The organism is Ruegeria sp. YTSA064 (assembly GCF_059610325.1).
The window spans coordinates 1-54947 of the sequence record NZ_JBXWNK010000016.1 but is presented as its reverse complement, the minus strand read 5'-3'; the positions used below and the strand labels follow the sequence as shown (position 1 = coordinate 54947).

The following is a 54947-nucleotide window of genomic DNA, read 5'->3' as shown; positions in this document are numbered from 1 at the left end:
ATCTGCGTGCATAACCTGGCGTCAGCGCGTTTGCGATATTGCCAGAGACAACCGCCGCCCCTCGGCTTGCCGCGCTTAACCCTCCCAGAGCGTTGTTCAATGCTGTCGACATGTTCATCGGGCGCGTCCCCTTTGTTGCTTAATCACCGGATCAGCGTTTGATATTGGTTGTTTCCTGCAGCATCTCATCCACGGTCTGGATGACCTTGGCGCTAGACGAATAGGCACGTTGGGTCTGGATCATCGACGTCAGTTCGGTGGCAACATCGGTTGTCGATTCCTCGCGCGCGAAGGACACAAGATCGCCCGTCGGACCTTCACCTGCGTTCCATAAGAAGAAGGTGCCACTGTCACGTGAGGGGGCGTAAGTCTGACTGTCCAAAGCGGTCAGCCCGTTTGGATTGGGCACATCTGCCAACGGAATCTGGAACATCCGGCGACTGACCCCGGTGTCATAGAATGCATAGACATAGCCATTCTCGTCGACCTGTACGCTTGTCATTGTGCCCACAGCCGAGCCGTCGCGTGTGATCGAAACCGGTGCAAATGTGTCCGAGAGCTGCGTGATTCCGTCCGCATCTCCGATCTGGCCGATATTAATCTCCATTGGACCGCCAGCCACATTGACGACGACACTTCCGGTTGCCGGGTCATAAGCCCCACCAGACACTGCGGTGACGCTGGCCAACGTCCCTCCGGCTGTGCGGCTATCGGTAAAGGTCAGTGTATATTCTCCGATGACAGCGCCGCCCGAGGCTGAATCGCGCAATGTCATGGTCCATTCGTTGCTGCTACCGGTTGCGGGAACGGTTGGCACCAACTCGATATCGACGCTTTCGGATTTGCCCAGATTGTCAAAATATTCGACTGACAGAGGTTGCGTATCCCCCGGAGCCCCGGCGTCGGTTGCGGTTGCAGGCAGGTTCATCCGTAGGTTCATTGATGTTGTGGGGGCGCCGGACAGTTGATTAACGCTCAGCTGAATGGGTTCCAGCGCTGCGGGCGTGTCCCTCGGGACGCTAGGGATCGAACCATCCGGATTGGCGCGCCAGCCCAGAAGGACAAGACCGGATTGTGTGACCAGATACCCTTCTTCATTGGTGCGGAACGAGCCCGTCGTGGTCAGCAGCATCTCATTCGAGCCCGCCGCGATTTGCGAGCTGGGTCGAACCGGTAGCATACCTCTGCCGCGCACGGCCAAATCGGTTGAGTTGTTGGTAGTAACCAACGATCCGCGCTGATCGATCAGACGCTGGCTTGTGGTTCGGACACCGCCTGCCGAATAGCTGCCACCTTGGCCCGAGGTGACCATGGAGTGAAAGTCGATCTCAACCCTTTTGTAGCCAAATGTCGACGAGTTGGCGATGTTGTCAGAGATCGTGGCCAGCCTGTTGGCGTTGGCCTTCAGCGCTGCCACACCGGCATTCAGCGAAGAGGAAATGGTCATCGGCACGCCTTTTTGTTGCGTCTTTCGTTAATGCAACACGTACCGCACTGCCCCTTAACAGCGGACTAACACCTAAAATGCGTTCTATCCTTTGCCTCGCAGGGATTGCGCAGAAATATGATCTCGACCCGATCATTGCGGACCGCCATTGGGTTATTGACCGACAGTTCCCGGTCGGCATGCCCGGTCACACGGTCGAGCCGCGTTGGTTGGACCCCCTTGTTTTGCAGCAATTGACGGGTGCTTTGTGCACGTTCGGTTGAAAGATCCCAGACCGGATTATGCGCCACTACGACCGGTGCAGACCGCACATGACCTTCGACCGCTATTGCGTTTGTCACCAGATCAGAAGACCGTGCCACCAGCAGTGCCAGCGCGCGCATCATTTGCGTCGGCTTACCCGTACCCGATTCGAATAACGGTTGTTCATCTGTGGCGAACAGCTCAACCACCAGCCCTTCGTCGGTAACACGGGTTACGATATGCTTGAGCATCTTGTCAGACACGAGACTTTCGCCAGCGCGCCCGAGCAGTTGAGCCTCAAGCGACGAAAAATCTTCGAACGCGCCCGCATCACCGCTTTGGACGTCTACACCGGTTGAGCCGCGCGCCTGTTTCGCTTCAGTGGGGTGCCGATTGCTCGCACCAGAGCCATCCATCACCATGGTTTTTTCTGAGAACATGTTATCGCCGCCAAATGCACCATCGCCTCCGCCAGAAACCGGATTGACCGGGATCGTGGGCGAGAAATAGTCTGCCAGCCCTTTGCGTTGTGTCTCGGTCGTTGCATTTAGCAGCCACATCAACATGAAGAACGCCATCATGGCCGTCACAAAGTCGGCATACGCGACTTTCCACGCCCCACCGTGGTGGCCATCGCCACCCGACACACGTTTCTTCTTGATGATGATTGGCACCGCATTGGATTGCGCACCCATCTCCACCACCTTCTATTCACCCGTCTACCGGGGTAGCAGGGCAGGTCTTAAGGTGGGCTTAACACTTAAAACTGTTCGGAATTCTATGCCCGTTGAACTGGGTTCGCCACCGCGCGCCGCAAGATCAGAGACAGCCGGTTAAAGCTGTTGTCGATCCCGTCTGACTCAGCTTTGGCAAAGAAATCGTCCAACTCTTCGTGCACCCGAATCGCGCGGTCCAGCAATGGATCAGCCCCTTCGGCATAGAGGCCTGCTTTGATCATGACCTCGGACTGCTCATAGCTTCCGACTAGTTTCCGGGTTTCCGCGATCATTTCGTTTTCTTCAGCAGTGGCAGCGCGGGGCAGGCTGCGCGAAACCGACCGGCTGAGGTCGATTGCAGGAAATCGCCCCCGCTCTGCGATCTCGCGGCTCAGAACGATATGCCCGTCCAGTGCGCCGCGCAGAATATCAGCGATGGGCTCGTCCATGTCCGATCCGGCCACCAGAACGCTGAAGATAGCTGTGATATCTCCTTGTTCGGCAGTTCCAGGGCCTGCCCGTTCGCAAAGATTTGCGATCAGCGAAGTAACCGACGGCGGGAAGCCCCGTAACGACGGTGCCTCACCCATGGCGACTGCAATTTCTCGGTGTGCTTCGGCAAAGCGCGTGACCGAATCGGCCAGAAGCAGGACATTCATCCCCTGATCTCGCAGATGTTCCGCCACAGACATGGCCGACCACGCGCAGCGCCTGCGGGCAAGAGCGGATTGGTCCGAAGTGGCTGCCACAACAACCGATCGCTTCATGGCATCCGCGCCTAAGGCGGTCTCGACAAATTCGTTCACCTCGCGCCCGCGTTCCCCCACCAGAGCTACGACAACGGCATCGGCCTGCATCGCGCGGGCAAGGGTGGCCAGCAACGTAGATTTGCCAACGCCTGATCCGGCGAACAGACCGATCCTCTGGCCTTGAACAATGGGCAGCATTGTATTCAGAACCGCCAACCCGGTTTCCATGCGCGTACCAAGAGGTTTGCGCGCAACCGCAGTGGGTGGGGCCTGCATCAGATCGCGCTCGTGCACGCCCGCCAGCAACGGTTTGCCGTCTAGGGGCTTGCCGAACGGATCAACTACACGCCCCAGCCAATGCTGTCCGGGGGCGAATGCAGGCATCTGCTCCAATAGCACCAGATCACCCAAGCTCACCCCGTCAGGCGCGGCGCCGGGCAGCATCTGAATCTGATCTGCTTCGACATGCAAAACCTCACCTTGCAGCTCCGTTCCACTGCGCCTGCGCAGGGTCAGGTGATCGCCGATTCGAGCCCGATTGGCCAAACCGCTGATTTCAATCACGCCGCGGGCAACACCAGAGACGCGCCCAACGTGCCGCGCCGCAGACATCCTGTCGAATTCACATTTCAGGCGCATCGGATCGAGTTCGGACATCGTGGGGCCTCCAATTTGTTTCTGAAAACGGTTTCTAAAGGAATCGGGGTTAAGCCTTGATTGAAATTGATCGAGGGAGAAGCCCCGATGTTCTCTGACCTGAACGTCTTTAAAACAGCGTACGCAATGGCAACCCATGCCGGGCAACGGCAAGCTGTCATCTCGCGCAACATGGCCAACGCCGATACGCCGGGATACAAACCCCGCGATATTGAGGCCTTTCAGACAACATTTGAAAACACGGGCCAGGAGGTGGCGATGACTGCAACCCGTGCCGGCCATTTGCACAGAGATACGCACCAACAAGCCTGGGCCGAATATACGGCCACCGAAACAGGCGACCCAAACGGCAACGGTGTTTCACTGGAAGAAGAAATGCTGAAAGCCGTCGAGGTCAAACGACAGCATGATCGTGCCTTGGCGATCTACAAATCTTCAATCGGCGTACTGCGCACCAGCTTGGGTCGGGCGTAAGGGGGATCAGGATGAGCGACTTTTCCCATTCCCTGAGTGCGTCGGCGAGTGCTCTGCGGGCGCAAGCTGCGCGGCTACGTCACGTCTCTGAAAACATTTCGAACGCGGATACGCCGGGTTATCGGCGCAAAACAGTTCCGTTCGAGACGGTCGAGAGTAGTGGCAAAGAAATGGTGCGAACCGGGCAGGTCAAACTCGATCGCCGCGATCTAACCCAAATCTACGATCCCGGCCATCCGATGGCGGATGCAACCGGCTACTACCGCGGCTCCAACGTCGATTTGATGATCGAGATCGCCGACGCCCGTGAGGCGCAACGCAGCTACGAAGCCAATCTCAAGATGTTCGATCAGACCCGTCAGATGTCGTCGAGTTTGATGGACCTACTCCGTAAATAAAGGAAACCCAGAATGGATATCCGCTCAGTTATAGCCGCGCAGAACTATGCTGGCGCGCGTCCCGCAACGCAGGCCGATCCCGATCATCAAGGAGCCGCACAAGGCTTGCGCGCCACGTTTCAGGATTTTGCCGCAACGCTGAAACACAGCGAGCAGGTGGCGCAATCTTCGATGGTAGGGCAGGCCGATCCGCACGCTTTGGTTCAGGCATTGGCACAAACCGAACTTGCGGTGGAAACGGCTGTGATCGTCCGAAACAAAGTCGTTGAAGCCTATCAGGAAATCCTGCGGATGCCGGTCTGAACTATGCTGAGTGAAGGTCTGTTCTACGATATTGTCCGTCAGGCGCTCTGGGTTGCGGTCATCACGTCGGTTCCGATTTTGGCCGTGGCGCTGATTTCGGGCCTTACCGTGGGTCTGTTCCAAGCGCTGACCTCGGTGCAGGAGATGACGCTGACCTTCGTGCCCAAACTGATCGCCATCGTCGTCGTTTTTTGGATGTCGATGGGGTTCATGACCCAGACCCTTGTCACCTTCTTCATCGGGACGCTGATCCCGCTTATCGCCGGAGGCCGCTGATGGACACCGCCTATGTCACACTATCCCGCCAATCTGGCCTAATGAACGAGATGAGGCTGGTCGCCAACAACATCGCCAATGCCAACACGACCGGTTATCGCCAGCAGGGATTGGTGTTTTCAGAGTTTGTTCGGGATTTGCCAGGCCATCCCTCGCTGTCGCTCAGCCGCGCCCAAGTGCGAAACACCTCGTTGCAACAAGGCGTTCTGACCGAAACGGGTGGCTCGTTTGATTTCGCCATCGAAGGTGACGGGTTCTTCATGATCGAAACACCAGCGGGAAATCGTCTGACCCGGGCAGGCAGTTTCTCTCCGAGCGCCGAGGGCGACTTGCTAACAATGGATGGATATCGCGTTTTGGATAGTAATGGCGCGCCGGTCTTTGTTCCGCCGGATGCTGCAACGATCGATGTTGGCAGCGATGGTACTCTAAGTGCCAACGGACAACTGTTGGGTCAGATCGGGGTCTATAATGTTGCGAACCCAGAAAATCTGGTGCGCGAGGGTAAAACACATTTTCGACCCACTGGGCAGATTGATCTGGTCGATGAACCGATTGTGCTGCACCGTTTTATCGAAGGCTCAAACGTCAATGCCATCGGTCAAGTCACACGAATGATCGAGGTTCAACGGGCGTATGAACTTGGGCAGAGCTTTCTCGAGGCCGAGGACGAACGTGTTCGCGGGGCGCTCAAAGCGCTGATGCGCTGATCACCTGAAGGAGAAATTCAAATGCGTGCTTTGAAAATAGCGGCAACAGGCATGACCGCGCAGCAAATGCGGGTCGAGACGATCTCGAACAACCTCGCGAACATGAATACAACGGGCTACAACACGCGCCGGGCCGAGTTTGCCGACTTACATTATCAACAGATGGCGCGTGCCGGTGCCGTGAATGCCTCTGACGGGACGGTTCTTCCGACGGGAATCCAACTGGGGTTGGGCGTACGGCCTGCCGCGGTCACGGTGCAGTTGGAACAAGGCGGGCTTTCGGCAACCGGCAGTGATCTGGATGTCGCAATCGAGGGGCGCGGTTATCTTGAGGTGACATTGCCCAATGGCCAGTCTGCCTTTACCCGTGACGGCAGTCTGAAACGATCAGCCGAGGGGCTGATTGTAACATCCGACGGGTTCGCAGTCGCCCCAGAAGTCACCATTCCAGACGATGCCAGATCGATCTCGATCAACGCCGCAGGCGAGGTCTATGCCTATTTTGACGATACCGCTGAGGGCCAGTTGTTGGGAGAATTTACACTGGCCAGCTTTTCGAACGCCAAAGGTCTTGAGGCCGTAGGCAGTAATCTTTTCAAGGAGACTGAAGCTTCGGGCGCTTCGGTTGTCGGGACGCCGGGCGAGGACGGGCTGGGAACCCTGCGGCAGGGCTATCTTGAGGACAGTTCGGTCGACGCGGTGCGTGAAGTCACGGAGCTGATCGAAGCCCAGCGCGGTTACGAGATGAACGCCAAGGTTATTTCCGCCGTCGATCAGATGATGGGCGCAACCGCGCAGGTGCGGTGATGCGGTTTCTGATCCTGATCCTGTGTCTGACGCCATTCGCAAGCATGGCCGAGATTGTCGTACCGATACGGACGATCCGCGCCAAAGAGGTGATAGTTGCATCTGATCTGGAGATCAAAGCTATCGAGGTCAAAGGAGCGGTTCGCAACACCGAGATGTTGGTCGGTCAGGAGGCACGTGTTGCGCTTTATCCTGGCCGGCCAATTCGCCCCGGTGATATCGGCCCGCCAGCCGTCGTGGACCGAAACGATCTGGTCACGCTGGTTTTCGATCACGTCGCGCTGTCAATCACCGCTGAAGGTCGTGCCTTGGGTCGGGGTGCAGTCGGAGAGCGCATTCGCGTTATGAACCTGGCGTCCCGCACCACTGTAGAGGGCGTTATCCGCCCGGATGGTCAAATCGAGGTCAATTAATGCCAAGCCTTTCTAAATCCCTGTTGTTTGTCGTTCTAAGTGTCTCGGCCTGCGGCCGTCTGGACCATCTGGGTAAACCGCCGAGCCTAACGCCAAACACTGAATCGCCCGAGCATGTCGCGATGCTGTGGCCGGGGCTTCCCTTGCATAGCCAGCCGCGGCGCACGGTCGACCAATCCTCGTTGTGGAGCGGTGGACAGCATTCGCTGCTGGGGGATCAGCGGGCAATGAAAAAGGGTGACATTCTGACCGTCGTGATCGAATTGGATGAAAAGGCGGAGATATCCAACGATACCAACCGCTCACGCGCCGGATCGGAAAGCCTTGCCGTCCCCGATCTGTTTGGATTGCCCCAGCGCGCGGGCGAACGGCTGCCAGAAGGGGCGTCACTTGATGAGGCTGTGTCGATTGACTCGGCTTCCGTCAGCAAAGGCAAGGGGTCGGTCAAACGCAAAGAAAAGCTGACCTTGCGGGTGGCGGCAACAGTTACCGACGTACTCCCCAACGGGGTGCTCTCGATCTCGGGCTCGCAGGAGCTGCGGGTGAATTTTGAACTTCGTGAACTGCTGGTATCGGGCTATGTCCGCCCCGAAGATATCTCGCGCCAGAATGAAATCACTTATGACAAAATCGCTTCTGCGCGTGTCTCTTATGGTGGCCGGGGTCAGATTACGGATGTGCAGCAGCCACGCTATGGCCAGCAAATCCTGGACACTTTGTTGCCGTTCTGAGGGTTAGGTTTATGGGGAAACTGTTACCAATTGTTTTTCTGGTGGTGGGCTTGGCCATGGGCATCGGGGCCAGGATGGCATTCGCGCCCGCAGAGAAAATTACTGATAAAGCTGATGTTGAAAATAAACCGGCAAAGGGAAGGGATATGAAATCCGACCCCGGAAAAGATGATGCGCCAGCAACTCATGAATATCTGAAACTCACCAAACAATTCGTGGTTCCTGTAGTTGCCGAGGACGAGATTTCAGCATTGGTCACCATGTCTCTTAGCCTTGAAGTGCGTCCCGGGATGGCCGAGGCGTTTTACGAGATCGAGCCCAAATTGAGAGACCGTTTCCTGCAGGTCCTTTTTGATCACGCCAATACTGGCGGCTTCGACGGGGCCTTTACACACTCTGACAACCTTGCTGCATTGCGTACGGCATTGTTGGAAGTGGCTAAAAAGGATCTGGGGCAGGATGTATCGCAGGTTCTGATTATGAGCGTCAGCCGTCAGGATACCTAAACAGCATTGCTTGGAGGCTGTCCAAGCTCCCCCTTGCCGATACCCTGTTTTAAGTTAGCGCCACCTGTGCTTATGCAGCCGATGTGTCAGTTCTGCGACGGCCTGTTTTCGCCCAAACGCGTCGCGCAAGTTGTCTATCGCAGCAAGTTTTTGCGAACGTAGTTTTGCTAACTCGATATTCAGATCTCGTCGTGTGGATTCTTCCCAACTGTGCCAAACGAGGTCCGCTCCGGTAATCTGATAGCCCTTGGTCAGTGAGTTCTCAGACTTCACTTCGACCGATTGAGCCTGAAGGAGGGACAATTGCCGAAGTATTTTGGCCTCATGTTGCAGCAAAGGGCCGAGCTTTTGGTGTTCTCGCTGAAATACCGCTTCGGCCACACTCGATAGACTTTCTATGTGATCTCGTTTCATCAGACCTGGCCCTTTGCCTTTTTGCGCATGGATTCGGCAAACCGAATAGCTGCAGCGACCGGGCGATAATATTCTTCGGTAATCTCCTGTCCGATCTCGACCGTGGCGTGTATCGCCCTCGCAGTCGGCGGGTCAGAGTGAATAGGCACGCCTGCCGCCCCGGCGGTTGAGCGAATGGTCGCAGCGATTTCGTCAACACCTTTTGCAACGCAGACCGGCGCGCTGCCGGTCGCGCGAGACCACTTCAAAGCAACGGCAAAATGGGTCGGGTTGACGATCACAACATCGGCTTTGGGAACCTCTGCCATCATCTGATTGGTTGCAATGTCCTGTGCGCGCTGGCGCCGTTGTTGTTTGATATGCGGATCACCTTCGGAATCTTTGGTCTCGTCCTGGATTTCCTTGCGCGACATTCTGTTTTTGCGCAGGTGTTCTGCATGCTGCCACAGATAATCGACAACGCCGATCGCCAATGCAATCGTGATGACGATGAACAGAAAACGTGTGAGCAAACTCATCATCAATAAGATTGAGGATCGTGCGGGCGTCGCGCTCGCAGTTAGAATCTCAGGCAAATTGGCGCGTAAAAACAGGGCTAGGCAAGTGCCGTAAATCAATAATTTCACAAAGCTTTTGGCAAATTCGAAAAGGCCGCCCCGGCCAAATTTGTTCTTTGCATTCGAAATGATCGAGATCCGCGAGATGCGTGGTTTCAATTTGTCCGGGGCAAAAATCAGTGCGCGTTGTGCAATGAGGCTGAGCAATACTGCGGCAGCCGGTAAAACGAACAACACTGCGATCGGGGTCAGTGTCGATTTCAGAATACTAGCGACTGTGGAGGTGGCTGGACCGACGGTCACCAAACCTGCGAATTGGTCTGACTGGTCGATCAGCACTAATAACAGATTACCAAGTTGTTCAGCCATATACGGGCCTGCGGCCAATAGTACGGCGAGCAAACCAGCATATGCGGCGACCACCGACAGGTCATTGGATTTTGCGATTTCACCCTTTTTGCGGGCTTTTTCAAGCTTTTGTGGTGTGGCCTCAAATGACTTGTCGCTGTCGTCGTCCGATGCGCTCATCGCAGACCTCGCAGCGGGTTTTGAAGAAAGTCGAACAACGTGTCAGACCAGGTTGACAGGATAAATGGGACCCCTGCGAACAGCAGGAACAAGCCCGCGAATGTAATTGCCGGAGCACCAACAAACGCGACCATGAGTTGCGGCATTGCCCGGTTGATCACACCGAGGGCGAGGTTGTAGATCAGCGATGCAATGACGAATGGCATTGCCAACGCGAACGCCAACCCAAAGCTACGCGCAATTTGTGTGACGCCCCAAGGTGAAAGGTCGGGTGCCGCTGGCAGAACCCCCATGGGGAATAGCATGTAACTGTTAATCATGAATTGTGCGGCGCGGATATGCAGGCCCAACAACATTGCCAGCGCCAACCCGGCCAATGTCAGCAGATAACCCATGGCCGGGACGGGCTCGGTAGCCGCGCCGCCCAGAATCTGCGACAGTGACGTAGCTTGCGCCGCAATCGACCCAGCTGTTTGCAGGGCAAGCACAAACAAGCGCAACCCGATGCCGAGCATAAGGCCAATCAGGATTTCAATGCCGATCAAACCTGTCATGTTGGGCGCATCCGGGACTATTTCCGCGGAAGGGATCGCGGGCACGATAATCAGCGTGAATGCGACCGCGACCCCAAGTTTTACCCGCGTCGGAATGCTGCGCTCACCGAATGCGGGTAACAGAGAAACCAAGGCAGATACGCGAAGAAACACGGCGAACAGATGCCACAGGTTTTGCCCAAGAAGCGGCAAAAGCTCTGCCGGGGCTGAACTCACGCGGATACCGTTCCGACCAAGGCCGGCCTCGCCTCCAGCCCGATTTCTTCAAAAGACAGAACAGGGTTTGCAACGCCGCGTGCTTGCATGATGGTTCTAAGTAATCGGCGACGCCGGGTCGAGGTGACAACAGCTGGGAACAAGCCGCGATCGGCAGATTGCGCAATGCTGTTTACGACCGCATCAGCGAGCTTGTTGAACAGATTTGGTGGCAGTGCCACATCCAACCCGGCATTCGGGGCGTCGATCTGGTAGGTGGCGAAAGTGTCCTCCCACTCGGGGGCTAGCTGGATCAATGGGATCGATCCGTCCTCGCGCTTCATGTCAGAGACCAACTGAAAACCCAACCGCTGTCTAACCAATTCGCAAATCCCTGCGGGCTGAGTTGTGGTCAGGCGCGCTTCGGCCACGCTTTCAAGGATCAGTGCCATGTTGCGGATCGAGACCCGCTCATCAAGCAACAGCCGCAGGACTGCATGCAGTGTGTCGATTGGCACTTTGTCGGGGATCAGTTCGTCCAGCAACTTGCGGTTGGCCTCTGCCCGAGTCGGATCGCTGAGCCGCGTCATCTCGGACAACAGGCGGCGTAGGGATTTCAGATTCAGCAAGCGTGAGAAATTCTGTTTGATGATCTCAAGCAGATGGGTCGCAAGGATTTCCGGGGGGGTGACGATTGTAGCCCCATTGAGTGCTGCGACCTCCTGATCTTTGGGTAATATCCAGCGTGCAGGAGCGCCATAAACGGGTTCAGTCACGTCCGTGCCGTCGGGTAGAAAATCGTGCCCTTCTTGCACCAGAGCAAGCACAAGTTCAGAGTTTAGAACACCACGTGCCTGTTCAACCCCCTGCACTTTGATCACGTAGGTGCCCGTCGGCAGGTCCGCGCGGTCGGTCAGGCGTATCTCGGGCAGGATCAGGCCAAAGCTAGAAGCGACATAGGTCCGCATATTGGCGATCCGTGCATCTAGGCCGGTACCAGGATTCAACACCATGCTGACAAGGTCAGGTGCGAATTCAAGATGTACATCATCAAGGTCCAGGATGTCTCCGATGGCTTGCGAGACCGGTGTGTCAGCATCGACCACTTGCGGTTCGGTCTCGGCTTCTTCGCTTCGTTTACGGATACCGGAGTAGGCGGCATAGCCCAAAACCCCCGCCCCCAGAATAAAGGGCAGAAATGGCAAGCCGGGAACCAACGCAAACAGAGCCATCAGAACTGCAACCGTCCCCAACGCTGCCGGGTGGCGTCCAAGCTGCGAGAATATCGCGTTGTCAGTCGCGCCTTGCGTACCGCCGCGTGCCAGCAGCAAAGCCGAGGCGATCGATATGATCACCGCTGGAATCTGCGAGACCAACCCATCGCCAACAGTCAGGATGGCATAGGTCTCAAAGGCCGATGTGACTGGCATCCCATGCACGATAACACCCATGACCAGCCCCATCACGAGGTTAAGCAGCGTGATCAGCAGCCCGGCGATGGCGTCACCTTTGACGAATTTTGACGCCCCGTCGAGCGAGCCAAAAAAGGTGGTTTCCTGTTGTTCGCGTTCACGCCGTTCTTTGGCTTGCTGGTGGTCGATAGCTCCGGCGGACATGTCACTGTCGATGGCAAGCTGTTTGCCGGGCATTCCGTCCAGTGCGAACCGAGCGCCGACTTCGGCCATGCGTGCCGCACCCTTGGTAATGACCATGAAGTTCACGATCAAAAGCACGCCAAACACCACCAGCCCCAGAAATATGCTGCCGCTCATGACGAATTGGGCAAAGCCCTCGATCACGTCGCCAGCCGCATTGGTGCCAGTATGCCCCTGCCCAATAATCAGCTTGGTCGAGGACACGTTCAGCGACAAACGCAGCATCAGTGAGGCCAGCAGAATTGTCGGGAAGGATGAAAAATCCAAAGGCCGCTCAATGAACAATGTCAGGGTGAAGATCAGGATCGCCAGTGCAAATGAGGCGGCCAACCCCACATCTAGCACCCAGGCGGGCATTGGCAGGATCATCATGACGATGACCGCCATCAACGCTAATGCCAGTAGAATGGTCGGAGAGAACAAGGTGCGGGGATCGATACGGGGCACGGTCTGCTCCTAGTTGAATGTAATGAAGGCGGTGGCGGTGGTGGTTTCGGGTACCAGAGACCCCAGCGCTTTCTGTTCGGCCGGATGTACGCTCAAGGGTATGAGCGGAGCTGCCGCAGCTGTGAATGGATCGCGCCGACTGACTAGGGGTGATCCGTTCAATTGCGCCAATACAGTTTGAAAGCGGTCTGAATACGCCGCTGCGTGCCGACGGGTCCGCGAATGGTAGGCTCCGGCGGCAGCTGGCCATGATCCAAGCTCCGCATAGAGCTGGGACAGAAACCGGGCTGCGTAGGCGGCGTTTTCATCCGGATCGAACATTGCATCGATCGAGCGGAAGGCCTTGCCGTGCCAGCGGTAATTGATCTGGAAGCATCCCACATCAAAACTGCGAGTGCCAGATTTGAAGATGTCGAACACGTAGGACTTTGCTTCGACTTCAGAGGCGAACCAATAGCCTTGCCCATCGCGATTGACGGTCCAGGGCCAGGGTTCCAGTCTGCCGTCCAGTGTACGGCCTGTTTCGACCCGAGCAATTGCCCTGAGGACGTCAAGAGGAACGCCCTCGGACTGAGCTGCGCGGCGCGCGGCGTGATCGCACAGCGCGGCTGTCGATGTTGCATGTCCGGCGTGGGCCAGAAAGTTATGCGCCAGAAGTGCAGCAACGAGAAGTTTATGAATTGGCATTCTGTTGGTCCGGGATTCTGGTCAGTCCCGCTCAAGCTAGCCAATTATCTGTTTACAGAGGGTTAGCGCATCTCAGTTTCGATCAATTTTGCGGCCGAAAACAACGCTGGTGTTGGTGCGCAAAACACCGGGGACGCGCGCGAGCTCGTCAACCAAAATATCAAGGTCTTCGATTCGCGGGGCTTCGGCTGACAGCAACAGGTCAAACTCACCATTGATCGACAAGCAGAGCTTCACCTCGGGATAGGCTTCAAGCCGTTTGATGATGCGTGTGGTTTCCTTTTGCTGCACTTCTAGCAGTACAACGATCTGTACCTTCGGTGTGTCTTCGTTTTCTCGCAGCACGACGGAGTAACCAGCAATGACACCTCGCTCTTCCATGCGGTTAATGCGTTCATGCACAGTTGTCCGGGCAACACCCAGCATTGCCGCGATGCGCGTAGTCGAGTCGCGCGCGTTATGCTGGAGAGCGGCGATGATGCGTCGGTCAAGCTGGTCCATGCGGTCTCCGGGATGAGGCAGATGTGTCCGGGTTTAGGGTAGATGCCGGGCAAAGCTCAAGGTTCAAGAGGAATACGAGGGTGCAACTCGTCAATGATGATCGGATGGGCATGCGGTTTGGGTCCTGCGAGATGTGGATGATCCGGCGGCAGTTCCGGATGGTTGTGGACCACAGATTTTGCGTCGGTGCGAGGCCAAACCCTTATCACGAAGATAAGGCCCAAAACGGCAGCGGTGGCCATTCCGGCCATGGCGACCGTCGAACCAAACCAGGTCATCAGCGACCCGGCCAACGGATACAGCACCAGCCAGCAGGCATGAGACAGTGTGAATTGAGCGGCGAAGACTGCCGGGCGATCTTCGGGATGTGCAGATCGGGTCAGCAGGCGACCCGATGGTGTCAGAGTGCTAGAATATCCAAAGCCAACCAGTATCCAGATCGCAGTCAGCACGCCCAGCGTCATCGGTATGGTTGCGGCCAGAATAGCGGCCACCGCCATTGTTCCGGTTGCCATTGTGGCACCACTCAGCATGACACGACGATCAGGGATCCGATCCAGCAGGCGTGGCAGCGCGAACGCAGCCAACATCGAACCACCACCAAAACCGGCCAGTGCAATGGCAACAGCGCTTTCAGACAGGTCGAGATCACCACGCACGATCACGACGGTATTAACGATCACCATCGAACTAAGGGCCGCTGCGCTCCAGCTCAGAGCCAACAGGCCACGTAGGCGCGGGGTCTTGAGGTATATTCTGATACCACGGGTGGTTCGGTCATAGATGCCGCGTGGTTCTTTCGGTTTTGGGGAAGGCAGTGTTGCAGACACCACAAGCAGGGCGGAAGCGACAAAGCCAATACTGGTGCCCAGGAACAGACTGTCGAAACTGACGATCAATAAGAGTGCGGCGGCCAGTATCGGGCTTAGAAGACTTTCCAGATCGTATGCCAGACGCGACAGAGACAGGGCTTTGGTATAGTCCTGTTCGTCTGTCAGAACTTCAGGAATCGTCGCCTGAAAGGCCGGAGTGAACCCGGCAGAAGCCGATTGCAGGACAAAGATCAGCACATAGACCTGCCAAATTTCAGTGACGAATGGCAAACACAGAGCGACGATTGCACGCACAATGTCCAATGCCACAAGCATTCTACGCCGGTCCAAACGTTCGGCAAAGGCTGCGGCAAGAGGAGCCACAGTGACATAGGCTACCATCTTTATGGTTAGCGCGGTGCCTAGAACCAACCCTGCTGAATCTCCGGCCAGATCAAATGCTAAAAGCCCCAGCGCCACTGTCGCCAGACCGGTGCCTGTCAGGGCCACAATCTGGGCAGCCAGCAGATGCCGATAGGTGCGATTTGTCAGGACGCTGAGCATTGGTCAGAGGTACTTGGTTATAGTTTTGAAGTCTTCGATGGCAGTCTGATCTGCTTCACCAGACAGGCAGTGATCAACATGATCATGGATCAGCACGCGCTTGGCGTTGGTGATAGCTTTCTCCACCGCAAAAAGCTGCTGAGCGATGTCAGCGCAGGGGGCTTCAGCTTCTAGCATGGTGATCACCTTGGCCAAATGCCCGTGCGCGCGTTTCAGGCGCGCGGTGATCTGCGGGTGAGAATTATGGGTATGGGATGTCATGGTGTATCCTTATCCCCCCCATGGGGTTATTGTCAAGTTGGTCGCGATGCTGTAACTACGCGCGCGCCGAGGACGTTGAGTTTGGCTGCGAAACCTCCTATCTCGGGGTCGAGACCGCACAAAGGAAGTCGGCGTGGCGAATTATCTGTATAAAAACGATCTGCCCGAAGGGTTGAATATGGGCCCAGTCGTGGCCATCGATTGCGAAACCATGGGGCTGAACCCGCATCGGGACCGGCTGTGTGTCATCCAGATGTCGGGTGGGGATGGAAACTGTCACATCGTTCAGGTCGAAAAGGGTCAATCATCAGCCCCGAACCTCTGTGCGATGCTTGAAGACCCCAATGTGTTGAAGCTGTTCCATTTTGGCCGCTTCGATATTGCAGCCATGTATCACGCGTTCGGTGCGCTTGCAGCGCCGGTCTATTGCACCAAGATCGCCAGCCGGTTGGTGCGTACCTACACCGACCGCCATGGCCTGAAGAACCTGTGTCAGGAACTGCTGGGTGTCGATATTTCGAAACAGCAGCAAATGAGCGATTGGGGTGCGGAAACCCTGACGGATGCTCAGCTGGACTATGCTGCATCGGATGTATTGTATCTGCACCGTCTGCGCGACGCGCTGGGCGGTCGGCTTGCCCGTGAAGACCGTACCGAGGTGGCACAGGCCTGTTTTGATTTCCTACCCACGCGTGCGAAGCTTGACCTCGCAGGCTGGCCCGAAACTGATATTTTTGCGCACTCATGACAGATACTGAGTCCTTTTTGAAAACTGCACGCCAGGTCATCACCGATGAGGCCCGTGCCTTGGACGTCCTTGCCGAAGGCTTGGACGAGCATTTTGCCGAAGCTGTGCAGCTGATCCTGCAGGCCACAGGCCGCATCATCATCAGCGGTATCGGCAAATCCGGGCATATCGGCCACAAGATCGCGGCGACCTTGGCTAGTACCGGTACGCCAGCCTATTTCGTCCACCCGGCCGAGGCCAGCCACGGTGATTTGGGCATGGTCTCGAAAGGGGATGTGGTTCTGGCTATCTCGAACTCAGGTGAAGCGCCGGAACTTGCCAATCTGCTGGCCTTTACGCGGCGCTTTGGAATTCCGCTGATTGGTCTGTCCAGCAAACCCGAAAGCACGCTGATGAAGCAGGCTGACGTGCACCTGCTTATTCCATCGATGGGAGAGGCCTGCGGCTTTGGTATGGTTCCCTCGATCTCGACCACTCTGACGTTGGCGATGGGTGACGCTTTGGCAATCGCGTTGATGAAATACCGAGATTTCAGGCCCGAGGATTTTCGTGCCTACCACCCAGGAGGCAAACTGGGGGCGCAATTATCTACCGTGCGCGATTTGATGCACAAAGATATGCCTCTGGTAACTGCCGGTACTCCGATGAGCGAGGCACTGCTGGTTATGAGCCAGAAGAGCTTTGGGGTCGTTGGCGTTACTGATGAGGCCGGCTGTTTGCTGGGCATTATCACGGATGGTGACCTGCGTCGGAACATGGACGGGCTACTGAACAAAAACACCACAGAGGTAATGACCGAAAATCCTCTGACCATCGCGCCAAACGCAATGGCAGAAGAGGCGGTTTCGATCATGAATGATCGCAAGATCACTTCTCTTTTTGTGGTGGATCCCGAGACCAATGGTCCGACATCGGGGCTGTTGCATATCCACGACTGTCTGCGTGTAGGGCTGGGTTAAGGAAGTGGCCGAGGTGGATCGCCATTCCCGTTGGGTGCAGTTTCTGAAAGTTCTGCTACCACTGGCGGCGATTCTTATATTGTCCTCTGTGTTTTTGCTGTCCCGCAGCATCGAAACCAATGTGTCGGCGCCCTTCAGTGATCAGGATATTGGAGAGCGACTGACAGATCAGGTCGTTACCCGCCCCGACTACAAAGGCGTAACCCGCAAGGGCGAAGGGATTCGGGTCGAAGCTCGTCGTGCCAGCCAAAGTGGTGAACTAGAAACCCCAACGGCTTCTGAGGTTCAGGGGCGATTTGAGTTGAGCAGCGGTGGCGTGATTACACTTGAATCGAATACGGGCATGATCCGGCCAGATAAGGGCACCGCGACATTTGTGGGCGATGTAGTCATCACGACGGCGGATGGTATTAAGGTAACGACTGACCTTTTGAATACATCTTTGGATGAAATCCGCGGCGACAGCCCAGGTCAGATTGACGGAACGGGTCCGATTGGCGACTTTACTGCAGGACGAATGATTTTTGGGACTGTAAAAAAGGACGGTCCGGTCCATATTCTTTTTACAGGCGGCGTGAAGCTGATATACGAGCCGCAAAAAGCAGAAAGATAACTTGTGTTCGATTTACGTGTCGCCGTTTTGTGTTGTGCCATCGCAGTTGGGGCCACGCCTGCATTTGCGCAGGAGGCTCAGGTGGCATTTGGATCGGTCAACGCTGACCCGACCCTGCCGGTTGAAGTCACGTCCGAGACTCTGAACGTAAATCAGGAAGACGGCTCTGCCGAGTTTATCGGCAACGTGATCGTCATACAGGGTGAAATGCGCCTGACCGCAGATCGCGTTCTTGTCATCTATAACGAAGAACGTTCGGCCATTGATCGGATGGAAGCGACCGAAAATGTCGTTCTGGTCAGTCCACCTGACGCTGCCGAAGGTGATTGGGCGGAATACACCATCGATTCCGGTGTGATCGAAATGAAGGGCAATGTGCTGCTGACTCAGGGGCCCAGCATTATCAGTGGTGATCAGATGATCGCAAATCTGACGTCCGGAACCGCAACGATGTCGGGGCGCGTCAAGACGATCCTGCAGCAAGGTGGCAACTGATGAACCGTCCCGAATTGTCCATCGCTGAAGGCTCTTCCGGTCTGAAAATCGAGAAGCTGCGGAAGTCTTATCGCAAGAAGACAGTCATCCGTGACGTGTCTATGGAGCTGAACCGATCTGAGGTCGTGGCGCTGCTGGGGCCGAATGGATCGGGCAAGACCACCACGTTTTATTCCGTCGCAGGTCTGGTTTTTCCTGAAGCAGGTACCGTGATCATTGACGGGCAGAACGTCACGACCCTGCCAATGTATCGCCGTGCGCGGTTGGGTATCGGTTATCTTCCACAGGAGATGTCAATTTTCCGCGGAATGAGTGTCGAGGACAATATCGCCTCGGTTCTGGATATCACGGTCAAACACGCTCATCGCCGGAAAGAGCGGCTTGAAGAGCTGCTATCGGATTTCTCGATCGAACACCTGCGCCGCGCGCCTGCGCTTGCTCTCTCTGGTGGTGAGCGGCGCCGGGTTGAGATCGCGCGCTGTTTGGCTGCCGATCCGAAATATTTGCTGTTGGACGAGCCCTTTGCCGGGGTCGATCCGATCAGTGTCGGCGATATTCGACATTTGGTCGCTGATCTGAAGAAACGGGGTATCGGGGTTTTGATCACGGATCACAACGTGCGGGAAACGCTGGAAATTGTGGATCGCGCCTATATTCTGCATGATGGTCAAGTTCTGATGTCCGGCACCCCAGACGAGGTAGTGGAAAACGAAAATGTGCGCCGGGTCTATCTGGGCGAAAACTTCCGTATTTCATAAGTTTACGCGGAAATGCGCCGGGCGCATGGCGGAAATCTCGCATAAACACATCTGTTTTGATTGACTCTCCCGCCGTCCCTTGCATCAATTGGGTCATGGCATTGCTTCGGTTCCAGTCAGGATCTCGATGTCCCTTCTTGGAAGGGCAGGATCAGCGGCAACCGCAGAAAATGCCGATACCCCCCACCCGATAAAAACAAGTCAGTCGCGTTACGCGGCGTCAGAATGGGTGTGAATTGTGAAGGAGATCACATGCGTTACCAAATCAGCGGAAAACAGATCGACATCGGTGCGGCGCTGCAGACCCACGTGCAGACCGAACTGGGCGAGGTCGTGGGCAAGTACGCCCAGCGACCGACTGACGCCAACGTCGTCTTTTCCCGTTCGGCGCATGAATATGTATGCGAAACCACTGTGCATCTGTCGACTGGCCTGACCGCTCAGGCCAAGGCTCATGCGACCGAGATTTATGCGGCGTTTGAAGGCTGCTGTGACAAGATGGAGACACAACTGCGGCGTTACAAACGGCGCCTCAAAGACCACCATAAGGATCGATCCGAGCCGGTTGAACTCTTTGGCGCGTCCTCTTATATCCTCGCCTCTGACGAATCGAACACGGCGGATGAACCCGAATCGCTGCAGCCGATGATTGTGGCTGAGATGGAGACCAAGATCCCATCGCTCAGTGTGGGTGAAGCTGTTATGCAAATGGAACTTGCCGGTGCCCCGGTGCTGGTGTTCCGGAATGAGAACAAGGACGGATTGAATGTCGTATATCGTCGTGAGGACGGCAATATTGGCTGGATTGATCCGTAACAGGCAAGAATAGTCGGAACGCCCCCTCGCAGAGGGGGCACGGCTTAGGAGCAGATTGATGGAGCTTTCGAGTATTCTAAAGCCCGAAGCGGTGCGTGTAATGTCCGCTGCGTCCAGTAAGAAGCGATTGTTTCAGGAAATTGGCGACGTAGGTGCTGCGACGCTTGGGCTGGATGCGCAGGCCATCGTTGAAAACTTGCTTGAGCGGGAGAGCCTTGGCCCGACTGGCGTTGGCCATGGTGTTGCGCTTCCACACGCTCGGTTGTCGGAACTGGAATCGGTCTCGGGTGTGTTTGTCATGCTCGAGAAACCCATCGACTTTGGCTCGGTCGACCGTCAGCCCGTTGATCTGGCGTTTTCGCTGTTTGCCCCTGAAGAAGCCGGGGTCGAGCATCTGAAGGCGCTGGCGCTAGTCTCGCGCACATTGCGTGAGCAATCGGTCTGCGCGAAGTTGCGGGCAAATCCTGATCCGGTAAAGCTGTATGCTATTCTGACCGAAGCTCAGTCGATGCAAGCGGCTTAAGGTACTAAGAAACGAAGAATGCGTTGAGCGACGGCAGGGTAATCATCTTTGGCGCCGCCTTTTGCGGGCAATACACGGCTGATCAGTCCAACTAAAGATGATCCCAAAGAAAACTGAATATGGCGGCTAGGTAGAGGCCGGCGATCACATAGATTTTGTGTCCTTCATCCACCCATTCCTGCATTGTTAATGTAAAGCACTTTAGGCGACATGCGTCGTGCGAACCTGTAAACTCGCCGCCGAGCATCAGGAATGTCGCGATTCCGCCGAACAAAATCAGCGATATCCATTTTCTGTTTTGTCTGGGTATCTTAATTCGCATTGGGATTGCTTAGAGGAACACGATGGATATCACCGTGAACTATGTCACGCTTTAGCAGATGCCGCGTAAGCAGCGTTAAAACCCAATGCAAGTTGCTATCCAACGCCACCACCTTTTTCGGATTGCCCTCTGTGCTCACTCATTATTTTGACCAAAATAGCGTCTCTGAAATGACAGCACCCTCGCAAAAGTCTGCGAGGGTGCTCGTTTCGCAAGGGTGATAGACAGTCAAAGGTTCGTTCGGCCTGCGACCGGAATACTCAGCCGCCGGTGCCCATCTCCAATGTCCACCAGATTTTACCGCCTTTTTCCTGATGCCAGGCAAAGCCCATCTGTGTGGCTTTAGGGTCCATTATTACCGCGCGCGATCCAGGTTCCTGCATCCAAGCAGCTAGCGTTTCCGTCTCGGTCTCATAGGTCTCCGAGATCGCTTCGCCCAGGAAGGTGCCATAATATCCAACCCGCGAAGCCCGATCCAGGGGGGAAGACCCATCCGACCCAAAATGCCAGGGCCGATTTTGGCGGGCCATGTCCTTCGAGTGAGTCTCGGCGGCTGCGTTCAGCTGTGCGTTCAACTGAACTTGCTGCAAACCCGAGGCTTGCCGCAGTGCGTTTACTGAATCCAGCATCCGGAACTGCAACTTCTCTGGGTTGCCGCGGATTTTATAGACGCTCGGCAATGGCCTGCCATCTGCACCAAGAGTTGTCGTACCCGAATCAGTACATGCGGCAAGTGCGACTAAACAAATCGCTAGAAGAGAAAGAATACGTGTCATGATCGGCCTGAATTTAGTGTCGACCACGGAAATAGCCTGCCTGAGCGCCCAGAGCAAACGTTCAAAGGTCCAACCTTGCGTGATTCTGCCGGTTTGATTTGCGACTGAAGCATTCTGGCCATAAAATATCACAGAAATTGCATTTACCCATAACAAAGGACCGCACAACATGGTCAAGAAAACTCTTTTGTCTCCGACGCGTCGCGGCTTTCTGGCGGCTGCCACCGCCAGTTTGGCTTCGCCTGCGTTAGCCCAATACATTCCGGGTGATCCGTTGCGCCCTGCGCCCGAACCTGAGCCTCAGGTACGACGCAATGTATCCGGATTCAGGGCGCTGGATTGGCAGCCTTACTTTTCCAATACCAGAAACGGGGCCATTCTGGTCGATACGGTATCCCGAGCGCTGCATTATTGGTCAGATGATCAATCCGTATACAAACTGTACCCCTCGTCAGTGCCATTGACCGAAGAATTGACCCGTCGTGGGCGCACCAGTGTCATCCGCAAAGTCGAGGGTCCAAGTTGGTCACCGACGCCATCGATGAAAAAACGCAACCCCGAATGGCCTGATTATATCCCGCCGGGACCTGATAACCCATTGGGAACGCACGCTTTATATCTGAGTTGGAAATATTATCGCATTCACGGCACCCATGATACACGCAAAATCGGCCGTCGGTCTTCGAACGGATGCATTGGTTTGTTCAACGAAGATATCGCTGAGTTGTTCTCAATGGCCAAGGTGGGTACGCAAGTGTTGCTAATTTGACGACATTTTCGCGCACGAACCTGCCATTTACGTAAGTTGCAATTGCAATCCATGGGGATAGCTGATTAGAAAAACTCACGAGGTAAGTCTTAGATGTGCGGTTTCGCTATTGGGAATCGCGCAAATTCTGGAGGTTAATATGAAGAAACTCGTTCTCGCTGCTGCTCTGACTGCTGCTGCTTCGACCGCATATGCTGGCAACCTGGAAGAGCCGGTTGTTGAAGCACCTGTCGTTGTCGAAGAAACCCAAGGTTCGTCGCAGGGCATCATCCTGCCGCTGATCCTGCTGGTTGTAGTTGCCGCAGCTGTTGCAGCAAGCTAAGTCGACGAGACTTTATCAATTTAAGAAGGCGGTGGTGCAAGCCACCGCCTTTTTTTGTGTGTTTGGTTAAGTGGGCCGTCATTCCAACCAGCCGCGCAAATTGTCTTGGATAACCTTGCTCAGTGCCGCGATATGCGAATCATCATCGTTGAGGCACGGGATATAGGTGAACGATTCGCCGCCCGCGTGTTCGAAGCTTTCCTTAATTTCTTCGTTGATCTCTTCCAGCGTTTCGATGCAGTCGGCAGAGAACGCAGGCGCGATAACGGCGATATTTTTCTTACCTGCCCGAGCAAGATCGGCCACATGATCGACGGTGTAGGGTTTCAGCCACTCTTCCGGCCCAAATCGCGATTGGAAGGTTGAGACAAGCTGGTCATCTGACCAACCCAAACGCTCTTTCAGAAGTCTTGAGGTTTTGACGCACTGGCAATGGTAGGGATCACCTTGCTGCAGATAGCGTTCCGGCATGCCGTGATACGAGCACACGAGGACATCCGGTTTGGTCTCCATCACTGCATAGGCACGCTCGACCGAACTTGCCAGTGCGTCGATATAAGAGGGTTCATCGAAATAGGCCGGCACAGTTCGGCTGGCCGGCTGCCAGGTTTCTTTCATCAATGCACGGAAGAATTGATCGTTCGCTGTGGCGGTCGTAGCCCCGGCATATTGTGGGTAGAGCGGGAAGAAAAGGATGCGATCACAGCCTTCTTCCACCATCTGGCGCACCTTTGAAGGGGTCGAAGGATTCCCGTAGCGCATGCAGAATTCGACCATGACCTGATCGCCGTACTGTTCGTGCATCGCCTCGCGTATCTTGGCGGTCTGGTCCTTGGTGATCGTCATCAAAGGGCTTTCACCCTTGTCGTGATTCCAGATCGACTTGTACGCTTCGCCTGAACTGAAAGGGCGTTTGGTCAGGATGATGCTTTGCAGAATGGGCTGCCATTTCCAGGCTGGATAGTCGATCACGCGCTTGTCTGACAAAAATTCGTTCAGATAACGCCGCATGGGCCAATAGCTATAATCATCAGGTGTGCCCAAGTTGGCCAGCAGGACACCGACACGTCCCGTTTTAATCTTGGGGTGCTCTGTGGACGCGTGGGTAGGACGAGTGGCATCAAACATGTGAAGCTTCCTGAATTTATGTGTCTGGCCTGAGATAACGGGAAAAGGCCGGTCGTCAATCGGGCAGTTTGCCCTCATCCGTGCCCAACGCATCGGCAAGGCGCATTTGGGCCGATCCCGGACGCAAAGGTTTGGGCTGACTGTCATCAGGGGACCAGCCTGTCAGGCAGACCAGTTCGTAAGTTCCCCTCAAACGGCCTTGGGAGGTTGTGAAATGAGCGGCATAGATTTCCTGCGCTTTCTCGAAAACAGCCCGCCGGGTCGGTTGTTTCAGACGATCTTGCAGCGCATTGGTTTCTCCCATCGCGCGCAAATCATGCATCAGATGGTTAAGATCGCGGTATTCGGCAGATAACGTTGCCTTGTCTGCAACGGGCAAAGCCAAACCAGCCCGTTGCAGCAACGCGCCCAGATCACGTAATTCTGCCATCGGTGCAATACGCGGGCTTAGACCGCCCGTAACCTCAATCTCCGCCTGACCCAGTGCCGCACGCAATTCCTGAAGGGTGTCACCTCCCAAGCAAACGACCAAGAGCAAACCATCGGGCTTCAACGCACGATGGCATTGGATTAATTGGCCAACCGGGTCGTTTGCCCAATGCAACGCCATCGCGTGTATCACTAGGTCATGCGCGCCTGGCGTCAGGTCCAGAACCTCATCATCCAGGATGATCCGGGTCTCGGTCCATAACCCTTCCCAGATGTGTGGGAACGGGGTCACGACGACAGGCGCCTTAAAGATTTTATTAACCATCGATAGACGATCCTGCACCTCGTCAACGGCGGCGCGATGCAGAAACAGCGCCTCATCCTGCGCGCGGCCGCGGTGGAGCGCGAGGGCAGCGCGGTCAAACAGAGAGGGTGCAGTGTCGGACGGCAGTTTCATAAGCCGCAAGTATCGCATTCGTCAGGGGATTCAAACCGTTGTCGAGATGATCTATCCCCCGCGTTGCCTTTCATGCGGTGCGCTGACCGAATCCGACTTTGGCCTCTGCGGTCCATGCTGGCGAGACACACCATTTATCGGCGGCTCAGTTTGCGAAAGTTGCGGCGTGCCGGTCCCCGGCGCACGGGATGGGTACAGAATCGAGTGCGACGACTGCCTAACAAGGCCGCGCGCTTGGCAGGACGGTCGGGCAGCTCTGTTGTATCAAGGGGGCGCCAGATCTCTGATACTGGCGTTGAAACATGGGGATCGTACGGATTTGGCGCGCCCGGCTGCGCGCTGGATGGCACGAGCCGGGTCCGAAGTGTTTCGCCCCAACATGTTGATCACGCCAGTCCCGCTGCATTGGTCCCGAATGATCCGCAGGCGATATAACCAATCCGCACTGCTTGCGCATCATCTGGGTCAGGAAACGGGTCTGGCCGTATGCCCTGATCTTTTGGTTCGAACCAGACGCACGCCTGTCCTGGATGGCAAAACAGCGGTTGAACGTGCCGCAGCACTCGCCGACGCCATAGCTGTACATCCGAAACGAGAAAGTATGTCACAGGGCCGCGATATACTTCTGGTCGATGACGTTATGACCTCGGGTGCGACACTGGAGGCCTGCGCGCGTGTCTGCCGTGCTTCAGGAGCAAATCATATTTTCGTGTTGGTACTGGCGCGCGTTGCCAAGGATGCCTAATTCGCCCAAGAATGTGCGAAACCCAAAGGGACGGAATATGAAGCCGGTAGAAATCTACACCTCGCCGCTTTGCGGCTTTTGCCACGCTGCCAAACGGTTGTTGAAGCAGAAAGGCGTCAAGTTCTCGGAAGTCGACGTGCTGATGCATCCCAAACGCAAACCCGAAATGATTCAGCGGGCGGGTGGGAAACGCACTGTGCCGCAGATTTTCATCGGCCAAACTCATGTTGGCGGTTGCGATGACCTCTACGAGCTTGAACGTCAGGGCAAGCTGGATCGACTGCTCGCGGCCTGATGCAGACCGCTCTGCTGCAAATCACCTCGTCGGACGACCCGGTCCAGAATCTGGACATGGTGCGCGCCATGATGGCTGAGGCGGCAGAGCAAGGCGCGGGCTTTATCTTGTCGCCCGAGGTGACGAACTGCGTCTCGACCAGCACTACGCGGCAGCGCGAAGTTTTGCAGCATGAAGAGGATGACATCACCCTGGCTGGCCTGCGCAAGCAGGCCGCTGATTTGGGTGTTTGGCTGCTGATCGGCTCTTTGGGGATCAAGACCCACGATGCCGATGGCCGCTTTGCCAACCGTAGCTTCATTATCAACCCGCAGGGGCAGATCGTGGCGCGATACGACAAGATCCACATGTTTGACGTGCAGGTCAGTGAGACCGAGACGTTCCGCGAATCGAAGAACTATCGCCCCGGCGAGAATGCCGTGATTGCTGAGACGGATTTCGGCAAAGTTGGTATGACGATCTGCTATGATATCCGCTTTCCGCATCTTTATGCAGCGCTGGCGCAGGCTGGTGCGCAGATTCTAACTGTCCCGGCAGCGTTTTCGCCGGTCACAGGTGCTGCACATTGGGAATCCCTGCTGCGCGCGCGGGCGATTGAAACCGGCTGCTGGGTGCTTGCCCCGGCGCAGGCTGGCGCGCATCCAAAGACGCGCGGCAAGACCCGATATACCCATGGCCACAGCATGGTCGTGGCCCCTTGGGGAGAGGTCGTCATCGACGCAGGCACCGATCCGGGCATTCACTTTTTCGAATTGCGTGATAGTTCTGTGTCCGAGGCGCGCCGACGCGTGCCCTCATTGACCCATGTACGGCCTTTCACAGGTCCCTGATCCAGAACCTGGCTTATGACGGACGAGAAAAATGCCCTGGCGGTCACGCTGTTCAGCGAAATACTGACCGCGGACCAGCTATTGCGCAACCGGCTGAGCCGGGTGCTGCCCAAGGGCATGGAAATCTCGCATTTCTCGGTGCTGAACCATCTGGTTTTTGTCGGAGACGAGCGTAGCCCGGCGCAGCTGGCCAACACGTTCCACGTGACCCGAGGGGCTATGACCAACACCTTGGCTAAGCTGGAATGGGCCGGATACATTCACATACGCCCCGACTGGGACGATGCCCGCCGCAAAATGGTCGCCATCAGCCCCGCCGGCCGCCGCGCGCGCGATCAGGCGATTTCCTCGATAGCCCCGCTGATCAACCGCGTCGTCGGAGAGCTGGGGCTGGAGCGCGTCCGCAGCACGCTGCCGGTGCTGCGGGATTTGCGGTTGCAGTTGGAGGGGGAGTAGGGTTTCTTCCATTTGATTGTTTTTATCGAGCGGGGAATCAACTCCGGCGGGAAGAAATGGATTGAGAGCTTACACACTTCTATTTGCCGTCATGGCGGTTCTGTTGACAGGTTGCGCCAAAAAGGCGGACTGGCATCAGAAAATGGTGCTGTATTTTGATACGCCGGACGGTCCGATGACTGCGTCAAGCGTTATCCGGGTGGATTTCACCGGCGCGATCGAATGGCTGGGCAGTATGGATGGGAATCATACAGACCTTACAGGCGAAGCGGTCGTGGCGGACCTTGGCGGGCGGTATCTTTTTGCATTGATTGAGGAAAATGCCGGTCCGTTGATTTGGCTGACCATGCTAAGAGAGTTTGATGACGTAGCCGGTTTCAAGGCTTCCACCCGCAAAATAAAACGGCAAACTGAACCTCTCGATGTGCCGAGGGACTTATGGCCGCGATTGGTGACCTTTGAAGATATCGATGACTCAGCATCGATTCAACTGGTGAATCCCGTTGATCTTACTGAGAGTTTCGGTCCGGGGTATAATATCCGTCGAGTGACAATTCAGGTCACGAAAGAACCAATCAGTAACGGAAAAATCGAGACAGTATTGGCCTGGTGGAACGAATTGACGACGCCGATTGGAGGTCCGCGACGACCGTATGCTGATCCTCTGTATGCAATTGGAAAATGGGATTTTGTAAAAGAAGATAAATCGTAGGATGGGTGCTTGCATCCATCGCGCATGTCTTGTCGTTGGAATGATGGGTGTAAACCACCATCCCACTCTCACCCCGACTTCACACTCGCCGTCACATAATTCACGCTCAAATCCCGGTCCGAGACCGACCAGCTCCACAGGATCGGATTGAACACGAACCCTTTGCGGTCCACCGGTTCCAGTCCGGCCTGGCGCAGCAGGTCGAACAGCTCATCGGGGGTGATGAACTTGCTCCACTCATGCGTGCCGCGGGGCAGCCAGCGCATGACGACCTCGGCCCCGAAAACGGCCATCGCATAGGATTTTGGGTTGCGGTTGATGGTCGAGCAGATCAGCAACCCGCCCGGTTTCAGCAACTGTTGCGAGGCTGTCAGGAAACCCAACGGATCGGCCACGTGTTCGACCACCTCCATGTTCAGCACCACGTCGAATTGCTCGCCCGCGGCGGCCATGTCCTCGGCGGTGGTGTGGCGATAGTCGATCTGCAGGCCAGATTGCTCGGCATGGATGCGGGCGACGGGCAGGTTGCCCTCGGCGGCGTCGGCGCCGACCACCGTAGCCCCAAGGCGGGCCATGGGTTCGCTCAGCAACCCGCCGCCGCATCCGATATCCAACAGGCGCAGGCCCTCGAACGGGCGCGGGGTCTTCAGATCACGGTCAAATTCGCCCGCGATCTGCTGTGTGATATAATCCAGACGGCACGGATTCAGCATGTGCAGAGGTTTGAATTTCCCATGCGGGTCCCACCATTCGGCGGCCATCGCCTCGAATTTCGCGATCTCTGACGGGTCGACCGTGTTCGGATGCGCTTGCATTCCTGTCTCCGTGTGCTCTTTTACGCTTAAGGACTATATAGGGCCGTAATGGATAAGTACCCGGACCAAAAGCGCGCAGTCCAATATCTTTACCCGCCGATCGATCCGTTCGATCAGCGCGTCGTTGATATGGGCGATGGGCACCGTATTTATGTCGAACAATGCGGTAATCCCAATGGGATACCGGTCGTGGTGCTGCATGGTGGGCCGGGTGGCGGTTGCAGCCCCGCGATGCGGCGCTATTTCGATCCAGAAGTCTACCGGGTGATTCTCTTTGATCAGCGCGGTTGTGGCCGCTCAAGGCCCACGGCCTCGGTCGAAGACAATACGACCTGGCATCTGGTCGCGGATATCGAACGGTTGCGAACGCTGTTTGATGTCGAGGACTGGATTGTGTTTGGCGGCAGCTGGGGTGCAACACTGGCTTTGATTTACGCGCAGACACACCCGGATCGGGTCAACCGTCTGGTGTTGCGCGGCGTGTTTCTGGCGACGCAGGCCGAGCTCGATTGGTTTTATGGTGGCGGTGCGGGCAAGTTTTGGCCGGAACAGTGGGCCAAGTTTGCATCCCTGTTGCCCGAGGCCGAACAGTCTGACGCGATCAATGCCTATCACAAGCGTCTCTTTTCGGGCGATCGTGCGACCGAGATCCTCTTTGCGCGCGCTTGGTCTCATTGGGAGAACGCTCTGGCCTCAATCCACACCAACGGATCGGTTGGGGAAAGCCCCGGGGAATACGCCCGTACCTTTGCACGGCTGGAAAATCATTATTTCAGGAACGGCGCGTTTCTCGAGTATGACGGCCAGATTCTGGACCAGATGGACCGTATCGCGCATATTCCCGGCCATATCGTGCAGGGAAGGTATGATATGATCTGTCCACCGCAAGCGGCTTGGAACCTGGCGCAACGATGGCCCGGCGTTGACTTGAAAATGGTGCGCCAGGCAGGGCACGCCTTGTCTGAACCGGGTATAAGCGTTGAGCTGGTCCGGATTATGGACCGCGTGGCGGAGGGTACGGCATGACCAGGATCGACCGTCGTGCAATGTTTGCCTCGGGTGCTGCCGCCGCCTTGCTGGCGGCGACGGGCGGGTCGCTGGCGGATACACCAAAGACAGGTGGCAAGTTGCGGCTTGCGGTTCCGCGCGATGAGAGTTTGGAAATATTAGCGCGCGGGGCCGTGTTCGACACCCTGACCGAAGTCGCATCAGATGGGACCTTGCGCGGCGAACTGGCAAAAGCTTGGCAGGCTGAAGAACACGCGCGTTTATGGAGCTTTGATCTACGCGACGACGCGATGTTCCATGATGGATTCGCCTTGCATGCAGACGATGTAGCTGCGGTATTTTCAGACATCGGACGCGCGGAGGCCCTGGCCCCTGATCGCGTTAGGTTGGAACTGGCCGCGCCCAATCCTGGTTTGCCCTTCTTGCTGGCCGACAGTCGGTTTGTCGTGACACGTGACGGGCAGGGAGTTACCCCATTGAACACGGCAACGGGCACGGGGTGCTATCGTGTAGAACGGGCCGAGGATTCTCGCCATTTCCTTGGGCGCAAGGTGGCGGGCCACTACAAAAATGGCCACGCGGGTTGGGCTGATGCGTTGGAAATCATTGTGATCCCTGATGCGCGTGTGCGGGCCGAGGCTTTGCGGGATGGATATGTGGACATTGCTGCCCTGCCCGAAGGTGATGAGCTTAAGGATCAACGCGGCCTCAGATACCATCCAGGTAAGACCGACATGGCGCTGGCGGTGGCCGCGCATGTCGGCATGCCGCGTCAGATTGGCAAGGGGTCGCTGGACGATGGGCGCATCGCCGAGCGGTGGTGGCTGGCCTAAATCCGATCACGATTTTCGCCGGGGGTTGCAGACTCGGAAAAGCCTGCGTATATGCAGTTACAACAGCGGCGCGTTGGACTTCTGGTCCGGGGCTCCACCGGGAATTTCGACGGGCCGCGCGCCCGTTTTTTTGTGCCCGATGACAGGGTAGAGAACCTGAATGACAAACGACCTGATAGCCAAAGCAGCCATTGACCGGCGACTGGCCGAGATCATCACACCCGTGATCGAGGATCTGGGGTATGAGCTGGTGCGCATCCGCCTGATGAGCGGCAAGACCACCACGATGCAGATCATGGCTGACAAGCCCGATGGCGGCATCGAAGTAGATGACTGCGCCGAGATTTCGAACGCAGTGAGTGCCACGCTGGATGTCGAGGACCCGATTCTTGATGCCTATACGCTTGAAGTGTCCAGCCCCGGCATCGACCGCCCTCTGACCCGTCTCAAGGATTTCGAGACCTTCGAAGGATACGAGGCCAAGATTGAGACCGCTGAACTGATCGACGGCCGCCGCCGCTTTAAGGGTGAACTGGCCGGGATCGAAGGGGATGAGGTACTGATCAATATTCCCGAAGGGGACGAGACGATCACCATCGGTCTGCAATTCGACTGGCTGAGCGACGCCAAGCTGGTCCTGACTGATGACCTGATCAAGGAAATGCTGCGCCAGCGAAAAGACGCCGGTGCCCTGAACGAAAACGCTTTCGACGAGATTGAGACCGAAGGGTCCGAAGAGGAGACGAACTGATGGCAATCACCTCAGCCAACCAGCTGGAGCTGCTGCAGACCGCCGAGGCCGTGGCCCGCGAAAAGATGATCGACCCCGGTCTGGTTGTCGAAGCGATGGAGGAATCGCTCGCCCGTGCCGCCAAGAGCCGTTACGGCGCCGAGATGGACATCCGCGTGTCCATCGACCGCAAAACCGGCAAGGCGACCTTTACCCGCGTCCGTACTGTGGTCGAGGATGAAGAGCTTGAAAACTATCAGGCCGAGTTCACCGTCGAGCAGGCCAAACAATATATGGAAAACCCCGAGGTTGGTGACGTCTTCGTAGAAGAGGTTCCGCCGGTTGAAATGGGTCGTATTGCTGCTCAGTCCGCCAAGCAGGTGATCCTGCAAAAGGTTCGCGAAGCTGAGCGTGACCGTCAGTACGAAGAATTCAAGGATCGCGCTGGCACCATCATCAACGGTGCCGTCAAACGCGAAGAGTTTGGCAATGTCATCGTCGATCTGGGTGGGGCCGAGGCTGTTCTGCGCCGCAATGACAAGATCGGCCGCGAAAGCTATCGCCCGAATGACCGCGTGCGCGCCTATATCAAGGAAGTGCGCCGCGAAGTTCGTGGTCACCAGATCTTCCTGTCGCGTACCGCGCCGGAATTTATGGCTGAGTTGTTCAAGATGGAAGTGCCGGAGATTTATGATGGCATCATTGAGGTCAAGGCGGTGGCTCGTGACCCCGGCTCACGCGCGAAGATCGCCGTGATTTCCTATGATGGCTCGATTGACCCTGTTGGTGCCTGCGTTGGTATGCGCGGCAGCCGGGTACAGGCCGTTGTGAACGAGCTGCAGGGTGAAAAGATCGACATCATCCCGTGGAACGAAGATCAGCCGACTTTCCTGGTGAACGCTCTGCAGCCTGCTGAGGTCTCCAAGGTGGTTCTGGACGAAGAAGCCGGAAAGATCGAAGTTGTGGTGCCTGAGGAACAACTGAGCCTCGCCATCGGTCGCCGCGGTCAGAACGTGCGTCTGGCCAGCCAATTGACCAATCTGGACATCGACATCATGACCGAAGCCGAAGAATCGGCCCGCCGTCAGAAAGAGTTCGAAGCCCGTACACAGCTGTTCATGGAAACGCTGGATTTGGACGAGTTCTTCGCGCAACTGCTGGTTTCGGAAGGATTCACCAACCTCGAAGAAGTGGCCTATGTCGAAATCGAGGAACTGCTGGTCATCGACGGTGTTGACGAAGGCACTGCGCAAGAACTGCAGACGCGTGCTCGTGAATTCCTGGAAGCGCAGGCCAAGGCAGCTTTGGATGCCGCGCGCGCTCTGGGCGCCGAGGACAGCCTCATTGAATTCGAAGGCCTGACACCCCAGATGGTAGAGGCGCTGGCTAAGGACGATGTGAAGACGCTGGAAGACTTCGCAACCTGTGCCGATTGGGAACTGGCCGGTGGCTGGACCACAGTTGATGGTGAGCGCATCAAGGATGATGGTGTTCTGGAACCTTTCGGCGTGACGCTGGAAGAGGCTCAGGACTTGGTCATGACGGCGCGCATCATGTTGGGCTGGGTTGATCCGGCTGAATTGGAGCAGGCCGAAGAAGACGGCGAAGCAACCGATGAGGAGGTCGAGGCCTGATCTCAGGCCTCGGGTGGCTGGCATGGGTCGCGGTGGCGTCCAAAAGGATCGGTCGGAAGGCCCTGAACGCAAGTGCATCGCCACTGGCGAGATTCAGCCTAAATATGGCTTGATCCGCTTTGTGGCAGGGCCGGACGGTCAGGTCTTTCCCGATGTTGCGGCTAAATTGCCGGGGCGCGGGGTCTATGTGGCGGCGGATCGCGCCGCGCTGGACAAAGCAGTGAGTAAGAAACTGTTCTCGCGTGGGTTCAAGGCGCAGGTGAGTGCGGCCAAGGATCTAACAGATGAGGTCGAAAAACAGGTGGCGCGCCGGGTGATCGAGCTGATCAGTTTGGCGCGCAAGTCCGGAGATGCGGTCGCCGGGTATGAAAAGGTCAAATCGTGGCTGGACCGGGAAGATGCCCAGGTATTGATTCAAGCCTCCGACGGATCGGGGCGCGGTAAGTCGAAACTCAGCACGCCGCACTTTGGAAAATACATCGGCTGGCTGACTGCGGATGAGCTTGGGGCGGCATTTGGGCGCCAAACCGTGATTCATGCGGCCATGGCCTCTGGCGGACTCGCCAAACGTGTTGTAGAGGAAGCGCAGCGCCTGCGTGGCTTGCGCGAAAAGGATGACGGCGGCAAGGGCCGCTCGGAAGGGTAAGAAGCTTAATGAGCGATAGTGACGGCAAAAAGACATTGGGTCTTCGTGGCGGGGCACGCCCCGGAAATGTGAAACAGAGTTTCAGCCACGGACGCACCAAGAATGTCGTGGTGGAGACCAAACGCAAACGCGTGGTCGTACCCAAGCCGGGCGCGACCAAACCAAGTGGTGGTGCGGCACCTTCGGGTGATCCTTCGCGTCGTCCGGCGGGTATTTCCGATGCGGAAATGGCGCGCCGAATGAAGGCGTTGCAAGCTGCCAAAGCGCGCGAGGCTGAAGAGGCCGCTGCGCGCGAGGCACAAGAGAAGGCGCGTGAAGAAGAACGTGCGCGCCGCCGGGCCGAACAGGAAGCCAAGGAACGCGAACAGCGTGAGGCTGAAGAGCGTGCTCGTGCCAAGGCCGAGGAAGAAGAACGCAAGCGCAAAGAGGCGGAAGAAGCTGCCAAGCGCGCTGCTGCGGCACCCGCGCCCGAAGAACAACCGCGTACGGCACGCGGTCCGGCCAACAAACCGGCGCCAGCGGCTACACCCCGCAAGCAAGACCGCGAGCGCGAGCAGCGTGGCCGCGGCAAAGGCCGTGACGACAACCGCCGTTCGGGCAAGCTGACACTGGGTCAGGCTACCGGTGGTGAAGGTAATCGTCAGCGTTCAATGGCTGCGATGAAGCGCAAGCAGGAGCGTGCGCGCCAGAAAGCCATGGGCGGCCCGGTCGAGCGGGAAAAGGTGATCCGCGACGTTCAGTTGCCCGAGGCGATCATGGTTTCGGAACTGGCCAACCGTATGGCCGAGCGCGTGGCTGACGTTGTCAAATCGCTGATGCAGATGGGCATGATGGTCACGCAGAACCAGACCATCGACGCTGATACCGCTGAGCTGATCATCGAAGAGTTTGGGCACAAGGTGACCCGCGTCTCTGATTCGGATGTTGAAGACGTCATCAAAGAAGTCGAAGACAGCGATGACGATCTGCAGCCGCGTCCGCCGGTCATCACCATCATGGGCCACGTTGACCATGGTAAGACATCATTGCTGGATGCGATTCGTGACGCGCGCGTTGTGGCGGGCGAAGCCGGTGGCATTACCCAGCATATCGGCGCCTATCAGGTGAAAACCGATGGTGGCACCACGCTGACCTTCCTTGATACGCCGGGCCACGCGGCCTTTACTTCAATGCGGTCGCGCGGTGCTCAGGTCACAGATATCGTGGTCCTGGTTGTGGCTGCCGATGATGCGGTGATGCCGCAGACGATCGAGGCGATCAACCACGCCAAGGCGGCCGAAGTGCCGATGATCGTGGCGATCAACAAGGTCGATAAGCCGGATGCGAACCCGGACAAGGTGCGGACCGATCTGCTGCAGCACGAAGTCATCGTCGAAAAGATGTCAGGTGAGGTTCAGGACGTCGAAGTGTCCGCCATCACCGGTCAAGGTCTCGATGAACTGCTGGAAGCCATCGCGCTGCAGGCCGAGATTCTGGAACTGAAAGCCAACCCCGACCGCGCCGCCCAAGGTGCCGTGATCGAGGCGCAGCTTGATGTGGGCCGTGGTCCCGTTGCCACCGTTCTGGTTCAGAACGGCACTTTGCGTCAGGGCGATATCTTCGTCGTGGGTGAGCAGTATGGTAAGGTCCGCGCGTTGATCAACGACAAAGGCGACCGCGTCAAAGAAGCCGGCCCGTCGGTTCCCGTTGAGGTTCTTGGTCTGAACGGTACGCCTGAAGCGGGCGACGTTCTGAACGTGACCGAGACCGAAGCGCAGGCCCGTGAGATTGCTGCCTATCGTGAGCAAGCAGCCAAGGACAAGCGCGCCGCAGCTGGTGCCGCGACCACCCTTGAGCAGCTGATGCAGAAGGCCAAGGAAGACGAGAACGTCACCGAGCTGCCGATCTTGATGAAAGCTGACGTGCAGGGTTCTGCCGAAGCCATCGTTCAGGCGATGGAGAAGATCGGCAATGAGGAAGTGCGCGTACGCGTTCTGCACTCAGGTGTTGGCGCGATTACCGAAACGGATGTCGGTCTGGCCGAAGCTTCGGGCGCTCCGATCTTTGGCTTCAACGTTCGTGCCAATGCGTCAGCGCGAAACACCGCGAACCAGAAAGGCGTCGAGATCCGGTATTATTCGGTGATCTATGACCTCGTGGATGACGTGAAAGCAGCCGCATCCGGCCTGCTGAGCGCTGAAATCCGCGAGAAGTTCATTGGTTACGCCGAGATCCGCGAAGTCTTCAAGGTTACCGGCGTTGGCAAAGTTGCCGGCTGTCTGGTCACCGAAGGCGTGGCGCGTCGTTCCGCAGGTGTTCGTCTGCTGCGCGACAACGTGGTGATTCACGAAGGCACGCTGAAGACGCTGAAGCGTTTCAAGGACGAAGTGACTGAGGTTCAGTCGGGTCAGGAATGCGGTATGGCATTCGAGAACTACGACGATATCCGCGCAGGCGACGTGATCGAGATTTTCGAGCGCGAAGAAGTGACCCGGACGCTCGACTGATCTGGCTTCCAGCGAGAGATTTAAGACAGCGGCTCAATTGGGCCGCTGTTTTCTTTTTGGGGCTATTCGCCGCGCGACGACAAAAACGAGCCCGAGGGCATGATGATGTCGAAGTGATGTTTACCCTGTTGAAGGTCGAAACTGACCGAATGCCCTGCTTTTCGTAGCAACTCCGCATAGTCACGGCTTTGTCGAACAAATTCTGGTGTATCTCTTTCAGCAACCGTTACCCTGTAGCGCGGCCCCGGCGCGGGCAGATTGAGGCATGGGGAAAGATCGTGAATCTCGACCTTAGTCAGTTGCAAGGGATCATTTACCGAAGTTAGGCTAATCGGCTCCAAATCGTAAACGCCACTGATCAGAATTACGTTACGCACTCTTAGACCCGCCTGCGCCAACGCGCTGGATGAGGTGGCCATGACCATCGCTACCAGATGCGCACCTGCGCTATGACCTGACAGGGTGATGTTTGATGGATCGAAGCCCAATAACTCGGCCTGTGATGCAAGCCACAGCAAGGCATCGCGACATTCTTCGACCATCTGCCCCAACCTAGCTTCAGGGGCGAGTGTGTAATTCAGGGTCGCAAAGGCCTGCCCGTTTTCGTGTAGCACCGGTGCCATCGGGGCGGATTCGCGCTGGCTGAGCGCCTGCCAATACCCTCCGTGAATGAACACATGCAAAGGTGCGTTTGCGTCTGAGGAGGGGAAGAAATCCAGAACCTGCGCCGGACTGTCGCCATAAGCAAGGTTTTCGCGCACATCCATCCGTGTCCGGGCCTGAGCGCTGAGCGCAACATAACTGTCCAGATATGGCGTCAGATCGCCACCAATCATCGAACTGGGGGAGTATTCCTGTTCAAGTTGATCTTGGGTGAACCCGCGATATAGCATGCCTCAGTCTCCCGAATACATCAGCTCGGTGCGCATATCGTAGAGGTCGTGGAAGAAGCGCAATTCCAGCGCCTTGCGCAGAAAGGCCACACCGCTCGAGCCACCTGTTCCGGGTTGCATCCCGATGACCCGTTCGACTGCCGTAGCGTGGTCGAAACGCCAGCGCTGGAACAGCGATTCGACGTCCATCAGCTTTTCAGCCAGAGCATAGAGGTCCCAATACTTGCCGGTATCCTGGAAAATCTCGCACCAGATTTTCACGACGCGCGGGTCGCCGGAATAGGATTGTGAATAGTCACGTTCGATCAGGTCTTGCGGTACGTCAAACCCTTGCCGTGCCAGCATGTGCAGCACTTCGTCATAAAGGGACGGCTTGGTTAGCGCTGCGCTCAGCATCTCCATGACCTCCGGATCGTGTTCATGCACCTTGAGGGTCGAAGCATCCTTGTTGCCCAATATGAACTCGATCTGGCGATAACCGTAACTCTGAAAGCCTGACGAACTACCTAACGCATCGCGAAACGTCATGTAGTCGGCGGGCGTCATGGTCAGCAGCGTTTCCCAAGCGGTGATCAACTGCCGCTGGATCGCCTTGATCCGGTCGAGATTTTTCATCGCCGGGCCGAAATCATCTTGCTGCAGGAAGCGCCGCACTTCGACCAGCTGGTGATGCATCAACTTCAGCCATAGCTCGCTGACCTGATGGATGATGATGAATAACATCTCATCGGGCTGAGCAGGATCCTGAAAGGTTTTTTGCAGATTCAACAGGGTTTTGAGTTGCAGAAAGTCGCCATAGCTTTTGCGATGCGTCTCAGCGAAATCGGTGACCAGAGAATCCTCGATTCCGCGTTCCAGCAGTCGGTCATCTTTCGTGCTGCCCATCTTGCTCCTCCGGTTGGTTGCTCGATCCCTGTGTATGGGCCAGTTTTGCAACTATCCAGAGGGTCAGGTCCAGTCCAGAACAACTTTGCCGGACAGGCCCGACTTCATTGCTGCGAAACCTTCGGCAAAATCGTCAACACCAAACTGATGGGTGATCACGCGGCTTACGTCCAAACCGTTCTGCAGCATAGCAATCATCTTGTACCATGTCTCAAACATCTCACGGCCGTAGACGCCCTTGATGGTGATGGCTTTAAAGACAATTCGGCTCCAGTCGACCGGAGATTGGCCCGGTGGGATGCCCAGCAGGGCGATCTTACCGCCCATGACCAGCGCTTCGACCATCTGATCCAAAGCTGCCTGCGAGCCCGACATCTCCAAACCCACGTCAAAACCTTCTTTCATCCCCAGTTCGGTGATGACATCGGACAACTCTTCTATGGTTACATCGACCGTACGTACCGACTGCACCACATGTTCCGCCAGTTTCAGCCGATCTGCATTGATATCGGTGATTACGACGTTTCGCGCACCTGCATGGCGTGCGACAGCTGCTGCCATTATGCCGATCGGGCCTGCGCCTGTTATCAGAACATCCTCACCCAGCAGATCAAAGCTCAGCGCGGTATGAACCGCATTGCCCAGCGGGTCGAGGATCGCACCAATCTCATCCGGCACATCATCTGGCAAAGGTATCACGTTGAAGGCGGGCAGTTTCAAAAATTGCGCAAAGGCACCTTGTTCGTTTACGCCGATGCCTCGCGTTCCGGGGTCCAGATGGAACTTGCCAGCGCGACTCTGGCGACTTTCGGTTCCGATCAGGTGCCCTTCGCCCGAGCAGCGCTGGCCGATCTCAAGCCCGGTAACATTACGACCAATCTCGACTATTTCGCCAGCGAACTCGTGGCCGGTGATCATCGGCACTGGTACTGTGGCTGCGGCCCAGTCATCCCAATTCCAGATATGGATATCTGTGCCGCAGATGCCGGTTTTGTTTATGCGGATCAGTACCTCGTCCGGTCCAATCTCGGGCACTGGGGCCTGAACCATCCAAAGGCCTTCCTCGGGCTTGGATTTTTCCAGTGCTTTCATCGTGTTGGGTCGCATCAGATCACCCCCAATTCCTTGCCGACCTTGCCAAAGGCCGCGAGCGCGCGATCCAATTCATCCTTTGTTAGAGCCGCATTCATCTGCGTTCTGATCCGGGCCTGACCGCGCGGAACGACGGGGAAGAAGAAGCCCGAGACATAGACGCCTTCATCAAACAACCGCGACGCCATGTCTTGCGCAAGCGTTGCGTCCCCGAGCATCACCGGGATGATTGGGTGCTCACCGGGCAACAGATCAAAGCCCAGTTTCTCCAAACCGGCGCGCCAGTATTTGGCGTTGCCGAACAGTTGCGCGCGCAGCATGTCGCCCTCTTCAACCAGACGGATTGCTTCCATACCGGCAGCGACGATGGACGGCGGCAGCGAGTTTGAGAACAGATAGGGCCGCGCCCGCTGCCGCAGCAGGTCGATCACTGGCTGCGGCCCGGCGATGTAGCCGCCGATTGCCCCCCCAAGTGCCTTGCCCAGAGTTCCCGTCAGAATGTCCACGTCGACGCCGAAGTGATCCGGCGTGCCCGCACCGTTTGGCCCCATGAAGCCCGTGGCGTGGCAATCATCGACCATGACGATGGCGTCGTACTTGTCGGCCAGCTCGCGTATTTTTGGCAGATTGGCCAGATAGCCATCCATCGAAAAAACGCCGTCGGTGGCGATCATGATATGCCGCGCCCCGTCCTCGCGCGCCTGTTTCAACCAAGCCTCGAGGTCATTCATGTCATTGTTTAGATAGCGATAGCGTTTGGCCTTGCAGAGCCTTACGCCATCGATGATTGACGCGTGGTTCAGGCTGTCCGAGATGATGGCGTCTTCAGGCCCTAACAAAGGCTCAAACAGCCCGCCATTGGCATCGAAACAGGCAGCGAACAGAATTGAATCATCTTTGTTCAGGAACTTGGCCAGCCGTTGCTCAAGCTCGCGGTGAATATCCTGCGTGCCGCAGATAAAGCGGACAGAGGCCATGCCGAACCCTTTCGGTTCCATGGCGTTTTTGGCGGCGTCGATCAGGGCGGGGTGATCGGCCAGGCCCAGATAGTTATTGGCGCACAGGTTGATGACCTGCTTTCCGCCCACAGTAATCTCACCGCCCTGAGGCGAGGTGATCATTCGTTCACGCTTGTACAGACCTTCGGATTCGATCTGCTTAAGGGTGTCCGTGATGTGGGACAGGAATGCATTTGCCATGGCGACCTCCGTTCATCTGAGTCGCGCTTCTAACATAACGGACGAATATCCCAAATAGGGGATTTACGAAATTACGGAAAAATATCCGTGAAGGCGGATTATTGCTGAGTCAGGCGTTCTTTACAATTAGGAAAACACGCGCAGGGCTGTCGGCAGAAATGGAATGCGCGACGTCAGCGGCATATCGGGCTGTATCACCTTGCCTGAGTTCGCTCACTGCCACGCCCGAAGTAACTCGAACTGACCCTTCCAACACGGTCAATTGTTCCCGTGCACCGCGCGCATGGGGTTGGCTGTTCAGGGCGCCATTTTTGTCGAGCTGAATGTCATAGACCTCGTGACCGCCGGCTTCTTCTGGCGGTGAGAGGATCCGGATGCGGCAGTTCTCTCCCATGTTATCGATGCTGGGCACTTCGGAGTTTTTGAGAATCTCGATCTGGTCGGTTGTCTTCGTGTCTTCCAACAACCCGGCAAAATCCACCTGCAGAGCTCGGGTCAGGTTCCACAAGGTCGAAATTGTGGGGCTGCTCTCTCCCCTCTCGATCTGGCTGACCATGGATCGCGATACGCCACTGAGATTCGCAACCGCTTCAAGGGAAAGGCCCTGGGCCCGGCGCGCCTCTTTAAGGCGTGTCGGAAGGCGTGTCAGGATATCGTCTGTCTTGTCCGTCATGGCGGAATTTGATGCGCCTTGAATCAATAGATGTCAATTCCGTCTGTGACGGGACGTCTCAGGCGACAGAGAGTTACTGCGGGTGCATACTACGGCCAACCTCAGGAGGAGTGATCCATGACCGATATCGTTATTCTGGATGGCGCACGTACTGCCATCGGTACTTTTGGCGGTGCGCTGGCTTCGACAGCGCCGATTGATTTAGCGACAGTGGCGACCGAAGCCGCGCTTGAACGGTCGGGTGTCGAAGGCGGGCAAATCGGACATGTGGTATTCGGTCATGTGATCAACACTGAACCCCGCGATATGTACCTGTCGCGCGTAGCAGCGATGCAGGCGGGCATTCCGAACGGGACACCGGCAATGAACGTAAATCGTTTGTGTGGCTCCGGCGCGCAGGCGATTGTGTCGGCAGTACAATCTCTGATGCTGGGAGATGCCGATTTCGCAGTGGCTGGAGGAGCCGAGAGCATGTCACGCAGCCCCTACATCGTGCCTCAGGCCAGATGGGGCGCTAAGATGGGCGACGTCACCTCACTGGACATGATGTTGGGCGCGCTGAACTGTCCTTTCGGAACCGGTCATATGGGTGTGACGGCTGAGAATGTGGCCGACGAACATCAGATCAGTCGTGAACAGATGGATGCGTTTGCCTTAACCAGCCAGAGCCGAGCGGCAACAGCGATCGACGCTGGATATTTCGAAAGCCAGATCACGCCTGTGCAGGTGAAAGTCAAACGCGAGATGGTTGACTTTAAGGTGGATGAGCATCCCAAGGCCACCACAGCTGAGGCGTTGGCGGGCCTTCGTCCAGTGTTCAAGAAAGAAGGACGCGTCACGGCCGGGAATGCATCGGGTATCAACGATGGGGCTGCGGCGATGGTTCTGGCGACGTCAGATGCTGCTGAAAAGGCCGGATTGAAACCAAAGGCACGGATATTGGGATATGCGCATGCCGGAGTGCGGCCCGAAGTAATGGGAATTGGACCGGTTCCTGCAGTGCAGAACTTGTTCAAGAAGACAGGGCTGTCGGCAGTTGATTTCGATATGATCGAGAGTAATGAGGCCTTTGCCGCACAGGCCCTGGCCGTCAATCAAGAGCTTGGGTTGGATGCCGCTAAGGTCAATCCGAATGGCGGTGCGATTGCGTTGGGGCACCCTGTGGGGGCAACTGGGGCGATTATCACCCTAAAAGCGCTGTATGAACTGGAGCGTGTTGGTGGTTCCAAGGCGCTTATCACCATGTGTATTGGTGGTGGGCAGGGGATTGCCCTTGCCATCGAGCGGCTCTGATTGAGGTCGAGCGGAGGGGGCTGTCTGCCCCCCAATCGCGCCGGTGGCGCGATTCCCCCCGAAGATTTGTGGCCAGATGAAGCAGGCGGGTTGTTGTTAGCCGAATGTCATCACGACAAGTGTGGCTGCGATCCCAACGGCTGCGCCAAGGGCGGCGGGTAGCAGCAAGGTTGTCTTGCCGGAAGTTTGCTGGTCATCTTTCGTGGTTTGCGCAATCAGGGCGTTTTCTACCAGCGCAGGTAAGCGTGGGCCGAAACGGGCCAGCACCATTGCGGTCTTACCAAAATCTCTCAGGGCGGCCCGGGGGCCGATGGAGCTTTTGATATAATCCTCGACGACCGGGCGCGCGACTTCCCAGATATTCATATGATCGTCGAGTGATCGGGCAACGCCTTCGACCACGACCATGGTGCGCTGCAGAAGAATCAGTTCGGTTCGGGTTTCCATGCCGAAGCGCTCTGTGACCTCAAACAGATAGCTGAGCAGTCGGCCCATGGAGATATGGGTCGCGTCCATGCCGAAGATGGGTTCTCCGACTGCGCGCAAGGCGCGGGCGAATTCGTCGACGTCCTGGTTGGCAGGGACATAGCCGGCCTCGAAATGGACTTCGGCTACGCGTTTGTAGTCGCGGCGGATGAAGCCGAAGAGGATTTCGGCATAGACCCGACGGGTGTATTCGTCGATATGCCCCATGATGCCGTAGTCATAGGCAATAATGTCTCCATTCGCGGCGACCTTCAGGTTCCCTTGGTGCATATCCGCATGGAAATAGCCATCGCGAAGGGCGTGCAGCAGGAAAAGGCGCAACACACGTTCTGCCAGATCGCTGCGATTGTGGCCTGCAGCGTCCAGCGCGTCATTGTCGCCCAGCGGGATTCCATCGGCCCAGCTGAGTGTCATCACCCGGCGTGCGGACAAGGACCAGACGACCGGAGGCAGCCAGAACCCGGAATCATCCTTGGTGTTGGCGGCGTATTCCGAAGCAGCAGCGCTTTCCAGGCGCAGGTCCAACTCGCCGCGGACAACTCCGTCAAAATGCTCGATCACCTCCATAGGGCGCAAGCGACGAGCACCGGGGGCAAACAGGTCGACAATTCGGGCGGCGAAATAAAAGGCGTCTACATCTTTACGGAAGGCGCGTTCAATTCCGGGGCGAAGGACTTTGACGGCAACATCTTCACCCGTGCTGGCCAGCTTAGCTTTGTGGACCTGAGCGATTGAGGCTGCGGCGATAGGCTCGCTGAAATCGCTGAACATTTCTGAAAGGGGTTGGCCCAGCTCTTTCTCGACCTCGGCCATGGCTTCGGCCTTAGAGAATGGCGGAAGCTTATCCTGCAAGACACGCAGTTGTTCAGCCAGTTCATTTCCAACCACGTCGGGGCGCGTCGAAAGGACTTGTCCGAACTTGATATAGGCGGGCCCAAGAGCAGTTAAGGCGCGGGTTGCGGGCGGCATCTGGGGATCCCCTTTGTACCCCAGCCACTGAAATGGTTTGCCCAGAACATGTGCGAGGATGCGGATAGCCCGAGGAGCCTCGAACGCGTCTAATACCACGTTCATGGCACCCGTGCGCTCGAGCGTTGCGCCTGTGCGGATCAGGCGGATAATGTTATGTGGGCCGCGCATCTAGATCTTCCAGCCGGAATGCAGTGCCGCGATACCCATGCTGAGATTGCGGTACTTGGCGTTTTCGAACCCGGCGGCGCGGACTATGCTCAGGAATGTCTCCTGATCCGGGAACTTGCGGATCGATTCCACCAGGTATTGATAGCTGTCGTAGTCATTGGCGATTAGTTTGCCCATGCGTGGAATGACGTTGAAGCTGTAGAGGTCATAAAGCTTTTGCAGTCCGTCATTGGGCAGTTGGCTGAATTCAAGCACCATTAGGCGGCCACCGGGTTTCAGCACGCGATAGGCCTCGTTCAATGCCTCTTGCGGGCGGGTAACATTCCGGATGCCGAAGGAAATTGTATAGACGTCGAACGTATTGTCCTCGAACGGCAGGGACATCGCATCGCCCACCACCCAGTTCAGGCTGTCGGACATCTGGTCGGCCTCGGCGCGCTGGCGGCCTTCGACCAGCATAGGCTCTGTCAGGTCCAGAACCGTGGCATGGCCGTGGCCCGCGCGTCTCAGGAAACGAAAAGAGATATCTCCGGTCCCACCTGCAACGTCCAGCAACCGTTGACCGGGGCGCGGGGCAAGCCAATCCATCATTGCGTCTTTCCAGACCCGGTGAATGCCCATCGACATGACATCGTTCATCACATCGTATTTCGAGGCGACCGAGTTGAACACGCCCTGTACGCGCCCGGCCTTGTCGGCCTCGCGCACGGTTTCAAACCCGAAATGAGTGGTCTTGTCGCTGTTGTTGGACATTTGCCTTGCCGTTCGTCGAATTTCGCCTCTGTTATAGGGCCATAAGAGGCGGGCACAATGCGGCCCTTTGGAATAGGAGCCATCTAATGCCCGAATTGCCCGAGGTCGAGACAGTAAGACGCGGTCTATCCCCGGCGATGGAAGGCGTCGTAATCCAAAGGGCGGACGTAAACCGCCCCGATTTGCGCTGGCCTTTCCCCGAGCGGATGGCTGAACGACTGACTGGGCAGCGCGTCGACCGATTGCGTAGACGATCGAAATACATTCTGGCCGATCTGAACAGTGGAGAAACACTGCTGATTCATCTTGGTATGTCCGGGCGTATGACCGTATCTGGTGATCCTCTAGGGCAATTTGCCCACAAACACCCGATGCCGGAAAAGCATGATCACGTAGTCTTTCATATGGCCAACGGCACCCGTATCACTTTTAACGATCCGCGTCGGTTCGGAGCCATGGACCTGCTGCCGACAGCCACGGCAGAGGATCACAAGCTGCTGTCAGTTCTGGGACCTGAACCATTGGGTAACGATTTCCACGAACAGCACCTCATTGAGGCGTTCAAAGGTAAGAATAGCCCGGTCAAATCCGCGTTGCTGGATCAGGGAATCGTTGCCGGATTGGGAAATATCTACGTCTGCGAAGCGCTTTATCGCGGCAAGGTGTCGCCACGTCGCAAAGCCGGACAAATTTCTGCGTCGCGTGTTGGAGCGCTGGTTCCGATCATCCGCCAGGTGTTGCAGGACGCGATTGAAGCGGGTGGTTCATCCTTACGTGATTTCCGCCAAGCCGATGGAGAACTTGGATATTTTCAGCATAGTTTTGATGTTTATGGGCGTGAGGGAAGGCCCTGCAGAACCAAAGGATGTAGTGGTGAAATCAAGAGAATCACTCAGTCTGGTCGCTCATCCTTCTACTGTGCGCAATGCCAAAGATAACTTGATCCAGCGAATTCGCGTGGTAAGGAATCGTACTTGAACGGAACAACCGGAAGCTTACACCTCATGGCTTTTGAGACGATCATCGTCGAAATCGAAGACCACGTCGCCCTAATCAAGCTCAACAGACCAGATGCGATGAATGCGCTGAACACCCAGTTACTGGGTGAGTTGTGTGATGCGCTGGAAGAAGCAGACAGCAACGACAAGGTGCGCTGCATCGTCATCACCGGCTCGGACAAAGCTTTTGCGGCTGGTGCGGACATCAAAGAGATGTCCGAGATGAGCTATGTCGATGTCTTCAACATCAACCTTTTTGGCGACGCGAATGACCGGGTATCGGCAATCCGCAAACCGATCATCGCCGCCGTTGCAGGTTATGCGCTGGGCGGAGGTTGTGAGCTGGCAATGCTGTGTGATTTCATCATCGCAGCGGATACAGCCAAGTTCGGCCAGCCCGAGATCAATCTGGGCGTCATCGCAGGACTCGGCGGCAGCCAGCGTTTGACACGGTTTGTAGGCAAGTCCAAATCGATGGACATGAACTTGACCGGTCGGTTCATGGACGCGGAAGAGGCCGAGCGTGCGGGGCTGGTCAGCCGCGTCGTGCCTGCCAAGAAGCTGATCGAAGAAGCAACCGGCGCAGCGCAGAAGATCGCTGAGAAGTCGCAGATCACGGCAATCGCGGCCAAGGAAGCCGTGAACCGCAGCTATGAGTTGCCGCTGAGCGAGGGTATGCTGTTTGAGCGCCGGGTGTTCCATTCGATGTTTGCAACTGAAGATCAGAAAGAGGGCATGGCCGCGTTTCTGGAAAAACGTGCGGCTCAGTTCCGCGACAAGTAACGATAACGGACATTCAGTGAATTCAGGCGGGCTTGGTCTCGCCTTTTTGCTACTGAAGCTCTTGTGAAGAATCAGCTTGGCAAAACCTTTAAACTTGGGTAGAGACCGCCGTCATACATGCGCGTGCGGCCCGCTTGGCCCGACTCACACTCGTGATTTCTGATCCGGTGCGGATATGTCCGTGGCGCGCAACCCTAGATAACCGTACCGAACAAAAGGTCAGAGACACATGGCAAATTCGCCCCAGGCAAAGAAACGCGCTCGTCAGAACGAAAAGCGTTTTGCTGTAAACAAAGCACGCCGTTCGCGCATCCGCACACATCTGCGCAAAGTTGAAGAAGCAATCGCATCCGGTGACAAGGACGCGGCTACCGCTGCCCTGCGCGCCGCTCAGCCAGAACTGATGCGTGGCGTCACCAAAGGTGTCTTCCACAAGAACACCGCAGCCCGCAAAATGTCGCGCCTGTCGGCACGCGTCAAAGCGCTGGGCTGATTCTTTGGGAAAACGCGTCAAGCGTTGATTTGCGAAAAAGGCGTCGCGCATAGCGGCGCCTTTTTCATTGTTGCCGGAAAGCCGCGCCTTCACGAAGTCGAGAGATTCTTTCGTCCTGAACCCCGAGTCAATATCAGAGTTTCGTTGCCCGGACCCATGGGCTCTTGCTACGACTGAGTCAGCGATTCACTCGCTTGGGGGGACAGGCTGTTCTGGGTATCTGACTGACGGGCATCAGTAGGAATCCGGAACGAATGTTCGAAAATCGGCTTCGGTCGGTTGGACGATCTGCTCTGGGTCTCGGGTTTTCCGATGATCTTGGCCCTGTCGAAAAATTGGATTGTGACGCGCCACCCTGTTTTCGGGGTTGTACCGACTGTTGGACAATGCGGTATCGGATTGCGCTGAACGTTAAAATGACCCGCCAGACCTTGTGGTCTGGCGCATGGGTATCCTTGTGGGTGGACGCAATAAACCGGTATACCGGACTATTTTGATAAGGCTGACAGGCCAATAAAGAATGGGATGCGTGAGGCGCCGAATGACACAAGAGAAATGGGGACAGTTGCGGAACAAGTTGATGAAGGCTGTTGGTAAGAACAACTTCACGACCTGGATCGAACCTTTAGAGTTTCAGGGATTGCAAGATGGCGTCGCGGTATTTTCTGTGCCGACCAACTTCATGGGAAACTACGTAAGTCAAAATTTTGCTGACCTCATTCTTTATGAACTAAACACGGCGGGCGAGCCTGTTCAGCGCCTTGCATTCCGCACCGCTGCTAATTCTCCGACCCGTCCTGCGCAGGCTGAGACCCCAAAACCCCAAGCCGTTCCGCAGCCCGTTGTTGTTGAGGCCTCGCATGATGCGCTTGAGGCGTTACAGGCGGCACCGCTGGATGCGCGCTTTACCTTTGACAGTTTTGTTGTTGGTAAGCCGAATGAGCTGGCTCACGCCGCCGCGCGCCGCGTTTCCGAAGGCGGGCCCGTAACATTCAATCCGCTGGTGCTCTACGGGGGTGTCGGCCTTGGTAAGACGCACCTGATGCACGCCATTGCTTGGGAGCTGAAAACCAAGCATCCCGAACTAAACGTTCTGTACCTGTCGGCAGAACAGTTCATGTACCGTTTTGTGCAGGCCCTGCGTGAGCGCCGGATGATGGATTTCAAGCATCTGTTCCGCTCGGTCGACGTGCTTATGGTTGATGACGTGCAGTTCATCGCGGGTAAGGATTCGACGCAGGAAGAGTTCTTTCATACCTTCAATGCGCTGGTGGACCAGAATAAGCAGATCATCATTTCGGCAGACCGCGCGCCGGGTGAGATCAAGGATCTTGAGGATCGCGTGAAATCGCGTCTGCAATGCGGCCTTGTCGTCGATCTTCATCCAACGGACTATGAGCTGCGTCTGGGAATCCTGCAGAACAAAGTGCAGCAATACAGCAGCACTTATCCCGATCTCACCATTGCTGATGGTGTATTGGAATTCCTTGCACACCGCATATCGACCAATGTGCGCGTGTTGGAAGGGGCGCTGACCCGCCTGTTCGCGTTTGCCTCGCTGGTTGGGCGTGAGATCGATATGGAGCTGACGCAGGATTGTCTGGCCGATGTGCTACGCGCATCCGAGCGCAAGATCACTGTCGAAGAGATTCAGCGCAAAGTCTCGGACTATTACAACATTCGCCTCAGCGACATCATTGGCCCCAAGCGTCTCCGGTCTTATGCTCGCCCGCGTCAGGTGGCGATGTATCTGTGTAAGCAACTGACCAGCCGGTCTTTGCCGGAAATCGGCCGTCGTTTCGGTGGGCGCGACCACACCACAGTCATGCACGGCGTCAAGCGCATCGAAGAGCTGAAGCTGACCGATGGCCAGATCGCCGAAGACGTCGAGATGCTGCGCCGGGCTTTGGAAGCCTAATCTGCGACCGTACTGGAAATGCCCCGCGCCCGTCTGGCCGGGGTATTTTCATGTGCGCAATAATCCACGATTGCGCGCGAACTGGCGGTGGGATGGCCGGTTGGCCTTGACGGTTTGATCATTCCAACCCAGAAATTCACAAAAAATCCTTGTGCCTCAGGGCGGAACCGGTAACTTGCCAGTCCCGCCCATGTACGCACTCAAGTCAGAGGAACTGAGGGTATGAAGATCAGCATCGAACGCGGCACCCTTCTAAAGGCCGTTTCGCAGGCCCAATCTGTTGTTGAACGTCGCAACACCATTCCGATCCTGGCCAATGTGCTGATCGAAGCCGAAGGGGATCAGGCGCTGTTCCGAGCGACTGATCTGGATATCGAGGTTGTCGACAAGGCTCCTGCGCAGGTTGAGAAAGCGGGCGCGACAACTGTCGCCGCCACCACGCTGCATGAGATTGTGCGCAAGCTGCCCGATGGGGCGCTGGTGACTTTAACCGCCGACAGTGCTGCTGGCCGATTGACGGTTGAGGCCGGTCGGTCGAACTTCTCGCTGGCGACGCTGCCGAAAGAGGATTTTCCGGTTATGGCGTCCTCGGAATACCAATCGAACTTTACGGCGTCGGCTGCGCTGCTGCGGCGGTTGTTCGACAAATCGAAGTTCGCCATTTCTACCGAAGAGACCCGTTATTATCTGAACGGTGTCTACATGCATGTCGCTGATGGTTCTGAGGGCGGCAAGGTGCTGCGCTGCGTGGCGACCGATGGCCACCGTCTGGCGCGTATTGATGCGGACCTGCCGGACGGAGCGGCGGATATGCCGGGTGTAATTGTTCCCCGAAAGACCGTGGGTGAACTGCGCAAGCTGTTGGATGATGATGAAATGGACATCGCCGTCTCGGTCAGCGAAACCAAGGTGCGGTTTGCAACGCCAGACATCACGCTCACCTCGAAAGTGATTGATGGGACTTTCCCTGACTACACGCGCGTCATCCCTCAGGGAAATACGCGCAAGCTAGAGGTTGACGCTGCCGAATTCGCGCAGGCCGTGGATCGTGTGGCGACCGTTTCGTCCGAACGGTCACGAGCTGTAAAACTGCAACTGGATGCGGACAAGCTGGTCCTGTCGGTCAATGCACCCGACAGTGGTGCGGCTGAGGAAGAGTTGGCTGTCGCGTATGGGGATGAACGTCTCGAAATTGGTTTTAACGCGAAATACCTGCTCGAGATCGCTTCTCAAGTGGACCGCGAGAACGCTGTCTTCATGTTCAATTCCGCTGGTGATCCGACACTGATGCGCGAAGGCAACGACCAAAGCGCTGTTTACGTCGTAATGCCGATGCGCGTCTGATTGCCCCGATCGGGTGATCTCTAACGAAAGGGAGGGGTCATGGGATTGGCCCTGACCGAGCTTACCGTTTCGCATTTTCGGTCTCATAAGCTGGCGCGGTTGTCCTTGGACGGGCGACCGGTGGCGATCCACGGGCCGAACGGGGCCGGAAAGACCAACATTCTGGAAGCAGTGTCACTGTTCTCGCCCGGACGCGGTATGCGGCGGGCGAGTGCGGCTGAGATGACCCGGAGGCCTGAGGCGTTGGGTTGGAAGCTGTCCGGATTGATGAACGTACAGGGCCAGAACTACGAAATTGAGACATGGTCCGAAGGTGGCGCAGCTCGGCAGGTTCGGATTGATAACAAGGCGGCCAGTCAGATTGATCTGGGCAAGTTGGCGCGCGTTGTTTGGTTGATCCCCTCAATGGATCGCTTGTGGATTGAGGGTGCCGAGGGTCGGCGGCGGTTTTTGGACCGGATTGCGCTGAGTTTTGATCCGTCTCACGCCGAAGCCTCACTGATCTATGAAAAGTCGATGCGCGAGCGGAACCGATTGCTGAAAGAGCAGGTTCGAGACGCCCATTGGTATGCGGCGCTGGAGGGACAGATGGCAGAGACGGGGCACCGCATCCACGCGGCACGAAAGGCGGCTCTGGAGCATTTACGGGCGGCACAGCATCAAGCGGAAACGGCGTTTCCTTCGGCGGAGTTGGAACTTGTCCAGACCGAAGGAGCGATGCCTGAAACTACAGAAGATTTGCGCGAAGCGTTGAATGAAAGCTGGTTTCGGGATTTGGCTGCGGGCCGTACGTTGGTTGGGCCGCATCGTTCAGATCTTTATGGAGTGTTTGCGGCCAAGGGTGTGCCCGCCAAAGACTGTTCCACCGGAGAGCAAAAGGCGCTGTTGGTTTCGCTGATCCTATCGAACGCGCGGGCGTTGGCGGGCATGGTCGGGGCGCCACCGATTGTGCTGTTGGATGAGGTCGCTGCTCATCTGGACGCGGACCGTCGCGCCGCGCTTTACGATGAGATTTGTGCGCTGGGCGCTCAGGCCTGGATGACGGGCACCGGGCCTGAGCTATTTGCGGAATTGGGCGACCGGGCCCAAACATTGATTGTAACCGAGGGCGACGAAGGCTCGGTTGTAACTGCTTAGGCAGGCTCGCTGACTTTACGCTCCCACAGGAAGCCGCGCATAACCTGGTCGACCGGTGTTTTGGCCATGTGGTTGACGTAGTTCGACATGGTTTTCTGCGCCAGTCCCAGAACCACGTCCAAAACCGCGCGGTGGGAATAACCTGCGTCGAAGAACGCCTGCAGTTGTTCTTCGGTCGGGTTGCCACGGGTTTCCATAACCTGCAGGGTGAAAGTGCGCAGTGCCTCAAGCTTTTCCGAGGGAAGCGGAGTCTCGTTGCGCAGTGCCTCTGTGATCTCGTCCGAGACTTTCATCATCTTAGCGATTCCAGTGTGGGCGGGCACGCAGTAATGGCATTCGTTTTCTACGTTGATTGTCTGCCAGACAACGGTCTTTTCGTCATTGTCGAAGTCGGTCTGCAGGAAAAGGCCGTGCAGAACCTGATAGCCTTCCAGGTGCTGTGGGCTTTCGGCCATTACTTTGTGCAGACCGGGCAGGCGCCCGAATGCAGCCTGAGATTTCTCAAGCAGCGGCTTGGATCCTTCTGGGGCAGATTCGAGGTCGTGGGACGGGAAATTGGCCATGTCAAACTCCTGTTTCTGGCGAGATGGGTCGTATTTAGGGTTTCTTGAGCGATCGCTCAAGTATATATTTGAGCGAACGTTCAAGTATTGGTGAGACCATGCCTCGCAAGCCCTCATACGACCGAGACGCACTAATCGCGCAGGCTCGTGATATTTTTTGGCGTCACGGCTGGGCAGGAACGTCGCTGAAAGACCTTGAGCGCGAGCTGAAGCTGAAACCGGGCAGCTTCTACGCGGCGTTTGGGTCGAAAGATACGCTCTACGCCCTGGCGTTAGAGCGGTATGCGCAGGATGGGGTTGCCAGCATGGGGACCTTGGCCGAGGAACTGGGTCCGCTCGGCGCGCTCAAGGCGCAGCCACGTCGCGTAATCGAGGCATCAGAGCTGCCGACCAAAGCCTGCATGTTGGCGAAAACTTTTGCCGAGTTGCAGGCAAAGGATCACGATCTGGCCGCTCAGGCACGTAGTCATATGGTTTCGATGAAGACTTGTTTTGCAGACCTGTTTCGCCGCGCGCAGGATGCCGGAGAAATCGCCCCTGATCACGACCCGGACCGCCTTGCCTCGCGCTATCAATCTGACCTTTTAGGGCTGCGATTATCGGCCGAACGCGACGATGTGAATGCAACAGAGATCGCCGAAGATATTGCAGCGGACCTCGATCGGCTTTGATCTGCAAATAAAGCGGATCAGAACCACAAAATGTTGGGGGATCGCGTGACATTCCCCACCAGAAAACGTATAAGTTACCAAAATAATATAGGTACTAACGGCATGTCCGAAGACGCACAGGCACCCCAGGAATACGGCGCTGATTCCATTAAAGTTCTCAAAGGGTTAGAGGCGGTTCGCAAGCGCCCTGGCATGTACATCGGGGACACGGATGATGGCTCGGGTTTGCACCACATGGTGTACGAAGTCGTGGACAACGGAATTGACGAGGCGTTGGCCGGTCATGCCGACCATGTGACCGTGAAAATCCACGCCGATTCCAGCGTTTCGGTCAGCGACAACGGTCGCGGTATTCCGGTCGATATTCACCCCGAAGAAGGCGTTTCGGCCGCCGAGGTCATCATGACCCAGCTGCACGCGGGCGGTAAGTTCGACAGCAACTCGTACAAAGTGTCGGGTGGTCTGCACGGTGTGGGTGTATCGGTGGTGAACGCACTATCCGATTGGCTGGAACTGCGCATCTGGCGCGCTGGCAAGGAGCATTTGGCGAGATTTGAGGGTGGTGAGACCGCCGAGCACCTGAAAGTCGTGGGCGAATGCGGCGACCGCACCGGGACCGAGGTACGCTTTCTAGCCTCGACAAGCACATTTTCGAATCTTGAATACTCGTTCGAAACGCTGGAAAAACGTCTACGCGAGCTGGCCTTTCTGAATTCGGGCGTGCGGATCATTCTGATCGACGAACGTCCCGCCGAACGGCTGGAAACCGAGCTGTTTTATGAAGGCGGCGTCAAGGAATTCGTCAAATACCTCGATCGATCCAAGACCCCGGCGATGCCCGAGCCGATCTATATCAAGGGTGAGCGCGACGATATCGGTGTTGAAATCGCCATGTGGTGGAATGACAGCTATCACGAGACGGTTCTGCCGTTCACCAACAACATCCCACAGCGGGACGGCGGTACCCACGTGGCCGGATTCCGGGGCGCTCTGACCCGAACAATCAACAACTATGCGCAGTCCAGTGGGATCGCGAAGAAGGAGAAGGTGAGCTTTACCGGCGATGATGCGCGTGAAGGCCTGACCTGTGTGCTGTCGGTGAAAGTACCTGACCCCAAATTCTCATCCCAGACCAAAGATAAGCTGGTGTCGTCCGAAGTGCGCCCGGCGGTTGAAGGTTTGATGAACGAAAAACTAGCCGAGTGGTTCGAGGAAAATCCGACCGAGGCCAAGGGGATCGTTGGCAAGATCATCGAGGCCGCCTTGGCCCGCGAAGCGGCCCGTAAAGCCCGTGATTTAACCCGCCGCAAGACGGCAATGGATGTAAACTACTTGGCCGGTAAGCTGAAAGACTGTTCCGAGAAAGACCCATCAAAGACCGAGGTCTTTCTGGTCGAGGGGGACTCGGCAGGAGGCTCTGCCCAGACGGGCCGGGACCGTCTGACTCAGGCAGTTTTGCCCCTGCGCGGGAAAATCCTGAACGTTGAACGCGCCCGGTTTGACCGGATGCTGTCATCTCAGGAAATCGGGAACCTTGTGATGGCGCTAGGCACCGGCATTGGTCGCGATGAGTTCAACATCGAAAAGCTGCGCTACCACAAAATTGTCATTATGACCGATGCGGATGTCGATGGTGCGCACATCCGGACCCTGCTGCTGACCTTCTTCTATCGGCAGATGCCGGAATTGATCGAAGGGGGGTATCTCTACATCGCGCAACCGCCACTCTATAAAGTTTCTCGAGGTAAATCTGAGGTTTACCTGAAGGACCAGGCTGCGCTTGATGAATATCTAGTTAATCAAGGTGTCGAAGGTGCGGTCCTAAAGCTTGGTTCCGGTGAAGAATTAGTTGGCCAGGACCTGACCCGCGTCGTCGATGAAGCGCGTCAACTGAAACGTGTGCTGGATGCGTTCCCAACCCATTACCCGCGTCATATCCTTGAGCAAGCCGCCGTCGCCGGTGCATTTGTGCCAGGTGCTGTGGATGCTGACCTGCAAGGTGTGGCTGACAAGGTTGCGGCCCGTTTGGATCTGATCGCACTGGAATATGAACGCGGATGGCAAGGCAGGATCACACAAGATCACGGCATCCGCCTGGCTCGTATCCTGCGCGGCGTGGAAGAGGTTCGCACCCTGGACGGCCCCATGCTCCGCTCGGGCGAAGCGCGCAAAACCGGCAGCTTCACCCAAAGCCTGCAAGAGGTTTATAACACTCCAGCGACCCTGATCCGCCGCGATCGGTCCCAAGTCATCCACGGCCCGCTGGATTTGCTGCGCGCGATTCTGGAAGAAGGCGAAAAGGGCCTGTCGCTGCAACGCTACAAGGGTCTGGGTGAGATGAATCCGGACCAATTGTGGGAAACCACACTCGATCCAGATGCCCGGACACTATTACAGGTTCGAGTTGACGATATGGTGGAGGCCGATGACCTGTTCACCAAGCTTATGGGCGACGTTGTGGAACCACGTCGAGAATTCATTCAGAAGAATGCGCTAAGCGTCGAGAATCTGGATTTCTGATCTAGTGTAGGTGTTCTCATAACGCTGCATTGTCTTCATTGAAGACATTCAGGAAATTCGGCTGTGTTCGCCCATAATTCTGCGCGGTATTTGCGCATAAGCTTGCACGATTTGCCCATAAATTTGCGCGGTTCGAAAAACGCTCTCAATTGATGGCAGCTGTCGCGCTCCTTCTTCAGCTTTAAAGGGCTATCTC

The 54947-nt window shown here is 56.6% G+C and carries 62 protein-coding genes (1 of these 62 running past the window's edge); 38 read left to right on the top strand and 24 right to left on the bottom strand.

Translation table 11 applies throughout. From position 1 onward, the window contains the following. From flgK to AC2FI7_RS20650, 4 genes are all read right to left on the bottom strand, one after another. Positions 1-118, bottom strand: the start of a protein-coding gene (gene flgK / locus AC2FI7_RS20665; RefSeq protein ID WP_010438825.1) for a flagellar hook-associated protein FlgK. It extends 1334 nt beyond the left edge of the window; the window shows 118 of its 1452 coding nt (coding positions 1-118); it begins with the start codon at positions 116-118; its stop codon lies beyond the left edge, outside the window. A gap of 33 nt (positions 119-151) precedes the next feature. Further along, the gene (locus AC2FI7_RS20660) at positions 152-1447 is read right to left on the bottom strand and encodes a flagellar hook protein FlgE (protein ID WP_120981298.1); all 1296 of its coding nucleotides are present in this window, start codon (positions 1445-1447) and stop codon (positions 152-154) included. 65 nt (positions 1448-1512) lie between these two features. Further along, a complete protein-coding gene (locus tag AC2FI7_RS20655) occupies positions 1513-2385 on the bottom strand; it encodes a flagellar motor protein MotB (protein ID WP_496816884.1) in 873 nt (290 codons plus the stop codon). An 83-nt stretch (positions 2386-2468) separates the two neighbouring features. Further along, positions 2469-3812: a FliI/YscN family ATPase gene (locus tag AC2FI7_RS20650; protein WP_010442492.1), complete on the bottom strand. Its 1344-nt coding sequence runs from the start codon at positions 3810-3812 to the stop codon at positions 2469-2471. 87 nt (positions 3813-3899) lie between these two features. Between AC2FI7_RS20650 and AC2FI7_RS20645 the strand changes: the two genes are divergently transcribed. The 9 genes from AC2FI7_RS20645 to AC2FI7_RS20605 are packed head-to-tail and all read left to right on the top strand — an operon-like array spanning position 3900 to position 8430. Continuing rightward, on the top strand, positions 3900-4286 hold the full coding sequence (locus AC2FI7_RS20645; RefSeq protein WP_496816883.1) for a FlgB family protein: 387 nt from the start codon (positions 3900-3902) through the stop codon (positions 4284-4286). 11 nt (positions 4287-4297) lie between these two features. Beyond that, positions 4298-4684: a flagellar basal body rod protein FlgC gene (gene flgC, locus AC2FI7_RS20640; RefSeq protein WP_010442494.1), complete on the top strand. Its 387-nt coding sequence runs from the start codon at positions 4298-4300 to the stop codon at positions 4682-4684. Positions 4685-4696: 12 nt separating this feature from the next. After that, positions 4697-4987, top strand: a complete 291-nt coding sequence (fliE, locus tag AC2FI7_RS20635) for a flagellar hook-basal body complex protein FliE (RefSeq protein ID WP_010442495.1) — start codon at positions 4697-4699, stop codon at positions 4985-4987. Positions 4988-4990: 3 nt separating this feature from the next. After that, on the top strand, positions 4991-5263 hold the full coding sequence (locus AC2FI7_RS20630; protein ID WP_010442496.1) for a flagellar biosynthetic protein FliQ: 273 nt from the start codon (positions 4991-4993) through the stop codon (positions 5261-5263). Continuing rightward, positions 5263-5973, top strand: coding sequence for a flagellar hook-basal body complex protein (locus AC2FI7_RS20625; RefSeq protein WP_010442497.1), 711 nt, complete (start codon positions 5263-5265; stop codon positions 5971-5973). Before AC2FI7_RS20630 ends, AC2FI7_RS20625 begins: the two co-directional genes overlap by 1 nt. Positions 5974-5994: 21 nt before the next feature. Then, positions 5995-6780, top strand: coding sequence for a flagellar basal-body rod protein FlgG (flgG, locus tag AC2FI7_RS20620; RefSeq protein ID WP_010442498.1), 786 nt, complete (start codon positions 5995-5997; stop codon positions 6778-6780). Then, positions 6780-7193 carry a flagellar basal body P-ring formation chaperone FlgA gene (gene flgA / locus AC2FI7_RS20615; RefSeq protein WP_010442499.1) on the top strand — a complete coding sequence of 138 codons (414 nt, stop codon included), beginning with the start codon at positions 6780-6782 and terminating at the stop codon, positions 7191-7193. Before flgG ends, flgA begins: the two co-directional genes overlap by 1 nt. After that, a complete protein-coding gene (gene flgH, locus AC2FI7_RS20610; RefSeq protein ID WP_010442500.1) occupies positions 7193-7924 on the top strand; it encodes a flagellar basal body L-ring protein FlgH in 732 nt (243 codons plus the stop codon). The genes flgA and flgH overlap by 1 nt, the downstream gene beginning before the upstream one ends. A gap of 56 nt (positions 7925-7980) precedes the next feature. Further along, positions 7981-8430: a flagellar basal body-associated FliL family protein gene (locus tag AC2FI7_RS20605; RefSeq protein ID WP_238528822.1), complete on the top strand. Its 450-nt coding sequence runs from the start codon at positions 7981-7983 to the stop codon at positions 8428-8430. Positions 8431-8484: 54 nt separating this feature from the next. Here the strand turns inward: AC2FI7_RS20605 and AC2FI7_RS20600 are convergent, their stop codons facing one another. From AC2FI7_RS20600 to AC2FI7_RS20565, 8 genes are all read right to left on the bottom strand, one after another. After that, entirely contained in the window at positions 8485-8844 is a 360-nt protein-coding gene (locus tag AC2FI7_RS20600; protein WP_010442502.1) for a hypothetical protein, read from the bottom strand. Beyond that, complete coding sequence (gene flhB / locus AC2FI7_RS20595) at positions 8844-9929, bottom strand: flagellar type III secretion system protein FlhB (RefSeq protein ID WP_496816882.1); 1086 nt, start codon at positions 9927-9929, stop codon at positions 8844-8846. Before flhB ends, AC2FI7_RS20600 begins: the two co-directional genes overlap by 1 nt. Next, positions 9926-10699, bottom strand: a complete 774-nt coding sequence (locus AC2FI7_RS20590; protein WP_496816881.1) for a flagellar biosynthetic protein FliR — start codon at positions 10697-10699, stop codon at positions 9926-9928. Before AC2FI7_RS20590 ends, flhB begins: the two co-directional genes overlap by 4 nt. Beyond that, on the bottom strand, positions 10696-12780 hold the full coding sequence (gene flhA, locus AC2FI7_RS20585) for a flagellar biosynthesis protein FlhA (protein ID WP_496816880.1): 2085 nt from the start codon (positions 12778-12780) through the stop codon (positions 10696-10698). The genes AC2FI7_RS20590 and flhA overlap by 4 nt, the downstream gene beginning before the upstream one ends. 9 nt (positions 12781-12789) lie before the next feature. Next, positions 12790-13467 (bottom strand): lytic transglycosylase domain-containing protein, encoded by a 678-nt coding sequence (locus tag AC2FI7_RS20580; RefSeq protein WP_010442506.1) that lies wholly within the window; start codon positions 13465-13467, stop codon positions 12790-12792. Positions 13468-13539: 72 nt separating this feature from the next. Beyond that, a complete protein-coding gene (locus tag AC2FI7_RS20575; RefSeq protein ID WP_010442507.1) occupies positions 13540-13968 on the bottom strand; it encodes an Lrp/AsnC family transcriptional regulator in 429 nt (142 codons plus the stop codon). Positions 13969-14024: 56 nt separating this feature from the next. Next, positions 14025-15344, bottom strand: coding sequence for an MFS transporter (locus AC2FI7_RS20570; RefSeq protein WP_010442508.1), 1320 nt, complete (start codon positions 15342-15344; stop codon positions 14025-14027). 3 nt (positions 15345-15347) lie between these two features. Beyond that, a complete protein-coding gene (locus AC2FI7_RS20565; protein WP_010442509.1) occupies positions 15348-15605 on the bottom strand; it encodes a metal-sensing transcriptional repressor in 258 nt (85 codons plus the stop codon). A gap of 133 nt (positions 15606-15738) precedes the next feature. Here AC2FI7_RS20565 and AC2FI7_RS20560 point away from each other — a divergent pair, with 133 nt between their 5' ends. The 7 genes from AC2FI7_RS20560 to AC2FI7_RS20530 all read left to right on the top strand — a co-directional run bounded on the left by AC2FI7_RS20560 (position 15739) and on the right by AC2FI7_RS20530 (position 20517). Next, positions 15739-16353 carry a ribonuclease D gene (locus AC2FI7_RS20560; RefSeq protein ID WP_496833592.1) on the top strand — a complete coding sequence of 205 codons (615 nt, stop codon included), beginning with the start codon at positions 15739-15741 and terminating at the stop codon, positions 16351-16353. After that, positions 16350-17312 (top strand): KpsF/GutQ family sugar-phosphate isomerase, encoded by a 963-nt coding sequence (locus AC2FI7_RS20555; protein ID WP_010442511.1) that lies wholly within the window; start codon positions 16350-16352, stop codon positions 17310-17312. The genes AC2FI7_RS20560 and AC2FI7_RS20555 overlap by 4 nt, the downstream gene beginning before the upstream one ends. Before the next feature lie 13 nt (positions 17313-17325). Next, the gene (locus tag AC2FI7_RS20550; RefSeq protein WP_010442512.1) at positions 17326-17925 is read left to right on the top strand and encodes an LPS export ABC transporter periplasmic protein LptC; all 600 of its coding nucleotides are present in this window, start codon (positions 17326-17328) and stop codon (positions 17923-17925) included. Positions 17926-17928: 3 nt separating this feature from the next. Then, positions 17929-18420 carry an LptA/OstA family protein gene (locus AC2FI7_RS20545; protein ID WP_010442513.1) on the top strand — a complete coding sequence of 164 codons (492 nt, stop codon included), beginning with the start codon at positions 17929-17931 and terminating at the stop codon, positions 18418-18420. Continuing rightward, positions 18420-19178, top strand: coding sequence for an LPS export ABC transporter ATP-binding protein (lptB, locus tag AC2FI7_RS20540; RefSeq protein WP_010442514.1), 759 nt, complete (start codon positions 18420-18422; stop codon positions 19176-19178). Before AC2FI7_RS20545 ends, lptB begins: the two co-directional genes overlap by 1 nt. Before the next feature lie 252 nt (positions 19179-19430). Beyond that, positions 19431-19994, top strand: coding sequence for a ribosome hibernation-promoting factor, HPF/YfiA family (gene hpf, locus AC2FI7_RS20535; protein ID WP_010442515.1), 564 nt, complete (start codon positions 19431-19433; stop codon positions 19992-19994). Positions 19995-20052: 58 nt separating this feature from the next. Next, complete coding sequence (locus tag AC2FI7_RS20530; RefSeq protein WP_496816879.1) at positions 20053-20517, top strand: PTS sugar transporter subunit IIA; 465 nt, start codon at positions 20053-20055, stop codon at positions 20515-20517. 582 nt (positions 20518-21099) lie between these two features. On the opposite strand, the gene dalA is transcribed toward AC2FI7_RS20530, so the two are convergent. Beyond that, positions 21100-21615: a divisome-associated lipoprotein DalA gene (gene dalA, locus AC2FI7_RS20525; protein WP_029622094.1), complete on the bottom strand. Its 516-nt coding sequence runs from the start codon at positions 21613-21615 to the stop codon at positions 21100-21102. Positions 21616-21784: 169 nt separating this feature from the next. Here dalA and AC2FI7_RS20520 point away from each other — a divergent pair, with 169 nt between their 5' ends. Next, positions 21785-22384, top strand: a complete 600-nt coding sequence (locus AC2FI7_RS20520) for a L,D-transpeptidase (RefSeq protein ID WP_010442519.1) — start codon at positions 21785-21787, stop codon at positions 22382-22384. A gap of 139 nt (positions 22385-22523) precedes the next feature. After that, a complete protein-coding gene (locus AC2FI7_RS20515) occupies positions 22524-22706 on the top strand; it encodes a hypothetical protein (protein ID WP_010442520.1) in 183 nt (60 codons plus the stop codon). A 78-nt stretch (positions 22707-22784) separates the two neighbouring features. Here the strand turns inward: AC2FI7_RS20515 and hemH are convergent, their stop codons facing one another. Both hemH and AC2FI7_RS20505 read right to left on the bottom strand, forming a co-directional pair. Next, the gene (gene hemH / locus AC2FI7_RS20510) at positions 22785-23834 is read right to left on the bottom strand and encodes a ferrochelatase (RefSeq protein ID WP_010442521.1); all 1050 of its coding nucleotides are present in this window, start codon (positions 23832-23834) and stop codon (positions 22785-22787) included. Between the two features lie 55 nt (positions 23835-23889). Further along, positions 23890-24720 (bottom strand): methyltransferase domain-containing protein, encoded by an 831-nt coding sequence (locus AC2FI7_RS20505; protein WP_010442522.1) that lies wholly within the window; start codon positions 24718-24720, stop codon positions 23890-23892. Here AC2FI7_RS20505 and AC2FI7_RS20500 point away from each other — a divergent pair. The 5 genes from AC2FI7_RS20500 to AC2FI7_RS20480 all read left to right on the top strand — a co-directional run bounded on the left by AC2FI7_RS20500 (position 24701) and on the right by AC2FI7_RS20480 (position 27758). Beyond that, positions 24701-25465, top strand: coding sequence for a double zinc ribbon domain-containing protein (locus AC2FI7_RS20500; RefSeq protein ID WP_496816878.1), 765 nt, complete (start codon positions 24701-24703; stop codon positions 25463-25465). The genes AC2FI7_RS20505 and AC2FI7_RS20500 overlap by 20 nt on opposite strands. A gap of 37 nt (positions 25466-25502) precedes the next feature. After that, a complete protein-coding gene (gene grxC / locus AC2FI7_RS20495; protein WP_010442524.1) occupies positions 25503-25760 on the top strand; it encodes a glutaredoxin 3 in 258 nt (85 codons plus the stop codon). Further along, positions 25760-26590, top strand: a complete 831-nt coding sequence (locus AC2FI7_RS20490; RefSeq protein WP_010442525.1) for a carbon-nitrogen hydrolase family protein — start codon at positions 25760-25762, stop codon at positions 26588-26590. The genes grxC and AC2FI7_RS20490 overlap by 1 nt, the downstream gene beginning before the upstream one ends. A 15-nt stretch (positions 26591-26605) precedes the next feature. After that, positions 26606-27046, top strand: a complete 441-nt coding sequence (locus tag AC2FI7_RS20485) for a MarR family winged helix-turn-helix transcriptional regulator (RefSeq protein ID WP_010442526.1) — start codon at positions 26606-26608, stop codon at positions 27044-27046. 91 nt (positions 27047-27137) lie between these two features. Next, on the top strand, positions 27138-27758 hold the full coding sequence (locus AC2FI7_RS20480) for a hypothetical protein (RefSeq protein ID WP_029622097.1): 621 nt from the start codon (positions 27138-27140) through the stop codon (positions 27756-27758). 68 nt (positions 27759-27826) lie between these two features. Here the strand turns inward: AC2FI7_RS20480 and ubiG are convergent, their stop codons facing one another. Beyond that, complete coding sequence (ubiG, locus tag AC2FI7_RS20475; RefSeq protein ID WP_010442528.1) at positions 27827-28573, bottom strand: bifunctional 2-polyprenyl-6-hydroxyphenol methylase/3-demethylubiquinol 3-O-methyltransferase UbiG; 747 nt, start codon at positions 28571-28573, stop codon at positions 27827-27829. Between the two features lie 48 nt (positions 28574-28621). Between ubiG and pip the strand changes: the two genes are divergently transcribed. The 6 genes from pip to infB all read left to right on the top strand — a co-directional run bounded on the left by pip (position 28622) and on the right by infB (position 35910). Continuing rightward, the gene (pip, locus tag AC2FI7_RS20470; RefSeq protein ID WP_496816877.1) at positions 28622-29599 is read left to right on the top strand and encodes a prolyl aminopeptidase; all 978 of its coding nucleotides are present in this window, start codon (positions 28622-28624) and stop codon (positions 29597-29599) included. After that, positions 29596-30414: an ABC transporter substrate-binding protein gene (locus AC2FI7_RS20465; RefSeq protein WP_010442530.1), complete on the top strand. Its 819-nt coding sequence runs from the start codon at positions 29596-29598 to the stop codon at positions 30412-30414. The genes pip and AC2FI7_RS20465 overlap by 4 nt, the downstream gene beginning before the upstream one ends. Before the next feature lie 160 nt (positions 30415-30574). Then, positions 30575-31165, top strand: coding sequence for a ribosome maturation factor RimP (gene rimP / locus AC2FI7_RS20460; protein WP_010442531.1), 591 nt, complete (start codon positions 30575-30577; stop codon positions 31163-31165). Then, complete coding sequence (nusA, locus tag AC2FI7_RS20455) at positions 31165-32778, top strand: transcription termination factor NusA (protein ID WP_010442532.1); 1614 nt, start codon at positions 31165-31167, stop codon at positions 32776-32778. Before rimP ends, nusA begins: the two co-directional genes overlap by 1 nt. Positions 32779-32800: 22 nt before the next feature. Beyond that, positions 32801-33424 carry an RNA-binding protein gene (locus AC2FI7_RS20450; RefSeq protein ID WP_010442533.1) on the top strand — a complete coding sequence of 208 codons (624 nt, stop codon included), beginning with the start codon at positions 32801-32803 and terminating at the stop codon, positions 33422-33424. An 8-nt stretch (positions 33425-33432) separates the two neighbouring features. Beyond that, positions 33433-35910, top strand: coding sequence for a translation initiation factor IF-2 (gene infB / locus AC2FI7_RS20445; RefSeq protein WP_010442534.1), 2478 nt, complete (start codon positions 33433-33435; stop codon positions 35908-35910). Between the two features lie 62 nt (positions 35911-35972). Here the strand turns inward: infB and AC2FI7_RS20440 are convergent, their stop codons facing one another. The 5 genes from AC2FI7_RS20440 to AC2FI7_RS20420 all read right to left on the bottom strand — a co-directional run bounded on the left by AC2FI7_RS20440 (position 35973) and on the right by AC2FI7_RS20420 (position 40652). Next, positions 35973-36803 (bottom strand): alpha/beta hydrolase, encoded by an 831-nt coding sequence (locus AC2FI7_RS20440; RefSeq protein WP_010442535.1) that lies wholly within the window; start codon positions 36801-36803, stop codon positions 35973-35975. A gap of 3 nt (positions 36804-36806) precedes the next feature. Further along, complete coding sequence (locus AC2FI7_RS20435; RefSeq protein ID WP_010442536.1) at positions 36807-37688, bottom strand: tryptophan 2,3-dioxygenase; 882 nt, start codon at positions 37686-37688, stop codon at positions 36807-36809. Between the two features lie 63 nt (positions 37689-37751). Beyond that, entirely contained in the window at positions 37752-38780 is a 1029-nt protein-coding gene (tdh, locus tag AC2FI7_RS20430) for an L-threonine 3-dehydrogenase (protein WP_010442537.1), read from the bottom strand. Between the two features lie 14 nt (positions 38781-38794). Further along, positions 38795-39979 (bottom strand): glycine C-acetyltransferase, encoded by a 1185-nt coding sequence (locus tag AC2FI7_RS20425; RefSeq protein WP_010442538.1) that lies wholly within the window; start codon positions 39977-39979, stop codon positions 38795-38797. A 109-nt stretch (positions 39980-40088) separates the two neighbouring features. Further along, positions 40089-40652: a helix-turn-helix domain-containing protein gene (locus AC2FI7_RS20420; protein WP_010442539.1), complete on the bottom strand. Its 564-nt coding sequence runs from the start codon at positions 40650-40652 to the stop codon at positions 40089-40091. A 117-nt stretch (positions 40653-40769) separates the two neighbouring features. Between AC2FI7_RS20420 and AC2FI7_RS20415 the strand changes: the two genes are divergently transcribed. After that, on the top strand, positions 40770-41945 hold the full coding sequence (locus AC2FI7_RS20415; RefSeq protein ID WP_496816876.1) for an acetyl-CoA C-acyltransferase family protein: 1176 nt from the start codon (positions 40770-40772) through the stop codon (positions 41943-41945). A 96-nt stretch (positions 41946-42041) separates the two neighbouring features. Here AC2FI7_RS20415 and ubiB read toward each other — a convergent pair whose 3' ends face one another. Together ubiB and ubiE are read right to left on the bottom strand one after the other, a co-directional pair. Beyond that, the gene (gene ubiB, locus AC2FI7_RS20410; RefSeq protein ID WP_010442541.1) at positions 42042-43571 is read right to left on the bottom strand and encodes a 2-polyprenylphenol 6-hydroxylase; all 1530 of its coding nucleotides are present in this window, start codon (positions 43569-43571) and stop codon (positions 42042-42044) included. Then, the gene (gene ubiE / locus AC2FI7_RS20405; RefSeq protein WP_010442542.1) at positions 43572-44324 is read right to left on the bottom strand and encodes a bifunctional demethylmenaquinone methyltransferase/2-methoxy-6-polyprenyl-1,4-benzoquinol methylase UbiE; all 753 of its coding nucleotides are present in this window, start codon (positions 44322-44324) and stop codon (positions 43572-43574) included. 86 nt (positions 44325-44410) lie between these two features. On the opposite strand from ubiE, the gene mutM reads away from it, so the two are divergent. The 6 genes from mutM to recF all read left to right on the top strand — a co-directional run bounded on the left by mutM (position 44411) and on the right by recF (position 50997). Continuing rightward, positions 44411-45262 (top strand): bifunctional DNA-formamidopyrimidine glycosylase/DNA-(apurinic or apyrimidinic site) lyase, encoded by an 852-nt coding sequence (gene mutM / locus AC2FI7_RS20400; protein WP_496816875.1) that lies wholly within the window; start codon positions 44411-44413, stop codon positions 45260-45262. 66 nt (positions 45263-45328) lie between these two features. Next, a complete protein-coding gene (gene acuK, locus AC2FI7_RS20395) occupies positions 45329-46105 on the top strand; it encodes an acryloyl-CoA hydratase (RefSeq protein WP_496816874.1) in 777 nt (258 codons plus the stop codon). A 229-nt stretch (positions 46106-46334) separates the two neighbouring features. Continuing rightward, on the top strand, positions 46335-46598 hold the full coding sequence (gene rpsT / locus AC2FI7_RS20390) for a 30S ribosomal protein S20 (protein WP_010442545.1): 264 nt from the start codon (positions 46335-46337) through the stop codon (positions 46596-46598). 541 nt (positions 46599-47139) lie between these two features. Beyond that, entirely contained in the window at positions 47140-48516 is a 1377-nt protein-coding gene (gene dnaA, locus AC2FI7_RS20385; RefSeq protein WP_010442546.1) for a chromosomal replication initiator protein DnaA, read from the top strand. Positions 48517-48738: 222 nt separating this feature from the next. Then, a complete protein-coding gene (dnaN, locus tag AC2FI7_RS20380; protein WP_010442547.1) occupies positions 48739-49860 on the top strand; it encodes a DNA polymerase III subunit beta in 1122 nt (373 codons plus the stop codon). Positions 49861-49899: 39 nt separating this feature from the next. Then, positions 49900-50997, top strand: coding sequence for a DNA replication/repair protein RecF (recF, locus tag AC2FI7_RS20375; RefSeq protein ID WP_010442548.1), 1098 nt, complete (start codon positions 49900-49902; stop codon positions 50995-50997). Here the strand turns inward: recF and AC2FI7_RS20370 are convergent. After that, the gene (locus tag AC2FI7_RS20370; RefSeq protein ID WP_010442549.1) at positions 50994-51560 is read right to left on the bottom strand and encodes a carboxymuconolactone decarboxylase family protein; all 567 of its coding nucleotides are present in this window, start codon (positions 51558-51560) and stop codon (positions 50994-50996) included. The genes recF and AC2FI7_RS20370 overlap by 4 nt on opposite strands. A gap of 98 nt (positions 51561-51658) precedes the next feature. Here AC2FI7_RS20370 and AC2FI7_RS20365 point away from each other — a divergent pair, with 98 nt between their 5' ends. Beyond that, on the top strand, positions 51659-52231 hold the full coding sequence (locus tag AC2FI7_RS20365; RefSeq protein WP_010442550.1) for a TetR/AcrR family transcriptional regulator: 573 nt from the start codon (positions 51659-51661) through the stop codon (positions 52229-52231). 102 nt (positions 52232-52333) lie between these two features. Next, positions 52334-54751 (top strand): DNA topoisomerase (ATP-hydrolyzing) subunit B, encoded by a 2418-nt coding sequence (gyrB, locus tag AC2FI7_RS20360; RefSeq protein WP_010442551.1) that lies wholly within the window; start codon positions 52334-52336, stop codon positions 54749-54751. The last annotated feature ends 196 nt before the right edge of the window (positions 54752-54947 follow it).

What these genes read in the sequence shown, in the direction of transcription:
- flgC (WP_010442494.1), top strand. Translation starts at nt 4,298, where the DNA reads ATGAGCGACTTTTCCCATTCCCTGAGTGCGTCGGCGAGTGCTCTGCGG.
- AC2FI7_RS20645 (WP_496816883.1), top strand. Translation starts at nt 3,900, where the DNA reads ATGTTCTCTGACCTGAACGTCTTTAAAACAGCGTACGCAATGGCAACC.
- AC2FI7_RS20630 (WP_010442496.1), top strand. Translation starts at nt 4,991, where the DNA reads ATGCTGAGTGAAGGTCTGTTCTACGATATTGTCCGTCAGGCGCTCTGG.
- AC2FI7_RS20625 (WP_010442497.1), top strand. Translation starts at nt 5,263, where the DNA reads ATGGACACCGCCTATGTCACACTATCCCGCCAATCTGGCCTAATGAAC.
- AC2FI7_RS20485 (WP_010442526.1), top strand. Translation starts at nt 26,606, where the DNA reads ATGACGGACGAGAAAAATGCCCTGGCGGTCACGCTGTTCAGCGAAATA.
- AC2FI7_RS20420 (WP_010442539.1), bottom strand. Translation starts at nt 40,652, where the DNA reads ATGACGGACAAGACAGACGATATCCTGACACGCCTTCCGACACGCCTT.
- AC2FI7_RS20505 (WP_010442522.1), bottom strand. Translation starts at nt 24,720, where the DNA reads ATGAAACTGCCGTCCGACACTGCACCCTCTCTGTTTGACCGCGCTGCC.
- AC2FI7_RS20480 (WP_029622097.1), top strand. Translation starts at nt 27,138, where the DNA reads ATGGCGGTTCTGTTGACAGGTTGCGCCAAAAAGGCGGACTGGCATCAG.
- AC2FI7_RS20450 (WP_010442533.1), top strand. Translation starts at nt 32,801, where the DNA reads ATGGGTCGCGGTGGCGTCCAAAAGGATCGGTCGGAAGGCCCTGAACGC.
- AC2FI7_RS20520 (WP_010442519.1), top strand. Translation starts at nt 21,785, where the DNA reads ATGGTCAAGAAAACTCTTTTGTCTCCGACGCGTCGCGGCTTTCTGGCG.
- dnaN (WP_010442547.1), top strand. Translation starts at nt 48,739, where the DNA reads ATGAAGATCAGCATCGAACGCGGCACCCTTCTAAAGGCCGTTTCGCAG.
- AC2FI7_RS20490 (WP_010442525.1), top strand. Translation starts at nt 25,760, where the DNA reads ATGCAGACCGCTCTGCTGCAAATCACCTCGTCGGACGACCCGGTCCAG.
- flgH (WP_010442500.1), top strand. Translation starts at nt 7,193, where the DNA reads ATGCCAAGCCTTTCTAAATCCCTGTTGTTTGTCGTTCTAAGTGTCTCG.
- gyrB (WP_010442551.1), top strand. Translation starts at nt 52,334, where the DNA reads ATGTCCGAAGACGCACAGGCACCCCAGGAATACGGCGCTGATTCCATT.
- nusA (WP_010442532.1), top strand. Translation starts at nt 31,165, where the DNA reads ATGGCAATCACCTCAGCCAACCAGCTGGAGCTGCTGCAGACCGCCGAG.
- lptB (WP_010442514.1), top strand. Translation starts at nt 18,420, where the DNA reads ATGAACCGTCCCGAATTGTCCATCGCTGAAGGCTCTTCCGGTCTGAAA.
- grxC (WP_010442524.1), top strand. Translation starts at nt 25,503, where the DNA reads ATGAAGCCGGTAGAAATCTACACCTCGCCGCTTTGCGGCTTTTGCCAC.
- dnaA (WP_010442546.1), top strand. Translation starts at nt 47,140, where the DNA reads ATGACACAAGAGAAATGGGGACAGTTGCGGAACAAGTTGATGAAGGCT.
- AC2FI7_RS20465 (WP_010442530.1), top strand. Translation starts at nt 29,596, where the DNA reads ATGACCAGGATCGACCGTCGTGCAATGTTTGCCTCGGGTGCTGCCGCC.
- AC2FI7_RS20565 (WP_010442509.1), bottom strand. Translation starts at nt 15,605, where the DNA reads ATGACATCCCATACCCATAATTCTCACCCGCAGATCACCGCGCGCCTG.
- hpf (WP_010442515.1), top strand. Translation starts at nt 19,431, where the DNA reads ATGCGTTACCAAATCAGCGGAAAACAGATCGACATCGGTGCGGCGCTG.
- AC2FI7_RS20365 (WP_010442550.1), top strand. Translation starts at nt 51,659, where the DNA reads ATGCCTCGCAAGCCCTCATACGACCGAGACGCACTAATCGCGCAGGCT.
- pip (WP_496816877.1), top strand. Translation starts at nt 28,622, where the DNA reads ATGGATAAGTACCCGGACCAAAAGCGCGCAGTCCAATATCTTTACCCG.
- AC2FI7_RS20515 (WP_010442520.1), top strand. Translation starts at nt 22,524, where the DNA reads ATGAAGAAACTCGTTCTCGCTGCTGCTCTGACTGCTGCTGCTTCGACC.
- AC2FI7_RS20580 (WP_010442506.1), bottom strand. Translation starts at nt 13,467, where the DNA reads ATGCCAATTCATAAACTTCTCGTTGCTGCACTTCTGGCGCATAACTTT.
- AC2FI7_RS20575 (WP_010442507.1), bottom strand. Translation starts at nt 13,968, where the DNA reads ATGGACCAGCTTGACCGACGCATCATCGCCGCTCTCCAGCATAACGCG.
- acuK (WP_496816874.1), top strand. Translation starts at nt 45,329, where the DNA reads ATGGCTTTTGAGACGATCATCGTCGAAATCGAAGACCACGTCGCCCTA.
- AC2FI7_RS20440 (WP_010442535.1), bottom strand. Translation starts at nt 36,803, where the DNA reads ATGCTATATCGCGGGTTCACCCAAGATCAACTTGAACAGGAATACTCC.
- infB (WP_010442534.1), top strand. Translation starts at nt 33,433, where the DNA reads ATGAGCGATAGTGACGGCAAAAAGACATTGGGTCTTCGTGGCGGGGCA.
- AC2FI7_RS20530 (WP_496816879.1), top strand. Translation starts at nt 20,053, where the DNA reads ATGGAGCTTTCGAGTATTCTAAAGCCCGAAGCGGTGCGTGTAATGTCC.
- AC2FI7_RS20425 (WP_010442538.1), bottom strand. Translation starts at nt 39,979, where the DNA reads ATGGCAAATGCATTCCTGTCCCACATCACGGACACCCTTAAGCAGATC.
- AC2FI7_RS20605 (WP_238528822.1), top strand. Translation starts at nt 7,981, where the DNA reads ATGGGCATCGGGGCCAGGATGGCATTCGCGCCCGCAGAGAAAATTACT.
- hemH (WP_010442521.1), bottom strand. Translation starts at nt 23,834, where the DNA reads ATGTTTGATGCCACTCGTCCTACCCACGCGTCCACAGAGCACCCCAAG.
- recF (WP_010442548.1), top strand. Translation starts at nt 49,900, where the DNA reads ATGGGATTGGCCCTGACCGAGCTTACCGTTTCGCATTTTCGGTCTCAT.
- AC2FI7_RS20650 (WP_010442492.1), bottom strand. Translation starts at nt 3,812, where the DNA reads ATGTCCGAACTCGATCCGATGCGCCTGAAATGTGAATTCGACAGGATG.
- flhB (WP_496816882.1), bottom strand. Translation starts at nt 9,929, where the DNA reads ATGAGCGCATCGGACGACGACAGCGACAAGTCATTTGAGGCCACACCA.
- AC2FI7_RS20570 (WP_010442508.1), bottom strand. Translation starts at nt 15,344, where the DNA reads ATGCTCAGCGTCCTGACAAATCGCACCTATCGGCATCTGCTGGCTGCC.
- ubiB (WP_010442541.1), bottom strand. Translation starts at nt 43,571, where the DNA reads ATGCGCGGCCCACATAACATTATCCGCCTGATCCGCACAGGCGCAACG.
- rimP (WP_010442531.1), top strand. Translation starts at nt 30,575, where the DNA reads ATGACAAACGACCTGATAGCCAAAGCAGCCATTGACCGGCGACTGGCC.
- AC2FI7_RS20655 (WP_496816884.1), bottom strand. Translation starts at nt 2,385, where the DNA reads ATGGGTGCGCAATCCAATGCGGTGCCAATCATCATCAAGAAGAAACGT.
- AC2FI7_RS20660 (WP_120981298.1), bottom strand. Translation starts at nt 1,447, where the DNA reads ATGACCATTTCCTCTTCGCTGAATGCCGGTGTGGCAGCGCTGAAGGCC.
- ubiE (WP_010442542.1), bottom strand. Translation starts at nt 44,324, where the DNA reads ATGTCCAACAACAGCGACAAGACCACTCATTTCGGGTTTGAAACCGTG.
- AC2FI7_RS20555 (WP_010442511.1), top strand. Translation starts at nt 16,350, where the DNA reads ATGACAGATACTGAGTCCTTTTTGAAAACTGCACGCCAGGTCATCACC.
- tdh (WP_010442537.1), bottom strand. Translation starts at nt 38,780, where the DNA reads ATGAAAGCACTGGAAAAATCCAAGCCCGAGGAAGGCCTTTGGATGGTT.
- mutM (WP_496816875.1), top strand. Translation starts at nt 44,411, where the DNA reads ATGCCCGAATTGCCCGAGGTCGAGACAGTAAGACGCGGTCTATCCCCG.
- AC2FI7_RS20415 (WP_496816876.1), top strand. Translation starts at nt 40,770, where the DNA reads ATGACCGATATCGTTATTCTGGATGGCGCACGTACTGCCATCGGTACT.
- flgG (WP_010442498.1), top strand. Translation starts at nt 5,995, where the DNA reads ATGCGTGCTTTGAAAATAGCGGCAACAGGCATGACCGCGCAGCAAATG.
- AC2FI7_RS20370 (WP_010442549.1), bottom strand. Translation starts at nt 51,560, where the DNA reads ATGGCCAATTTCCCGTCCCACGACCTCGAATCTGCCCCAGAAGGATCC.
- ubiG (WP_010442528.1), bottom strand. Translation starts at nt 28,573, where the DNA reads ATGCAAGCGCATCCGAACACGGTCGACCCGTCAGAGATCGCGAAATTC.
- fliE (WP_010442495.1), top strand. Translation starts at nt 4,697, where the DNA reads ATGGATATCCGCTCAGTTATAGCCGCGCAGAACTATGCTGGCGCGCGT.
- rpsT (WP_010442545.1), top strand. Translation starts at nt 46,335, where the DNA reads ATGGCAAATTCGCCCCAGGCAAAGAAACGCGCTCGTCAGAACGAAAAG.
- AC2FI7_RS20435 (WP_010442536.1), bottom strand. Translation starts at nt 37,688, where the DNA reads ATGGGCAGCACGAAAGATGACCGACTGCTGGAACGCGGAATCGAGGAT.
- AC2FI7_RS20600 (WP_010442502.1), bottom strand. Translation starts at nt 8,844, where the DNA reads ATGAAACGAGATCACATAGAAAGTCTATCGAGTGTGGCCGAAGCGGTA.
- flgA (WP_010442499.1), top strand. Translation starts at nt 6,780, where the DNA reads ATGCGGTTTCTGATCCTGATCCTGTGTCTGACGCCATTCGCAAGCATG.
- dalA (WP_029622094.1), bottom strand. Translation starts at nt 21,615, where the DNA reads ATGACACGTATTCTTTCTCTTCTAGCGATTTGTTTAGTCGCACTTGCC.